The 51523-nt window shown below is 70.0% G+C and carries 45 protein-coding genes and 3 pseudogenes; 24 read left to right on the top strand and 24 right to left on the bottom strand.

All coding sequences use genetic code 11. The features are described 5' to 3' along the window. Positions 1-860 precede the first annotated feature (860 nt). Positions 861-1133 (bottom strand): hypothetical protein, encoded by a 273-nt coding sequence (locus tag ACFWHU_RS37045; protein ID WP_387230583.1) that lies wholly within the window; start codon positions 1131-1133, stop codon positions 861-863. A gap of 993 nt (positions 1134-2126) precedes the next feature. Between ACFWHU_RS37045 and ACFWHU_RS37050 the strand changes: the two genes are divergently transcribed. Together ACFWHU_RS37050 and ACFWHU_RS37055 are read left to right on the top strand one after the other, a co-directional pair. Beyond that, complete coding sequence (locus tag ACFWHU_RS37050; RefSeq protein WP_387230585.1) at positions 2127-2555, top strand: CU044_2847 family protein; 429 nt, start codon at positions 2127-2129, stop codon at positions 2553-2555. Positions 2556-2633: 78 nt separating this feature from the next. Next, the gene (locus tag ACFWHU_RS37055; RefSeq protein WP_387230587.1) at positions 2634-7061 is read left to right on the top strand and encodes a trypsin-like peptidase domain-containing protein; all 4428 of its coding nucleotides are present in this window, start codon (positions 2634-2636) and stop codon (positions 7059-7061) included. Positions 7062-7758: 697 nt separating this feature from the next. Here the strand turns inward: ACFWHU_RS37055 and ACFWHU_RS37060 are convergent. Further along, a complete protein-coding gene (locus tag ACFWHU_RS37060; protein ID WP_387230589.1) occupies positions 7759-10185 on the bottom strand; it encodes a Helicase associated domain protein in 2427 nt (808 codons plus the stop codon). A gap of 217 nt (positions 10186-10402) precedes the next feature. On the opposite strand from ACFWHU_RS37060, the pseudogene ACFWHU_RS37065 reads away from it, so the two are divergent. Next, positions 10403-11071: pseudogene (locus ACFWHU_RS37065) on the top strand (alpha-L-fucosidase); the annotation flags it as partial. A gap of 161 nt (positions 11072-11232) precedes the next feature. Beyond that, positions 11233-12324 (top strand): hypothetical protein, encoded by a 1092-nt coding sequence (locus tag ACFWHU_RS37070; protein WP_385801215.1) that lies wholly within the window; start codon positions 11233-11235, stop codon positions 12322-12324. Positions 12325-12381: 57 nt separating this feature from the next. Here ACFWHU_RS37070 and ACFWHU_RS37075 read toward each other — a convergent pair whose 3' ends face one another. Next, on the bottom strand, positions 12382-12567 hold the full coding sequence (locus ACFWHU_RS37075; RefSeq protein ID WP_385801213.1) for a LysM peptidoglycan-binding domain-containing protein: 186 nt from the start codon (positions 12565-12567) through the stop codon (positions 12382-12384). Positions 12568-12759: 192 nt separating this feature from the next. Between ACFWHU_RS37075 and ACFWHU_RS37080 the strand changes: the two genes are divergently transcribed. Beyond that, positions 12760-14271: an esterase/lipase family protein gene (locus tag ACFWHU_RS37080; protein ID WP_387230591.1), complete on the top strand. Its 1512-nt coding sequence runs from the start codon at positions 12760-12762 to the stop codon at positions 14269-14271. Positions 14272-14352: 81 nt separating this feature from the next. Here the strand turns inward: ACFWHU_RS37080 and ACFWHU_RS37085 are convergent, their stop codons facing one another. The 3 genes from ACFWHU_RS37085 to ACFWHU_RS37095 are packed head-to-tail and all read right to left on the bottom strand — an operon-like array spanning position 14353 to position 17178. Then, a complete protein-coding gene (locus ACFWHU_RS37085; RefSeq protein ID WP_387230593.1) occupies positions 14353-14571 on the bottom strand; it encodes a hypothetical protein in 219 nt (72 codons plus the stop codon). 48 nt (positions 14572-14619) lie between these two features. Then, positions 14620-15489, bottom strand: coding sequence for a hypothetical protein (locus tag ACFWHU_RS37090; RefSeq protein ID WP_385801206.1), 870 nt, complete (start codon positions 15487-15489; stop codon positions 14620-14622). A gap of 51 nt (positions 15490-15540) precedes the next feature. Further along, positions 15541-17178, bottom strand: coding sequence for an amidohydrolase family protein (locus tag ACFWHU_RS37095; protein ID WP_387230596.1), 1638 nt, complete (start codon positions 17176-17178; stop codon positions 15541-15543). 131 nt (positions 17179-17309) lie between these two features. Here ACFWHU_RS37095 and ACFWHU_RS37100 point away from each other — a divergent pair, with 131 nt between their 5' ends. After that, a complete protein-coding gene (locus tag ACFWHU_RS37100) occupies positions 17310-18122 on the top strand; it encodes a uracil-DNA glycosylase family protein (protein WP_385801202.1) in 813 nt (270 codons plus the stop codon). Positions 18123-18172: 50 nt separating this feature from the next. On the opposite strand, the gene ACFWHU_RS37105 is transcribed toward ACFWHU_RS37100, so the two are convergent. Continuing rightward, entirely contained in the window at positions 18173-18517 is a 345-nt protein-coding gene (locus tag ACFWHU_RS37105) for a trypsin-like serine protease (protein ID WP_385801200.1), read from the bottom strand. A gap of 462 nt (positions 18518-18979) precedes the next feature. Then, the gene (locus ACFWHU_RS37110; RefSeq protein ID WP_387230599.1) at positions 18980-19516 is read right to left on the bottom strand and encodes a hypothetical protein; all 537 of its coding nucleotides are present in this window, start codon (positions 19514-19516) and stop codon (positions 18980-18982) included. A 448-nt stretch (positions 19517-19964) separates the two neighbouring features. On the opposite strand from ACFWHU_RS37110, the pseudogene ACFWHU_RS37115 reads away from it, so the two are divergent. Continuing rightward, positions 19965-20327, top strand: a pseudogene (locus ACFWHU_RS37115) (LuxR C-terminal-related transcriptional regulator); the annotation flags it as partial. A 56-nt stretch (positions 20328-20383) separates the two neighbouring features. Here ACFWHU_RS37115 and ACFWHU_RS37120 read toward each other — a convergent pair. Beyond that, complete coding sequence (locus ACFWHU_RS37120) at positions 20384-23413, bottom strand: BTAD domain-containing putative transcriptional regulator (protein WP_387230601.1); 3030 nt, start codon at positions 23411-23413, stop codon at positions 20384-20386. Positions 23414-23571: 158 nt separating this feature from the next. Here ACFWHU_RS37120 and ACFWHU_RS37125 point away from each other — a divergent pair, with 158 nt between their 5' ends. The 3 genes from ACFWHU_RS37125 to ACFWHU_RS37135 all read left to right on the top strand — a co-directional run bounded on the left by ACFWHU_RS37125 (position 23572) and on the right by ACFWHU_RS37135 (position 25118). Further along, positions 23572-23937, top strand: a complete 366-nt coding sequence (locus ACFWHU_RS37125) for a hypothetical protein (protein ID WP_387230603.1) — start codon at positions 23572-23574, stop codon at positions 23935-23937. Between the two features lie 17 nt (positions 23938-23954). Further along, positions 23955-24077, top strand: coding sequence for a hypothetical protein (locus tag ACFWHU_RS37130; RefSeq protein WP_387230605.1), 123 nt, complete (start codon positions 23955-23957; stop codon positions 24075-24077). A 153-nt stretch (positions 24078-24230) separates the two neighbouring features. Next, on the top strand, positions 24231-25118 hold the full coding sequence (locus tag ACFWHU_RS37135) for a septum formation family protein (RefSeq protein WP_387230607.1): 888 nt from the start codon (positions 24231-24233) through the stop codon (positions 25116-25118). 91 nt (positions 25119-25209) lie between these two features. Here the strand turns inward: ACFWHU_RS37135 and ACFWHU_RS37140 are convergent, their stop codons facing one another. The 3 genes from ACFWHU_RS37140 to ACFWHU_RS37150 all read right to left on the bottom strand — a co-directional run bounded on the left by ACFWHU_RS37140 (position 25210) and on the right by ACFWHU_RS37150 (position 26399). Continuing rightward, positions 25210-25506, bottom strand: coding sequence for a DUF4235 domain-containing protein (locus ACFWHU_RS37140; protein ID WP_385801185.1), 297 nt, complete (start codon positions 25504-25506; stop codon positions 25210-25212). Between the two features lie 175 nt (positions 25507-25681). Further along, complete coding sequence (locus ACFWHU_RS37145; protein ID WP_385801183.1) at positions 25682-25996, bottom strand: glycosyltransferase; 315 nt, start codon at positions 25994-25996, stop codon at positions 25682-25684. 193 nt (positions 25997-26189) lie between these two features. Next, positions 26190-26399 carry a hypothetical protein gene (locus ACFWHU_RS37150; RefSeq protein ID WP_387230609.1) on the bottom strand — a complete coding sequence of 70 codons (210 nt, stop codon included), beginning with the start codon at positions 26397-26399 and terminating at the stop codon, positions 26190-26192. Between the two features lie 458 nt (positions 26400-26857). On the opposite strand from ACFWHU_RS37150, the gene ACFWHU_RS37155 reads away from it, so the two are divergent. The 7 genes from ACFWHU_RS37155 to ACFWHU_RS37185 all read left to right on the top strand — a co-directional run bounded on the left by ACFWHU_RS37155 (position 26858) and on the right by ACFWHU_RS37185 (position 32349). Next, positions 26858-28510, top strand: coding sequence for a PP2C family protein-serine/threonine phosphatase (locus tag ACFWHU_RS37155; RefSeq protein WP_387230611.1), 1653 nt, complete (start codon positions 26858-26860; stop codon positions 28508-28510). Then, on the top strand, positions 28507-29628 hold the full coding sequence (locus ACFWHU_RS37160; RefSeq protein ID WP_387230613.1) for a cobalamin-dependent protein: 1122 nt from the start codon (positions 28507-28509) through the stop codon (positions 29626-29628). The genes ACFWHU_RS37155 and ACFWHU_RS37160 overlap by 4 nt, the downstream gene beginning before the upstream one ends. Then, the gene (locus ACFWHU_RS37165; RefSeq protein ID WP_385801174.1) at positions 29625-30023 is read left to right on the top strand and encodes an STAS domain-containing protein; all 399 of its coding nucleotides are present in this window, start codon (positions 29625-29627) and stop codon (positions 30021-30023) included. The genes ACFWHU_RS37160 and ACFWHU_RS37165 overlap by 4 nt, the downstream gene beginning before the upstream one ends. Before the next feature lie 30 nt (positions 30024-30053). Beyond that, complete coding sequence (locus ACFWHU_RS37170; RefSeq protein ID WP_387230615.1) at positions 30054-30203, top strand: hypothetical protein; 150 nt, start codon at positions 30054-30056, stop codon at positions 30201-30203. A gap of 181 nt (positions 30204-30384) precedes the next feature. Then, positions 30385-30669, top strand: a complete 285-nt coding sequence (locus ACFWHU_RS37175) for a hypothetical protein (RefSeq protein ID WP_387230617.1) — start codon at positions 30385-30387, stop codon at positions 30667-30669. Positions 30670-30776: 107 nt separating this feature from the next. Next, positions 30777-31304, top strand: a complete 528-nt coding sequence (locus ACFWHU_RS37180) for a hypothetical protein (RefSeq protein WP_387230619.1) — start codon at positions 30777-30779, stop codon at positions 31302-31304. Between the two features lie 295 nt (positions 31305-31599). Beyond that, entirely contained in the window at positions 31600-32349 is a 750-nt protein-coding gene (locus tag ACFWHU_RS37185; RefSeq protein ID WP_387230621.1) for an SDR family oxidoreductase, read from the top strand. A gap of 68 nt (positions 32350-32417) precedes the next feature. Here the strand turns inward: ACFWHU_RS37185 and ACFWHU_RS37190 are convergent, their stop codons facing one another. After that, positions 32418-33323 (bottom strand): AraC family transcriptional regulator N-terminal domain-containing protein, encoded by a 906-nt coding sequence (locus ACFWHU_RS37190; protein WP_387230623.1) that lies wholly within the window; start codon positions 33321-33323, stop codon positions 32418-32420. 144 nt (positions 33324-33467) lie between these two features. Here ACFWHU_RS37190 and ACFWHU_RS37195 point away from each other — a divergent pair, with 144 nt between their 5' ends. The 4 genes from ACFWHU_RS37195 (at position 33468) to ACFWHU_RS37210 (ending at position 37823) form a co-directional block, all read left to right on the top strand. Beyond that, positions 33468-33785: a putative quinol monooxygenase gene (locus ACFWHU_RS37195; RefSeq protein WP_385801163.1), complete on the top strand. Its 318-nt coding sequence runs from the start codon at positions 33468-33470 to the stop codon at positions 33783-33785. A 121-nt stretch (positions 33786-33906) separates the two neighbouring features. Further along, on the top strand, positions 33907-34899 hold the full coding sequence (locus tag ACFWHU_RS37200) for an alpha/beta hydrolase (protein ID WP_387230625.1): 993 nt from the start codon (positions 33907-33909) through the stop codon (positions 34897-34899). Positions 34900-35133: 234 nt separating this feature from the next. Further along, positions 35134-36567, top strand: a complete 1434-nt coding sequence (gene mptB, locus ACFWHU_RS37205) for a polyprenol phosphomannose-dependent alpha 1,6 mannosyltransferase MptB (protein ID WP_387230627.1) — start codon at positions 35134-35136, stop codon at positions 36565-36567. After that, positions 36564-37823, top strand: coding sequence for a glycosyltransferase 87 family protein (locus ACFWHU_RS37210; protein WP_387230629.1), 1260 nt, complete (start codon positions 36564-36566; stop codon positions 37821-37823). Before mptB ends, ACFWHU_RS37210 begins: the two co-directional genes overlap by 4 nt. Positions 37824-37915: 92 nt before the next feature. Here the strand turns inward: ACFWHU_RS37210 and ACFWHU_RS37215 are convergent, their stop codons facing one another. Continuing rightward, positions 37916-38803, bottom strand: coding sequence for a MerR family transcriptional regulator (locus ACFWHU_RS37215; RefSeq protein ID WP_387230631.1), 888 nt, complete (start codon positions 38801-38803; stop codon positions 37916-37918). 546 nt (positions 38804-39349) lie between these two features. On the opposite strand from ACFWHU_RS37215, the gene ACFWHU_RS37220 reads away from it, so the two are divergent. The 3 genes from ACFWHU_RS37220 (at position 39350) to wrbA (ending at position 41949) form a co-directional block, all read left to right on the top strand. After that, positions 39350-39907 (top strand): cupin domain-containing protein, encoded by a 558-nt coding sequence (locus ACFWHU_RS37220; protein WP_387230633.1) that lies wholly within the window; start codon positions 39350-39352, stop codon positions 39905-39907. 14 nt (positions 39908-39921) lie between these two features. Beyond that, the gene (locus ACFWHU_RS37225) at positions 39922-41079 is read left to right on the top strand and encodes a DegT/DnrJ/EryC1/StrS family aminotransferase (RefSeq protein ID WP_387230635.1); all 1158 of its coding nucleotides are present in this window, start codon (positions 39922-39924) and stop codon (positions 41077-41079) included. 246 nt (positions 41080-41325) lie between these two features. After that, positions 41326-41949, top strand: a complete 624-nt coding sequence (gene wrbA, locus ACFWHU_RS37230; protein ID WP_385801147.1) for an NAD(P)H:quinone oxidoreductase — start codon at positions 41326-41328, stop codon at positions 41947-41949. 77 nt (positions 41950-42026) lie between these two features. Here wrbA and ACFWHU_RS37235 read toward each other — a convergent pair whose 3' ends face one another. The 10 genes and pseudogenes from ACFWHU_RS37235 to ACFWHU_RS37280 form a co-directional block, all read right to left on the bottom strand. Next, entirely contained in the window at positions 42027-42533 is a 507-nt protein-coding gene (locus ACFWHU_RS37235; protein ID WP_385801145.1) for a PhzA/PhzB family protein, read from the bottom strand. A gap of 50 nt (positions 42534-42583) precedes the next feature. Continuing rightward, entirely contained in the window at positions 42584-43285 is a 702-nt protein-coding gene (gene phzG, locus ACFWHU_RS37240) for a phenazine biosynthesis FMN-dependent oxidase PhzG (RefSeq protein WP_385801142.1), read from the bottom strand. Beyond that, positions 43278-44114 carry a PhzF family phenazine biosynthesis isomerase gene (locus tag ACFWHU_RS37245; protein WP_385801140.1) on the bottom strand — a complete coding sequence of 279 codons (837 nt, stop codon included), beginning with the start codon at positions 44112-44114 and terminating at the stop codon, positions 43278-43280. The genes phzG and ACFWHU_RS37245 overlap by 8 nt, the downstream gene beginning before the upstream one ends. A 54-nt stretch (positions 44115-44168) precedes the next feature. Continuing rightward, on the bottom strand, positions 44169-46076 hold the full coding sequence (locus ACFWHU_RS37250) for an anthranilate synthase family protein (RefSeq protein WP_387230638.1): 1908 nt from the start codon (positions 46074-46076) through the stop codon (positions 44169-44171). After that, a complete protein-coding gene (locus ACFWHU_RS37255; protein ID WP_385801136.1) occupies positions 46073-46696 on the bottom strand; it encodes an isochorismatase family protein in 624 nt (207 codons plus the stop codon). Before ACFWHU_RS37255 ends, ACFWHU_RS37250 begins: the two co-directional genes overlap by 4 nt. After that, positions 46693-47901 carry a 3-deoxy-7-phosphoheptulonate synthase gene (locus tag ACFWHU_RS37260; RefSeq protein WP_385801225.1) on the bottom strand — a complete coding sequence of 403 codons (1209 nt, stop codon included), beginning with the start codon at positions 47899-47901 and terminating at the stop codon, positions 46693-46695. Before ACFWHU_RS37260 ends, ACFWHU_RS37255 begins: the two co-directional genes overlap by 4 nt. 62 nt (positions 47902-47963) lie before the next feature. Then, entirely contained in the window at positions 47964-48452 is a 489-nt protein-coding gene (locus ACFWHU_RS37265; RefSeq protein ID WP_385801134.1) for a PhzA/PhzB family protein, read from the bottom strand. Positions 48453-48572: 120 nt separating this feature from the next. Beyond that, a complete protein-coding gene (locus tag ACFWHU_RS37270) occupies positions 48573-49583 on the bottom strand; it encodes a methyltransferase (RefSeq protein WP_387230641.1) in 1011 nt (336 codons plus the stop codon). 132 nt (positions 49584-49715) lie between these two features. Continuing rightward, the gene (locus ACFWHU_RS37275; protein ID WP_387230643.1) at positions 49716-51302 is read right to left on the bottom strand and encodes a class I adenylate-forming enzyme family protein; all 1587 of its coding nucleotides are present in this window, start codon (positions 51300-51302) and stop codon (positions 49716-49718) included. Between the two features lie 80 nt (positions 51303-51382). Then, positions 51383-51523: pseudogene (locus ACFWHU_RS37280) on the bottom strand (type III polyketide synthase); the annotation flags it as partial.

Genomic DNA, 51523 nt, shown 5'->3' on the forward strand with positions numbered 1-51523 from the left:
TAAGAGACAGGCGCTGCGCGCTGTGGAATCGAACCGCCTCGCTTCGCTCGGCGGGAGGCGGGGGCGCTTCGCTTCCCCGTGAACCCCGTTGCTTCGCAACGGGGTTGCCCTCGCTTCGCGAGGGTCGGCCCGCAGTCCCTTCCCAAGGCCCGCGCTTCGCTTGGGCCTTGGGAAGGGACTGCGGGCGGGCGCTGCGCGCCCTTGCGGCAGGTCCGCTTCGCTCCCCTGCCGGGTCTTTCCGGCTTCGCCTCCAAGCCCTTGCGGCCCGCTTCGCGGGCCGGGCTGGCTACGGGGAAGGGTGGTCGCCGGGAGTGAGTGAAGCCTCATGGCGGTTCAGGCGCCGGAAGCTCTGTGCTGCCAGGACCGGCCATACAACCGTGCAGGCCAGTGGGGCCCACAGGCGGAACCCGGCTGTGCCGTACTCCCCCGCACCACGGTGGCAATGCACCATGCCAGCATCAGAACAGCCACCCCGGCCTGAACCCAACGCATGGTGCGCAAACTCTCCGCCCGCTCCAGGGCAAGGGGATACGACTCACGCACTGTGACCACTCCCCCCGCCGGCCAGGCTGGCTTCATGGTGGCGCAGCTTCCTGAACGCCCAAACCCCCTGTGCCGGGAACAGAACTGCCCCTGCCAGCTGGCCCCACAGCTTCCAATTCCACTGCCCGAAATCCCCCACGGACAGATTCAGCATCAGAGCGAGGATGACCAGTACCGAAGCCGCAACAAAAAGCCAGCGGACCCAACGCAGTTGGCGGGCTTCACTCTCAGGCAACGGGTAACGCGTCCGGGAACCCATACCAGTCGCGTACCCCGAGGTATTTCATACAGGCGGCTGTGTCCAGAGGCTTGTGAGCTCAGGCGGAGCGGGTCAGCTTTTTGGCCGTACTGCAGTGAGCCGCCCTCTGATGCCGCCACAGCTGAACCACCGCCAGCCCGAGCAGCACGGTGAACACCACCACCAGGACACCGGCAATCTCCGACTGCCGGCCGCTGCCCTCCCTGCCCGACTGCAGGACCAGGCCCAGTACGGACAGCATCATCCCGACCAGATATACCGAACGGACACGGCGCAGCTGCCGCACGGTACGGGGAGCAAGAGCAACACGCACACGCTTCATCGAGGCCATACCCGCCCGGTACCCCCACCCGCCCGGAACAGACGTCGGATCAACTTCACCGGAAGAGAGCACTCATCGTCCTGTGATTTCCCCGCGCGCAGGGGCGCCGGGTCCTCCCGCTTCACCTCCGAGCCCCTGCAGCTGGGCAATGTGGGGCCGGAGTTACTCACTCTCAGGGACAGAAGGCTATTCGATGTGCCCGGTGACAAGATCGACCTGCGTGAGGAAGTCCCGTACCGATTCCTCCAGTTCCGTAACGCTCAGGGCTACGGCCGGATGCACCGCGGAGGTGAAGCCGTGCTCGGGGTTGGGACCCGACAGCCAGACGAAGTCGTACGTGCCCGGCTCACCGGGACGGCCGGTGACCTCGAACCTTTACCCGTCGACCGTCAGTGTCCGCTTCCGTGTGCTGCGCCTGCCCGTGACACCAGTCTGCCCGGACTCGTTCATGGTCTGCTTCAATCCTCCTGCGCCGCCTTTCCGGCTTCACCTCTCGCGGGCCATGCCTTGTTGGTCGAGTAATAGCCCTGTGCATCAGAGTTCCGCAGGGGGTGTACCTGCTCAATGGGTAGCGTTTCCTTATTGAAAAAGTTTCTGGGAATCCGGATTCGAGAGTGATACCTTCCTGACTGCCCCGGCCCCCGCCGTCAGCTCACCACCTCATATCGCCGCCCGCCATGGTGGAGCCAGGCGATCGATCGCCGTCGCCGTTCAGGCGCCGATCGTCGGTCAGCGACCGAGCGGTTCGGCAAGAACGGGTGGCTTCGTTCACGAGAATGGGTTCTGGCTCAACTTCTGTGGTGGTGCACTGCTCCATCTCGTATCCGGTATCAAAACCGCACCGGGCCGGGTTCGTGGTCCCGGACAGAGGTACTTGGACGCCGACACACCGCCCTGGTTGGCCCCGTGACTCCTCGGCACACCGCCGGGTAACGTCTCCGTGCACCTCTCGAGCCGCCTAACTCGCCTGTGCCGAGGTTCAGTTCACGATCCGGAGACGTCATGCCGCTGTCGGAAGGTCAAGCCGTGTATGTGGTCGACGTGCCGCTGGGGAGCGGTGGCGAGGTCGTACGAGTGCAGGTGAACGACGCCAGGGAGGATGTCGTGCGCGTTGGACGCGGCAGCCGTGCCGTCGCCCGGGCGGAGCAGTCCCTGGAACAGATGCTGGATGTTGTACGGCCGGTCGCGGACGCCTTCGTCGGCCGCTGCCATGGCATGCTCCGGCCGCCGGACGAGGCGACCCTCGAATTCGGCATGTCGCTCTCCGCCGACGCGAAGGTTCTCGTCGCGGGCTCTTCTGCGGAGGCCAACTTCTCCGTCAGCCTCACCCGGCACAGCAGCCCCGCCGGTATGGACGCGGCATCGGAAACCGCACCCGGCCCGGAGTCCGCGGGCCAGAGCCCGGCGGGCGGCCCCGCTTCCGGGGGCTGAGTCCCGCAGGGGCGGGTCGGGATCCGCCGTCGCACTGCCAGCACCCTCCCGCTCCCCTCACCGCACCGAGGAGGCCTCGTGTACGACCACGACGAAGCCGGCCGAACTACGGCCGGAGCCGGGCACAGTGAACACGAGGACGCCGATACTGTCCTCGCCTCCGGGACGGTCCGCCTCCAGGACGGGCACGGCGACTCTGCCGGTACGGGATTCCTCGTCGGCGACGGGCTGGTCCTCACCTGCGCCCATGTGGTGTGCGACGCGCTCGGGAAACCCCGCGACACCGAGGTGCTCCCCGGGGCCCGCGTCACCCTCGACATGCCGCTCCTCGCAGGGCCAGGAGCCCCGGGGCACGACATCGAAGCAGAGGTGACGCACTGGGTGCCGATCCGGGAGGACCGGAGCGGCGATGTGGCCGTGCTTCGTCTGCTCGCACCGGCACCGGGGGCACGCCCGCTGCCGACCAGCCTGTCCCGGCGTCTGTGGGAACACGGGTCCCGCATCGTCGGCTTCACCGGGCACTCCGACCGGCCCGTGTGGCAGCGGGGCAGCCTCCTCGGCCCTGCCGGGAAGGGCTGGGTACAGCTGTCCCGGGCCGATGGGCAGACGGTCCGTGTCACCGGCGGTTTCAGCGGCAGCCCGGTCTGGGACAACGCCCTCGGCGCCGTCGTCGGCATGATCGTGGCCGCAGAGTCGGTACGGGACGACCAGCAGGCGTACATGCTGCACCTCGGGGCGCTCGCCGACGAGCTCCCTGTCCTCGCCGAGGCGTTCCTCGCCCCGACACCCTTCCGTGGCCTGGAGCCCTTCCGTGAGGAGGACGCCGAGGTCTTTTTCGGCCGTGAGGAGGACACGGAGACCGTGGTCGCCGCACTGCGCGGTGACCGTACAGCGGTGACGTTGTGCGGACCCTCGGGGTGCGGCAAGTCTTCTCTCGCCCTCGCGGGGGTGGCGCCCGTGATGCGCCGTGCCGGCCACGAGGTGGTGGTCGTCCACTGCGGCCGCACCTCCCGTCCGGTGGGCGCCCTGGCGTTCGAGCTCCTCGAACTGGCACGCCAGGAACGGTTCGGGCCACCGCGCGCAATCAGAATCGAGCGGGTCGTCGCCTGGCTGACCGGGGCAGGCCTCGCGGACACCGTTCACCGGCTCACCGGCAGTGCCACCACAGACCTCCTCGTCGTACTGGACCAGGCTGAGGCTCTGCTCGACCTGCCCGAGGGGGACCTCACGGCCCTCTTGTCGGTGCTGTTCCCCGCCCGGCGCACCGCCGGGATGCGGGTGCTGCTCACCTTGCGCGCCGACTTCATTGACGCCGCCCTCAGCCACGAGCACCTCGGCCCGGTGCTGAAACGGGGAGCCGTCCTGCCGCTGACCCCGATGACCCGGGAGCAGTTCCACGCCGTCATCACCCGCCCTGTGGACCGCGTGCCCGGTGTCTCCTACGAACCGGGGCTGGCACGCCGCATCCTCGAGGACGCCGGCAGTGAGCCCGGTGCCCTTCCCCTCCTCGGCTTCGTCCTGCGGCACCTGTGGGAGGAACAGTCGGGCGGCCGCCTGAGGGTCGAGGCGTACGAGAGGGCCGGCGGCGTCTCCGGCGCACTGCGCAGGCACGCGGAGGAGGCATGGCGGAAATACGTCCCGTCCGTGACCGAGACCGGCTCCCCGGACCCCGCAGACGCCCCGGAGACCCCTGACCTCATGGATGCCGTCACGCACGCGCGGCGGCTCCTCGCCGGACTGGTGCGCGTGGTGCCGGGCAGCGGCGCCCCCGCGCTGCGGCGGGTGCTGACCCGGGCGGAGGCCGGCGAGCAGCGCTGGCGCCTGGCCGTGCTGTTCGCCGGGAAGGACGAGCGTCTGCTGGTGCTCCACGGCGGGGCCGGTGTGCCGGAAAGTGTGGAACTCGCCCACGAAGCCCTCATCACAGCCTGGCCGACTCTGTCCGAAGTGGTGCGCGAGGACCGGAACTTCCTCGCCGCGCGCACGGAGTTGCAGCACGACCGAGAACGCTGGGAGAGAGCGGGGCGTGCTGACGAGCTCCTGCCGCGGGGGGTACACCTCGTCTCCCTCGAGAGCCGTCTCGCCGGGCGCACCGACGAACTGACGGCGGCCGAGACCGACTTCCTTGACCTCGCAGACCGGCAGCGCCACGCGATACAACAACAGCACCGTGCCAGGCAGCGGCGCATCCGGTGGGCCTGGGCGGGCGGCAGCCTCTCTCTCGCGCTCATCGCCACTTTGATCGTGTTCTCCATCCAGGAGTCCCGGGTGAGCAAGGAGCGGGAAGCGGAAGGCAGGTCCAGGTCGCTGGCCGTGCAGGCGGACGAACTGGCCGACACCAATCCCGCCCAGGCCGCTCTTGCCGCGATTGCGGGCTACGACATCTCCCCGACGCAGGAAGTCCGCAACGCGTTGCTGCGCCGGTACACCTCGGTCAAGGAAAAGGCATGGATCCTGTCGGGCGTCGAGGGAAAGATCGACAGCGTCGCCATGAGCGCGGACGGCGCGGTGACTCTGGCGATCTCCGACACCCGGCGCGCGACCCTGTTCCTGCGTACGAAGCACGGCAAGGTGCGTCAGGTCAACCTCCGTCTCCGTCCCAACGTCCAGCAGCCCACGGTCAGCGTGGACGGGCGGCGCATCGCCTATGTGCGCGATGAGGACCGAGCTGTTGTCTGGCACGATGTCACACCCACGGCGAAGTACCCGGTGGGGCCTGCACATCTCATCAAAGGTCCGCCGGTGAAGGCCAAGCCGGATGACTGGGGAAACAAGCGTAAGCTGATCGACTTCTCGCGCACTTCCCGATACCTCGTCGAAACAGCGGCCGAGTCCACGACGTTCCCGGTGCGTGTCTGGGATCTGAAGACGAGGCGCTGGCGCGACCTACCGAAGATCATTCCCGGGATCAAGTCCATTTGGTTCGGCCCCGACGACACCACGCTGGTGGCGATGGGGACCACCGCGTCCCAGACCGAGATGATGGACGCGGTCGACATCCAGACCGGTACGAGACAGCGTCTCGTCAGGGATGGCCAATACAGCGGTGTGTCGGGGGACGGAACCGTGGCCATCACCTGCCACAAGGGGGACGGAGAATCCTCGACCAACGCCCTGTACCAGACGATACGAGTGGCGGACCGGCGGATCCTACGCAGTTACCGATCCGACAACACCTCGTGCGAAACTACGGTCCTTGACGCCAAGGGCGACCGGTTTGCCCTGACCGGCTACGAAGACACCTGGGAAATCGTCAACGCCAACGGCAACGATCGACCACGAGAAGTCATAGCTCCTTCTGTACGCCGATACGACGTTACTCCGGAACTGCCCTTGCTCGGCTCCGAACAGGAGCCCGTCCTGGCTTTCAAGGACGACATTTCGGTTTCCGGACACGCTCTGGTGAGCGCCGATGGAGCCACCGCCTACGGCGTGCCGAGACTGCTCGGGGACGGACGCACGGTGCTCGTCCGCCTCGGAGAGAAAGGCGACTCCCTGCGCGTCATGGAGACCGAGGGCGACAACCGCGACCTAGCCGAAGTGTCCGTCAAGGCCAAGACACCGCCAGCCAAGGAACAGGTTATCGCAATCAACAGGGCCGAGACGCTGATGGCAGATGTGTCGGACAAGAACCGGGTGACGGTCCGTCAACTGCCTTCCTTGCGCCGTATGTCAGAGTTCACCACAGCCACCGAACCACCCGTCGTCGACTGGGACCCCGACGACCTCTTCTCCGAGCCCGGCGACAAAGGTGAGCTGGAACCCGTTGACCTCGTCTTTCTGCCCGGTGATCGGCTCGTGACGGTCGTTGGTTCCCTCGTCGAACAGTGGGACACCCGCAAGGGGCGTCGCCTCTCCTCGATCGATCTGAAGGACCTGCGGCTTACTTCCAAAAACCGGCCGGAATACCACGTGACTCCCCACCGCGACCCGGGTCTCCTGGCGGTCAGCGTGGGCGAGGAACCGGACCTGCACGCCGTCGACCTGCGAACAGGCCGGGAGAGGAAAGACCTCCGCATCCGATTCGCCGACAACTTCCTCACCGCGTACTTCCTCAAGGACACGCGCTATATGGCCGTACTGACCTCGGGACGCATCCTGGAGTTGTGGTCCGTCGAACCGGGACAACAATCACGTCGAGTGGCAGCCTTCCCCAAGCCGCTGCGACCTGGCGAGTGGGCAACGGGCAACCCCAATGGAGCACATTACTTTCTGGCCGCCGACAGTTCTGTGACCTTCCTGAAAGCAGACGATCCGTCGTATCGGGAGACCTACGAGTTCGCCGAGAGTCAACGCGTCATCGCTGCCACCAGGGACGGCAAGGCACTGTTCGGCTCTCCCGCCCCGGAGTCTTCACTCGATGCGCTGGGGAAATCTCCCCTCTCCCTGACCCGGCTGGACCCCATCCTGTGGAAGCGGCACCTGTGCAAGGTGATCGGCCGTGGCCTCACTGGCGACGAACGCCGCGGCCTGCCCGGCCAGCTGCCGGACAAGATCTGTACCACCTGATCCGCGAAGGTCTTGTCGGTGCCGCGGGGTGTTCTGGCCGGTCAGTGGCGTAGCTGCCCCAGCAGGCCCTGTCGTCGGCGCCCTCCCCGGGCTCCGAACTGACGCTACGGGCCGCAGGAAGCTGGCCTTGTGGCCGGCCGCTCGGGGAGGCGGACGTGGGGCAGATCGAGCAGGGGCTGGAGCACGCGTTGCGCACCCGGCCGGTTCCCTCAAGCACCGAAGCCCGTCTGCGGTTTCTGCTGGCGGAGTACCGGTATTCCACCCGGAGGGCCGCCGTGCTGGGCGTGTCGCAGCGCACCGGGCCGAGCGGACACCGCAGGCGAGAGAGACCGCCGCACGGGCCCGTGAGTTGAACGCCCGGCGCAACCGAATCGGTCTGACGCCGCCGTCCCACCCGTTCTGGCTGGGCAACCGGATCGCGGCCGTCGACACCCGGACTTGGGAGACCTACGGCTTGGACCTCGCCCGTCCAGGTCCAAGCACGCCGGCCCCACGAACCCGCCTCCCACTGGGAAGCACCCCAGCATGCCGTCGAGTGATAGACCCTCCACTCCAGGCCGTCGCCGGCGCGGCGGCCGCCGCGCAGGCGACGGCTCGTGGCAGCACTCTGACAGCGCGGACCACCAGACTCCGGTCACGTATGCCTGGGTGTCGTCGGCGCGGTCGAGGGAACCAGGTCGCCTCGCGGTTCTCCCAGTTACACCAGAACAGCCGGGACGGCGTCCTCAGTCGTCCAGTCGCCGTCGAAGAGCGCAGCAACCAGAAGGGCGTGGTTGTCCGGGAGCTGGCCCGCGCGGTGCTTGGTACGGGCCTTGGCGAGCCAGGCGCCGATCCTGACCGTGTCGCCGTCGACGCGGATCGTCTCGCGGGCGGCAGGGGCACGGCCTTCGCGGTGGAGGAAGAGTTCCAGGAGTTGCACGGTCTGTTCGAAGGTGCGGCAGGTACGGCCGGCGGGGGTGAGCGGGTTGCTGGCCGGGGTGAGGCCGAGGGAGTCGAGCAGGTGTTGCTGGTCGGGGTGGAGGGTGTGCCAGGTGGTGAGTTGGCGGTGCAGCCAGGAGCCGATCTTCACCCCGGCCAGGAGGGTGTCGTGGGTGAGCGCGGCGGGGTCTGTGCCGTTGGTGAGGTGGGTGCGCAGCAGGTGGTATTTGCGGTGCCAGTCGGGGCCGTAGGGCAGGCGCCAGTGGGGGTCGAGGGCGGTCAGGTTGTCGGCGCGGGTGGGGTCGAGGGCGTTCTTGGTGGCGAGGTGGCGTTGTTCGGCGAGCCATGCGCCGGTGGGGGTGGTGGCGGGGGCGGCGAGGTGGCCGTGGGCTTGGTGGTAGTCGGCGGCCGCGGTCATGCGGGCGCGCCAGGCGGCCTGGTGTTTGTCCCAGATCATGCCCAGGGTGTCGAGTTCGGCGGTGAGGTCGGGTTCGAGGCGGCCGGTGTTGTGGGCGTCGCGCATGGTGGTGATGAAGCGGCCGAGTTCGTAGCCGACGGTGTCCACGTGGTCGGTGGGGACGTCGAGGTGGCCGTAGTGGTCGTGGAATGCCTGGGCCGCGGTCAGGCCTTCGCGGCGGGAGCGTGAGAGGGGTCTGCGGGGGTTGAAGGAGATGAGGTCCATGGCGCGGGCGATGCGTTCGGGGTGGACGGTGAAGTCGAAGTGCCACCGGTGTCCGATGAGCCGGCTGGTTTCCGCGGGCAGGCGGTTGGCTTTGTTCGGGAGGCGTTCGAGGATGCGGTGGTCGTGGCTGGCCAGGGCGGTGGTGATCGCCCATACCGGCTCGTAGGCGGTGCCCAGGATGTCCTCGGAGTCGGCGCCCGGGGGGATGTAGACGGGGACGATGAGGCTGGCGGTCTTGCCGCTCACGTCCAGGCGCAGTGCCCGGCCCAGGCCCTGGACGCAGCGGATGACGCTGCTGGTGGGGTCGGCGAAGACCACCGCGTCGACGGACGGGATGTCGACGCCTTCGGCGATTACTTTTGCGTTCGTCAGGATCGCGCATGTCGAGGCGGCGAAGTCGGTGAAGATCCGGGCGCGTTGGTCGGGGGTGTGGTCGCCGTGGACGAAGAACATCGTCGGCTGAAGGTCGGGGAACACCTGGGGGTCTGCCCGCCGCAGCCGGCGCAGGGTGTGGCCGAGCTGGCGGGTGAAACGCTTGGCGTCTTCGACGAGGTGGAAGAAGACCAGCACGCGGCGCAGTTCGTGGTCGGACATGGCCTTCAGGACGGCCAGGTGCAGGGCGGTCGTCCGCAGCGCATCCTGAGTCTCGGGGCTGTCAGCGCTCGTGCCGGGGATGGTGGTGTTGAGGCGGGTGCGCAGCTCGTCGTCGGTGATGGTGGGCACCACGATGCGGTAATCCGCCGCGACGCCGTCCTCGATCGCCTGGGCGAGGGGGTACTCGAAGATCTTCTTTCCGTAAACGGCCTCGTTGTCCATGGAGTTGACCGAGACGTCCATGCCGGGCTCAGGCGTGTGCCGGCGGGGCCGGGGGCGGCCGGTGTCCGCGGAATCGACAAGGTCCGGTGCGGCGAAACTCCGGGGCGTGGCCGTCATGTAGAGGCGGCGGTCCGCCCGGATGCGGGCGGTGTCGTTGACTGCGGCCCATTTCTTGTCCGCCCGGCCGGCGATCCGGTGTGCCTCGTCCATGACCGCGAGGTCGAAGGGCGGCACGCGGTAGCGGGTGTGCTGGGTGCCCTCGATCTTGTCGAGGGAGTCGTATGTGCAGATCACCGTCAGCGCGGGCAGTTGATCCTCCCTCTCCCCCACCACCGACATCAGGGCGGCGAGAGACTGGGAGTCGCTGGTGGAGCCGACACGGTGCGCGGCGAGGGCGCTGTGCGCGGAGGCGTCCATCGAGGACACGATCACCATGTGCCCGGTATGCCCGTCACGCCGCCAGGCGAGCGCGGTCTGCGCGGCCAGATCCAGAGTCGGCACGACGACGAGCACGAGACGGGCGGCGAGTGCGTCCGCGACGCGGATCGAGACCAGCGTCTTGCCCGTACCGGTCGCGGAAACGAACAGGGCCCGGGTATACGGGCGCCGCAAGTGCCGCACCGCCGCGTCCAGCCCGCGCTCCTGGCCCGAACGCAGCACAGGCCTGCGGGGCGTACAGGCGGTAGAGGCATCGACCAGCATGACCATGCCCCCATCATGACGCAGCGTTGTGGTCGTTACATCAAAGCGGGCCTCCGGCTTCGTCTCCAAGCCCTTGTGGCCCCCGGCTGTGGTGCCGGGCATGAAGTCGTACATCGTGCAGATCGTGCGACGGGGCGCCCCGCAGCCACAGCGCAGCGACAGTCTGTGCAGCGCACATGGTGCAAAGGTCTGCACCCGAGACTTGGTCGCCGGTGTCTTCCTCCGCGACGCCCAGGTGGGCGAACTCGTCGACCGTTCGCACCTGATCTGCTGTGGTTCGACGGCGAGTGGGAACGCACGGAGGGACAGTGGCGGATGGGTGAGCTGGCGGCGCTGATCCACGCGGGAAGCCCGGGGACCATTCTCAACGCCCGGATGCTCAGCCACGGCGACTACGCCACCCCGGAGCAGGGCGTCCCGCTCCAAGCCCCCGACGGGCCTTGGGAGTTGTGTCTGACGATCAACGACTCATGGGGGTTCCAGCCCACCGACCACCACCACAAGTCCGTACGCCGGCTGGTGTGTTAGTTCACCGAGACCATCGGTATGGGGGCAATCTCCTCCTGGACGTCGGCCCGCGGTGTACGGCACCGTCGCCGGACTGCCCGCGGGACATCGCTGCGGCCACAGCGCACTCTCCGCCGGCTGGTGAACCCTCTATCTGGTCTGTTTCGACCCACCCCGGGAGACCGTCGCGGTACGCGGACTGCGTACGCCGGTCAAACGCGTGACCGTCCGGCACAGGCACCGAACTCGCACACCGCTTCGTCGGCGGCCTGCACGACGTACCGGGAGTCCTGTGGACGGACGCTCCCCCGCCTCGGACGTGGACCCCGAAGCGACGGTACTCGCCCTCGAACTCGACCTCTACCGGGGGCGGGGCCTGGCCTGAGGGGCACCCGTAGCACTGCGCGCGGTGCGGCCGGTCCCCGTGGGGGCGGCGCCGCGCCGACCAGCGGTCCGAACAGAGTCGGCGCCAGCGCCACCGACGCGGGCCGGTCCCAGGGCGGGGAAATGCGGTATGAGCGGGGCGGGAGCGACCATAGTCGACATATGGGAGATAAGTTGAGTTTCTGGGAGCGTAGGAGGATGAGCAGATACGAAAGGGGAAGCTGGGAGCTGAAGGAAAGTCTCCGCTCGCGCGTGAGTGAGCTGGAAGCGCTCCTTGAGACCAGGGCAGGCCAGGGACAGGTTCCGGCGGAGGCACAGCCCCTGGCGGCGCAGGCCTTCAAGGAGCTGAAGGAAGCGAGGGAGCAGCTCCGCCACGATCATCTTCGGCAACACCCGGCGGCCCACCTGGCGGTCGCGCAGACCCATTACGACGCCGCGCACAGCCTCATGCTGCGCCTGTCACCGCTGGACGACGTAAAGGCGATGCTGTCCGGCCTGGTCGCCTACGTCCGGGAGCATCTTCCTGTCACCGACGAACGGAGGGTGCAGGTCGAAGAGATCGCCCTCTCCGTCCGAGCGGGGGGAACCCTTGACGACAACCAACGGGAAGTGCTCGTCGACGCGATGACTGTCGCCCGGCAGGGGCATCTGAAAGAGGCCCTCAGGGTCCGCAGTTTCGCCTACATCGTCTACGGCATGTCGGCGGTTCTGGCAGTCGTCGCCATTTCGGTCGCCCTGCTCGGCGGTCTGTCACCGAAGACAGTTCCCCTCTGTTTCAACCCCGAACGCATGGGAGTGGTCTGTCCCACCGCGAGCGCCGACGGCGGAGGAGGTCCGGAGGCGCCGGGCGATGTCGATGACCTGTACGCCACGGTGGCATCCCGGTGGGATTACCTCGTCGTCGAATTCGTGGGGCTCGTGGCCGCCACTGTTGCCGCAGCCACCTCACTGCGACGTATCAGGGGCACATCCACGCCCTACAACGTTCCCGTCGCGCTGGCGTTGCTGAAACTTCCGACCGGTGCGCTCACGGCCGTACTCGGACTGCTTCTCATGCGTGGGGAGTTCGTCCCCGGTCTCCAAGCGCTCGATTCATCGGCGCAGATCATCGCTTGGGCCGCGATTTTCGGCTATGCCCAGCAGCTCTTCACTGTGTTCGTCGACAATCAGGGCCAGTCCGTACTCAACTCCGTCGGAGGCCCGAGCAAGCAGGCCGGAAAGCGCAAACGCGATACGGAGACCCCGGCGGCGTAGAACTTCACTCGTTGAGCCTCGCGGTGGCCGCGAGGCTCGAATGGACTCAGTGCTCGGTCATGCCGCTGTCGTATCCGATTTGGCGACTATGAGGCGCTGATCCGGATGAATCAGGTCCGGATCCTTGATCCGGTTCCACTTGACGAGCTTCTCGACCGTTGTCCCGAACATCTCGGCGATAGCGCTGAGCGTGTCACCGCGCTGGACCGCGTAATGCGTGAGGTGTGTCGTTTGTGTCGTCATGCTTAAAACGATAGACCGTAATGGAGCAATCTTCTTGTCGGGCAGGGGCCGGGGGGCAGCCGCCCGGCGTCAGCCAGGTGAGTGACGCTCGGTGTCTTCGGCGTGCGTCGAGCGGGGCGGCACGGTACGGGTGGATGGTGGGCGCCCCTTTCCGAATCCACCCCGATCTCGTCGAACCACGAAGGAGAACTCATGACGGACGTGGTCAAGTTTCCGATCGTCTATGTGAGGGGATTCGCCGGCGACAGCTCGGGAATCAACTCCGCCGTCGTGGACCCCTTTTACGGATTCAACGAGGGGTCCACCCATGTACGGGTCGGCCCGGACGATCAGCCAAGCTTCTACCAGTTCGAAAGCCCGCTACTGCGACTGCATACCGACGAGGATTACCAGATTCTCGTCGAGGGCGACCAGGAGGCTTATCTCGACAGTCACGACGACATTCCGTCCAACACCCTCTGGGTGCACCGCTTCTACGACGTGTGCGCGAGCACATGGGGCGGGAACCCTGAGGAGTTCCGGCTGGAGGACGCGGCGGCGGACCTGCTGCGTCTGGTCGAGAAGCTTCGGGTCAAGACCGGTGCACCGCGCGTGAATCTCGTCGCGCACTCCATGGGCGGGCTCATCTGCCGCTGCCTCCTCCAGAAGATCCTCCCCGATCTGAATCGCGACCCGACGGATTATGTGGACAAGCTCTTCACCTATGGAACCCCCCACGGAGGTATCACCTTCGATGTCGGCTTCGGACTGCTGGAGAAAATTCGAGATGTCACGGGCATCAACGGAGCGGACATCTTCGGCCCGCGGCGCATGTACGAATACCTGACCCCGGAGAGCGACCTGGACCCACAGGGCCCTCCTGACTCCTGGAGCCCTCGTGACATGCCCGAGAGCGACGGTGCCTTCCCCCGGCACCGGGTCTTCTGCCTGGTGGGGACCGCCCCGAAGGACTACGAGGTCGCGCTCGGCCTGTCCTCTGCCGCCGTCGGCGCGCGAAGCGACGGGCTCGTACAGATCGAGAACGCCTGTGTCCCAGGCACCCACCGCGCCTATGTGCACCGCAGCCACAGCGGTCGGTACGGGCTGGTCAACTCCGAGGAGGGGTACCAGAATCTACGGCGTTTCCTCTTCGGCGACCGGAAGGTCGAAGCCGCACTGGTCAACCATCAACTCGCTTCGGAAGACGGCGTCAGCTGGCAGGCCGAGGTGCAACTGTCGGTGCGCGGCCTGCCGATCGTGATGCACGAGCAACTGGCCTCCCACTGGTGCCCCGTCCAGCTCTCCGCCCAGCAGGCCGACGGTACGTCCGACGGAGCCGTCCCGCTGGCCACGACATTCCTGTGCGGCGACCTGTCCCGACCGCCGGGCAGCGAGACAATGCGTTACGCGCTGCATGTGCGGGTGCTCTCTCTACGGGAACACCATGGGTTCCTCAGTTTCGGCGACCATCTCGAACGGACCGCCGACTTCGACGACATCCTGGTCGTCGACATCGGTACTGCGGACAGCGGTCCCGGGATCTGGGCCACCTGGAACTCCCTCATCCCGGGCGCCATCAGCCGGCACGAACCCGAGGGCACGCCCCTCGACGACCAGGACCCGAACACCGGTGTGTGGGTGGCGGACATCCCGCTGCCCGCCACCGCCGTGCCGATTCTCGGCGACGGGTCGAGAATCCGGCTCACCGTCACTCCCTGGGCCTGAAGAGCCCGCGTACGACGGCGGCGACTCAGCACCGCGACACGCGTGCCGCCGCGATCAAGTCAGCTCACGTCGACTCGTCGGTCAGGTCGACTCGTCGTCGTCCGGAGGCGGCTCTTCCTTCGAGTCATGCCCACGAGCACGGAGTTCGCGCATCCGACGGTGAACGGCCTCGCGCAAGCTCTCCCCGCGGGGGCCTTTCGGGGCAGGAGCGTCGGGGTGATCCGTACCGGTTTCGAGCTCGTCGATCAGTGCGTGCAGCTCATCGGCACGGTCCTTGCCGCTCTTCTCGTTCCCAGCCACGGTGCCCTCCGTCTCAGGCGATCCGATGCCGACGTCGCTTCCATTCTCCTACTCCGCGTCTTCCCACGTGCCCTCGATGACCGGATCGGCCTGTAGCCGGTCGATCCGGCTGCGCCATCCACTGGCCCGGGAGGCCGTGGACTGCTTGGCCGCCGCGGTCAACGAGCGGGCGGCCGCGAAACGATCGGACTGCGGACCACTGCGGGCGATGCGTGAGATCGTCCCGGTGCGGGAGTCGATGGCCGACCGAAGGCTTCCGGCACGGGCCGTCAGCCGGCCCAGGTCGACGAACTCGGGCTCTTCGGTGCCGAACCAGACCTGCTGCCACCAGTGGTCACTGACCGGGTCGTGCCAGCTGATGTAGCCGCCGGGCAGAATCTTGCGCGGCCCGTCCAGCTTGCCGGTGAAGCTGTAGCGCACGCCGGGTGCCGCGACCGGGTCGTAGAAGCTGGGCGTGAAGAAGTCCGACATCAGCAGACCGTTGATGGTGTAGCCGTTCTCCGGTGCCTCGGACGGATCGGCGACCTCCACCAGGTACTCCACCACCCCCTGGTCGGGTTTCAGGGACTTGCCGGCGACCAGGCGGTTGCCGCCCGGATCTCCGAGCATCTCCAGCATCTCGTGGCTGGCGGTGAGCGACCAGCTGTCGCTGTACTCGATGAGGGAGAAGGGCTGGCCATTGTTGTCGAGGTGAACGCCGGCTGCCCCCTCCTGGTTGATGTCGTCCTTGACGATCATCGGCCAGTAGCCCACCGGGACGTCATCGAGATTGTCGAAGGCGTCGACGCTGGCCGGGATCTTCCAGATCGGGGAGAAGTCCCGCATCGCCTGTTTCTGCAGGGCGGCGGCCACCCGGTTGAGCTGCGAGGGGGTGATCCGGCGAGTCTCGGACACCAGAGCGAGCTGGGTGACGAGCATGACTGGGCTCCTGGTCGGTCGGTTTGGGTGCGTCCGCACCGGATGACAAGGTCAGGTCAGTAGCTGGGCGAGCCGGGCGCCGTAGTTGGCGGGCAGGTTTATTTCCTGGGCCAGGACCGCTCCGAAGGAGTTGTCGGCGCCGGCGGTGAGGCCGTCGAGCGTGAGGGGTGTGAGAGCGCCGACCGCTGCCGTCACCGGCCCCAGTTCTGGCCCTGTGGGGTGTGTTCGCCCGGCGGCCGACAGGGCCAGCCGTGGGCGCAACTCGGCCCCGGTGGGGGCCAGTTCATCCAGTGCCAGCTGCCAGCGCACGCCCCCTGCGAACGCCCCGGTCAGCGGTGCCGGCCGCAGGGGGCGGGCGGCGAGCGCGGGCAGGTCGGCCAGGGCGGTGGTCAGCCGATCGGCGGCCTCGGCCAGCGTCAGGCCGGCGACCAGGGGATCGCCGGCCGCGTCGTGGAGGTTGACGACCCGGCCGCCCGCACCGGTCGCCGACACCTTTTCCAGTTCTTCGTCGGAGGCCAACGCCCTGACCAGGTCGCGGAGTCCGTAGCGGGCGATGCCGTCGATGACGACCAACCGGATGTCGGTGTCCCCGGCTTGGACGAGTGCCGTGTAGGGGTCGTCGGCCGTGCCGGCGGTGATCAACAGATCCGCGCGCAGTCCGGGCCGCAGGGAACCCACGGCGCGTTCCCAGCGTAGGATCCGGGCCGCGTCCCGGGTGGCCATGGCCACCAAATCGCGGTCAGTGAGGTCCACTTCGCCGACATCGGCGGCCAGCCGGGCGGCTTTGAGCTCACCCAGGAGCCCCTTGCTGCCGGAGACCGACCAGTCCGAACCCAGCCCCATGAGCACACCGGCCCGGCGGGCAGCGGCGATGTCGGCGGTCCCCCCGTACAGCAGCAGGTTCGACAGCGGTGACCACACCATCGAGGCGCCGTGGTCGGCCAGGACCTGGAAGTCCTCGGCCGCGAGCCCGGCGCAGTGAATGCCGACGAGGTTCTCGGTGATCGCCCACCGGCCTGCCTTGATCTTGAGGGCGAGGAAATGTTCCCGGGCCGCCCTGTCCGTGCCTTCGGCCAGATGGAGCAGCAGCCGGTGCGGCTGTTTGAGGCGCGCCAGGAACTTCTCGGCGTCCTCCGCCTCCACATCGGCGATCCGGGAGCTGGCCTCGGGCAGGTCGGGATCGTCGGTCGCCTCCACGTTGCGGACGATTCCGCGGTACATACGGCGCGCCCCGGCGTTGCTGAACAGGGCGATGCCCTGGGTGGTCGTGGTTCCGTTGATCAGCGCCTTGGCCTCGACGTAGCGCACCACGGCGGGCATCAGTTCCGGGTCTTCTCCGAGCACCCGCATCGGTCCGGTGACCAGGGTGCGATAGGCCGGATTCCTGCTGCCACCCCACTGCGAGCGGTTGCCGTACCTCTTCGGCACGTTCCACAACGGCAGGACGTCGTAGGGCAGATGGTTGTGGAGCTCGATCAGCCCGGGATACACGGTGCCGCCGGTGACGACCGGAGTCACCTGTTCGAAGCCCGGCGGAGCCGGTGCCTCGGCGGGGAGTACCGCATCCATGACCCGGTCGCCGACGTAGACGACGCCGTCGTCGAGCACCGTGTCGTTGTCGTCAAGGGTGACGACGCGGCCGCGCAGTGCGAAGCGGTGCGTCGTCGGGCCGTCGGTTCCAGGCGGCATGCAGGCATCCTCTCGCCCGACCTCCGCAGAGGCGTTTGACCGGTGCCGCCACCTAACAGCCAAAATGACGTAAAGTCACACAGGATTACTTTGAGTCATTATCGATCCCTCGTATGGACCAGGAGGCCCGCGTGCACGCATTCGACCCCGGCTACGCCCACGCCCCGTATGCCGCCCTGGTCGGCGACTACCCGGGACCGGAGACCTATCCGCCCAGGGAATTCCGAGTGGAGTGGGGCCCGATCTTCCACCGCGGCCGGCTCGACGGCTCGGCGCGCGTCCTGGTCATCGGCCAGGACCCCGCCGGCCATGAAGCCATCACCCGCCGCATCCTGGTCGGCACCGCCGGCCGTCGCTTCCAGGGCTTTCTCCACAAGCTCGGTATCGACACCAGCTATGTGCTGATCAACACCTACCTGTACAGCGTCTACGGTCAGCAAGCCGGAAACGCCCACGCCAAGGACCGCGACATCGCGCGCTACCGCCACCGATGGCTCGACACCCTGGTCACCCACAACGAGATCGAAGCGGTCATCTCCCTGGGCGGACTGGCGAACACCTGCTTCCACACCTGGCGCAGTGACCCCCACAGCGCCCCCTACGACGGGGCGTACGCGCACATCCTGCATCCCACCTTCCCTGACAGCGCGGCGGCGTCCGGTACCGATTTCAAAGCCGCCATGCGACGCCTCACGACCAACTGGAACAGCGCCTTGACCGCTCTGAGCGCCGACGTCACTCCGGACGTCCAACGCCCCCTGGACCTGTACGGCGAAGCCCTCACCTCCTCCGACCTGGCCGTGATCCCGGAGGCCGACCTGCCGGCCGGGCTGCCGTCCTGGATGCGCTCCGACGAACCGTGGGCCGCACGCAAGGGAGCCAACTCCCAAGAGAAACGCGCCACGATCGAGGTCCGGATCCCCGAAGACGAAAGACCCTTCTGAAGCACTCACCCGGCCCGCCCGTGTGCCGGGCGGGCCGGGTGGGGTTGAAATCAGGTGAGGACGGTGCCGTAGGCGGTGAGGAGCTCGTTGATCGGCTGGACGAAGGAGGTGCCGCCGGAGGTGCAGTTGCCGGAGCCGCCTGAGAGCACCCCGACTGCCAGCCCTGTCGTGCCGTCCCCGGTGAGGGCGAACACCGGGGCGCCGCTGTCGCCGGGCTCGCAGCAGAGGGTGGTGCGGATGAGCCCGCTGACGATTTCCCTCGCGCCGGTGTGTGAGGCGGTGCGGGCCTGCTTCTCCTTCGACGGCGGTTGCTTGTCGGCGTGCCGGAAGCTCAGGTGCGGGGCGCCGATCCGCTGGATCTGATCAGTCGTGGCGACCTTCAGCGCTCCGAGCACACGCAGCACATCGCCGCGGAAGTTGTTCGTCGACCCCGGCCGAGTTGGTTATCCGCTTCCCCGTCATGAGCTCTGTCCCTTCGTCGTCGCTCGCGCCGGCGACCGGTCGACCGCGGACCGCGCCGTGCCTGGAAGTGCGTCGGGCCCCCGGACCCGATGATCTCCTCCTGTACTGACATCAGTAGGAGACAAGAGGGTTGTGACGGTCCGAAATCCGCACCCGCTCTGACCTGGGGCTTTTCCCTGCTTCGGGGTGCCGGGCACCAAAGGGGGTTCCCCAGTGGCATCCGAAGTGGGGGCCGAAGGGGCCTGCCCGTACGAATGGTCGTCATCGTCTGGTCTCCCTCGCTGCCCCGGCCGGGGCGTTGATCCGAAGGCAGCAGCGTGCAGAAATACCCCTTGTCTGCGGTCTGACGGCCCCCGGTAGCGAGGCCGGTCCAGGGGAAACGTGGCAGTGCGCGGCTACGCGGCACACCCGGACAAGGGGTCGAGTGCACCGCAGCGGGCGCGCTCAGCGGCCGGCTGCCGGCCCACGTGCGGGCCCGGCTGCCGGGGACGGTGCGCCTGGTGGCCGTCGTTCTCGCGCAACAGCTGTGGTGCGTCGTCGTCCTGACGGTCGGCGTGACGGGCCGTCCTCTCGCGCGACTGGTCGCCTGCCCGCGTGTAGGCGCCCTGGAGGCGGCGCAGCTGCTCGTCGGCGAACCCCAGCGCTTCCACGTCCGTGCGCGACTTCTTCAGGGCCCGCAGTGCCGACAGGTCGACCGTCTCCCCGTGTTCGGCTTCCGGCTCCTGGTCGCCGCGCTCAGGGGCGGCGGCCCAGATGCGCGAGCAGCTGCTCGGGCATCGTGGCCCGCCGGTGCGCGGCACCGTCGTACGCGCGCCCACGCCCGGCGGTGGGGTTGTACAGCCGCTGGGGGGCGAGGCCACGACCGGCTCCGAGTCGGGGCAGGACGGTGTCATCCTCATCATGGGCGCGATGGCGGTGCTGCTCACCCTCATGCTGATCACCGTGGCCACGCCAGACCCTGAGCCTCGTGCTCGCCTCGGTAAGCGCGACCGGCGTGATCGGCGGGCTGCTCGGCGTCCCGGCGGGATACGCGCTGCACGGCCTCGTCATGCCGGTGAGCGGATCCGCCAGGTCTGCGGGGTCGGGGCTGCCCATACAGGCACAGGTGCCGAAGTCCCCGTCCAGGCAGGCCCTCTTGAGAGGGACTGGGGAGGCCCGGACGGGGGACGGCAGCGGGAAGCGGTGCGGGTATCGGCGGCGAGAGGGGGGTGTGGGGCAGCAGCTCCGCCCCGGACTCGGCGCCGCACAGATCCGGCCCTCTCATCCGTAGACCTTCCCCGAGACCTCTCCCCCGGCCCGCGGCAGGGCACATCAGAGACGCACGGCTGCCTCGGCGTCGTCGTCTCCGTCGGTCCGTACGCGTTGAGCCGCTGCCTCGGCGCTCCCACCTACGACACCGGCTCCGACACCTCCCGCGATCGAGGCCGGGGAGACGGGTACCTGCTGAAGGACGCGCTCCGCGATGAGCTGTTTCGCGGCGGTCAGGGCGGCGGCGGAGGGCCGCCGTGTTGTCCCCGGCGGTCGTCTCGCCTGGTCACGGCGGTGCGCGGCCCCGCCGCGCCGTCTGTCGACGACGTGCTCTCCGCGCGGGAGTTGCAGGTGGTGGAGCATGTGGCGCGCGGCGCGTCGAACCGGGAGATCGCTCGTGTGCTGTTCATCAGCGAGGCGGCGGTCAAGAAGCATCTGACACACATCTACGACAAGTTGGATGTGAGGGAGCGGGCTGTGGCGGTGGCGGCCGCGAGTCGGTGTCCCGTTCGGCCAGAGGACCAGGGCAGCCCAGGATCGGAAACAAGCTCTCAGGGATTCCGCAGCTCCGCTGCCTCGTCGCGGGCCCGGGTCGCGGCCGGGTGGTCGCCGGCCTGGGTGTGCGCGGTGGCCAGGGTGTCGAGGGCGACGGCGAGCCAGGTGTGGGAGCCGATCTGTCGCCAGATCCTGACAGCGGCTTCGGCGCGTCTGCGGGCGAGCGCCGGCCGGCCGGCCGCGAGTTGCGCCTCGGCGAGGGCGTACAGCGTGGCTGCCTCGCCCCAGAGGTTGCCGAACTCCCGGTATGTCCACAGACTCTGTGCGAGCAGACGGCGCCCTTTGTGATGCTCGCCCTGGCGGACCAGGACGTCTCCGAGCCAGCAAGCGGCGTGAGTGGCGGTGAGGCGGTCGCCGAGGTCCGCGCTGATCGCGTGGGCCTGCCGGTAGGCGTCGGCGGCGGCCGGGTAGGCGCCGCGTTCGCGGTGGCTCTGGCCCAGGCAGCGCAGGGCCTGGGCCTCCCCCGGCCGGTAGCCCGCGGCCCGGCTTTCGCGCAGGCACTCCGTGAACCGCTCCACGGCGTCCTCGACACGGCCTTGTTCGAGGTCGATGACGCCGAGCCCGTTGGTGGCGTAGACGAGACAGTTGACGTTGCCCGCCTGCCTGGCCAGCTCGGCGGCCTTCTCGAAGTGAAGCACGGCCGAGGAGTACTGGCCGAGAAGCCGGTGCACGTACGCCAACCCCGCGGTGGCCCCCGCCAGGTAGGTCGGCCCCTGGCCTTCGGCGAGTTGCAGCGCCTGTTCGAAGTGGTTCAGCGCTTCCGGATACCGGTCGAGGATGGTGGTGAGTTCGCCGAGGCAGCGGTGGAGTTTCGCGGCGCTGTGCCGGTCGTCGTTGCTCAACGCCGTCTTGAGGGCCCGGTTCTGCAGCCGCTCCCAGTCGTCGAAGTGGCCGCCGACCTGGAACAGGGTCGTGAGGGCAGTGGCCAGTCCTGCGGCGGCGGGTGCGGCTTGCGTCCTGTCCAGCGCCTGCTCCGCCACTTCGATGAGGAACTGGCGCTCCTCGGTGAACCAGACCAGCGGGTCGGTGAGCAGGCGACCGGCGTCGGCCGGGGAGACCCGCCAGGAGGCCGGATCCGTCTGCGAGATGCCCTGGAAGTCGACGCTGAGGGTGTCCGCGGCGAGGTCTGCGAGGTGGAGGCTGGCCCCGAGCAGCCGGGTGAGTGCGGCCGTACGGTCCGGGTGATGGACGGCACGATCCGCACGCTCCCGGCCGAACAGCTTTACCAAGTCGTGCAGGCGATAGCGAATTCCGGTGGCGCCGACCGAGCCGATCTGCACCAGGTGCACCTCGACCAGGTCATCGACGACGGCCTCCGCGTCGGACACGTCCGCATCCAGCAGCGCGGCCAGCGCCCAGGTGGCGAAGTCGGGGCCGGGCAGCAGGGCGAGCATTTGCAGCGCGTGCTGGGTCTGCGCGGTCATCCCCTGATAGGTGAGTTCGAGGCTGGCCCGTACGGCGATGTGGCCGACGGCGAGCTCATCAAGTTTACGCTCCTCGTGGGCGAGGGCGCGGGCCACATTGGCCAGGGGCCAGTGCGGTCGTGCGGCCAGTCGCGCGCCGGCCACCCACACCGCGAGCGGAAGGCCACCACAGGTCTGCACGATGGAGCGGGCCGAGTCGGGCTCCGCGTCGGTCCGGTTGGGGCCCAGCATCTCGCGCAGCAGGGCGAGCCCGGTCGCGGGGTCCAGCACATCCAGGGCGAGGCGACGGCAGTCCAGCTCCGCCATCATCGTGCGGCTGGTGACGATGGCTGAGCACTCCACGCCGCTCGGCAGCAGGTCGCGCACCTGCTGGGGCCCGGCGGCGTTGTCCAGGACGACGAGTACCTGCCGTTGGGCGAGCAGGGAGCGGTAGAGGTGGATGCGTCCGGTCAGTTCCGCGGGCACCGTCCCGCCGCGGACGCCGAGCGCGCGGAGGAAGGTGCCCAGGACCGTGAACGGATCGGCCGGATCGTTGCCGAAGCCGCGCAGGTCCGCATGCAGCTGACCGTCCGGGAATCGGGAGGCGAGCCGGTGGCCCGTGCGTACGGCGAAGGCCGTCTTGCCCACCCCGGCGGGGCCGGTGACCAGCAGGGTGAGCGGGCCCCGGCCGTCCGCGTCGAGAAGCTGGCAGGCCTCGTCCACCTCGGTCTGGCGGCCGACGAACAGGAAGAGGTCCGCCGGCAGGAGTCGGGGGACGAGTTGTCGGCCCGTCACGGGATTCACGGCAGCGCCGCTGTCGTCTTCCGCTTCTTCGTCGGCGGACGGCACGTCGGCGCGGGCGGCGGCCGGATCGGGGTCGCCGGACAGATCCGGATCTCCGGCCAGGATCCGCCCGTACAGCCGCCTCAACGCCGCGCCGGGGTCGACCCCCAGTTCGTCGGCGAGCCGCCGCCGGGCGCGCTCGTACTCCTGCAATGCCTCCGCCTGCCGCCCGCACCGGCACAGGGTGAGGACCAACTGCCCGATCACCCGCTCGTCGAGCGGATGCGCCTCGGCCCGGGCCACCAGTTCGCTCACCATCCGATGGTGCTGTGCCAGGCGTAATCGGACGTCGACCAGCTCCAGTTGGGCGGCCAACCGCTCGGTGTCGAGGAGCTGACGCTGCGCGTTGAACCACGCTGTGTCCGCTCCGGCGAACGCACTGCCCCGCCACAGCCCCAGCGCCTCCCGCCACAGCGCCTCCCCCTGCTCGTCCGCGGTCGCCCATCGGGCCCGGTCGGACAGGTCCCGGAATCGGTGCATGTCCACCAGCAAGGGATCGGCCGTGAGCCGATAGCCACCGCTGCGCTCACGTGCGATGGTCGTGCCGTCACCGGCCAGTACGGTGCGCAGCCGGGAGATGTAGCCGTACAGTTTCCGGCGGCCGTGCCACGGTTCGGCGTCCCCCCATACCCGGTCCACGAGCGCATCAATCGGCACGGTGTGGTCCGCGTCGGCGAGCAGCGCCGCCAGTACGCGCTGTTGCATCGGGTGCCCGACGTCGACCGGGATCCCGTCGCGTCGTACCTCGATGCTCCCCAGGACCCCGAAGAGCGTGCCCATCACACCCCCTTTGTCGTGCCCTCACCCGTCCCCACGCCACCCTGAGCGCCACCGACCAGTGCTTCAAGGCGTATTCAAGCTTTTCCGAAGATTTCCTGATACCCGTCGCGACACAGTGAGCGGCCAGTACAGGTGACGCATTCACCGAGGGGGAAGACATGGCAAGACGCATCGTCCAAGCGGCTCTGGTCTCCGTATCGGCCGTCGGAGCGCTACTCATCGCCCCTGCCCAGTCCAACGCGGTGGCCTCCGCCTGCCCGGCGCCGCCCCCCGTGGACGGGTTCTACGGGTACCAGGGAAGCGTGAAGAGCAGCACGCCACTGCGGAGCGGGCCCGCGAGCACCTGCGGTGGCTCCTACATCAGCGGGGCTGTGGCGGTGAGTTGCTGGTACGCGAACAGCGCGGGAAACATCTGGTACGCCACCATGCACTACGGAACGCTCCAGGACGGCTGGGTCTACGGCGGCAACTTCACCGCATTGGACATGACCCTCGACGACGTGAACTACTGCGACGGCTGGTGATTCGCATGGTGCGTGGCGTGTCCCGGCTCGCGAGGCAGCCGTCGGCGCGGCCGCGACGCAGCAACACCAGGTCGAGGTGCGACAAGCTGACCCAGGAGCAGTTGGGCGCGCTGCGGGAGTTCGGCGTCAACTGGGCGTAGGGGCCCGCTGTCTGGGCCGTTGTTCGGGTGCAACCCTGGTGGCTCGTCGGGAGTCTGGGATTTTGTGGTGTGGTGGGGGCTTTCGTGCGGCTGGGTCGCGGGGATGGCATATGATGCACCCTCATAAATATTACATAAGAGGATGTACACGTCATGACACTCTGTGCCCCGTATCGTTCTCTTCGCGGCATATCGGCCGTTGTTGCCCTGCTCGCGCTCGGTGCGGTGGGATGCTCGGACGTCTCCGATGCCGTCGACAGTGCCAAGGACGGCGCGAAGAAGGTGGCCCGTCAGCGCTCGGTGTTCTCGCTGGACATCGGCGACTGCTACAACCCGACCGGCAAGGCCGAGGGGACGGCGTACTCCGTCGAGATCGTGCCCTGCGACGAGGCGCACGAGGGCCAGGTCGTGGGTGAGTTCGCGATCGACAAGGGCAAGGAGTACCCGGGCGACGACGGGGTCGCGGCGATCGCGGACGACCGGTGCCCGGTCGAGGCGCAGAAGTACTCCCCGGACACCTGGGCGCTCCCCCAGGGCGTCGCTCTCTTCTACTACACGCCGACCCTGGAGAGCTGGGCGACGGGTGACCGCGCGGTGAGCTGCACCTACACCGCGGAGAAGGGTCCGTTCAGGGGCTCGCTGGACACCGCGAAGTCCCTGAAGCCCGAGCAGAGCACGTACCTCGAGGGTTCGAACGCGGTATACGAGGCCCTGTGGGCGAATCAGTCCGAGAAGGACATGGTGGAGGACGACCTCGCCGGCTACCAGGCGCAGGCCAAGGCCGTCGCGGCCGCGCTCGACGTGCACGTCAAGGCTCTGGACGGCATCGAGGGCGCCGAGGTCGGCAAGCTGCGCGCGACGCTGACGAAGGCGGCGGGGAACTGGAAGAAGGCCGCGAACGCCTCCGACGCCGACGCGTTCTACATCAGCTACGACTCGGCGTTCACCGGTATCGACCCGGGCAAGTCGGTCGCCGCCCGCAAGGAACTGGGCCTGGCCACCACTGTTCCGGCCGACGAGGCCGAGGTCTGGGCGGGCTGACGCTCCGTCGGATCGGCGGGGCCGTGTCCCGGCAGGGCCCCGGCCCCGCGTCTTCGCTGTCGCGGCGGGGACGGCGGGGTGGCGGGTGGCGTCAGTCGCGGCCGCCCCTGGCCGGGGCCGGCCAGGTGCCGGTGGCCCGTTCGATGGCCTTGGCGCCCGACCGGTCCACGGCGCTGCGTACCACGGCGAAGATGGCGCCCTGTACGGCGGCGGCGAACAGCACCTCGCCCCATCCGCGGTCGCGGTCCAGGGCGTCGGGTGCGTCGTCCTCGTGACGGATCACCTTCCACGTCTTCCGGAAGGCGAGCCCGGCCAGGGTTCCGCCCACCCATCCGAGGGCGAATCCGACGGGCTTGTAGGCGAGTGGCAGCTTCTGTTTCTTCTTCACCGGTGTCTCCCTCTCTGGTGCCGGGCCCCCTGCCTGCGGGCTCGTGGGGCACCTCACGGGTGCCCTGCGACGGCACCTCCACACCGGGACGGGACCTCGCGCCCGCCACCGCTGCCGGGCGGCGCGGGGCCCGGCCGGGGAGTGTCTGTCCGCACCGGGCCCCGCGTCACAGCTGTCAGACGTAGACGACGGCCTCGGCGCGTATCCAGCCGCGGCCGTCGGCCGCGGCGTCGGTGGCGACCAGTACGTAGCTCCACTCGTCGTAAGTGGCGCCCTCGCAGGTCGAGGCGCCGACGATGTCACCGGCGTACTTGGTCTTCACCACGGCACTGGTGGGGTGCGGTGTCTCGTAGACCCCGGCCGTCGGCCAGACCACCTTGTACTGGCATCCGGCCCGGGCCGCGGCGCCGGCGACCGGGCCGGTGGCGAGTGCGCCGGCGAGGCCGAGCGCGGTGGCCAGAACGGCAGTGGTGAGACGGGTTCTGCGCATGCCTGTGTGTCCCCCTCGGGAGTTGATGGTGTGTCAGGGCGCAGGATGACAGATCGTCCGGCGGCGCCGGGCACCGCCCGCCGGCTCAGGAGAGCCTCAGGAGCGCTTCGATCCTTTTGCCCGGGCCCGTCACCGTGACGGCGAGCCTCTCGGCCGGCGGACGGGCAGCCGGCCGTATCCGCCGGCGGTGTGTTCACCGGGATGGCGTGTGACGCTGACCGGCATCGGCCACCGTGATCCGCGGTCCGTCGCGGGCCAGTTCGGCGGCGAAGTCCGTGATACCGGCGCCGTGCCGCGGCGCGTTGGTGACCGGTTCGGAGGTGACGAGCAGCGCGTCGGCGAGGACGACGTCGTCGAGGGTGGTCTCGTCGATCTCGCAGAACCCGCTGTGCAGCAGTGCCATGACACGCGCCCGCGGCGTTCGCGGGCACCGCATGCCCCGTCTGCCCCGGCGGTCTCTCTTCACGCGGTGGCTGCGGGTGCGTGTGGCGTCCGTCGTGTCACCGCTCCAGGAGGTCGGTGCGGCGTCGGGGGGGCGGGGTGTTCGCGCCGGGCGGGGAGCACGTGCGGCACGGCGGAGTCGGCGAACGTCGGTTCCTCGGCGGCGGGGGCCGGGCGGCCCCCGCCGGGCGGCCCCCGCCGGGGGCGTCCCGGACAGGAGGCTGATTTGCCGTTTTGTGCCGCTTTCGCAGTGATTTGTTGATGTTTGCCGTCAAGGTCGGAGGTGCGGGACGGTTCTCAGGGGGCAGCCGCTCTGATGTCGAGATGGGACGGCGAAAAGGAAAGGGGTGAGGGGGCCGCACAGCGGACCTCACGAGTGTGGCGACTTCCGCGGAACAACCGACCGATACAGGTGGTGGCATGAAGAGATCCGTTCTCCGTGTGGCGCCGTATCCGGTGCTCGTCGCGGACGCGCGCGGCGTCGTGCGCTTTGTCAACGACACCGCCTCGGCCCTGCTCCCGCGCGCACGGCCCGGGGTGAGGGTGACCCGCGCGGTGCCCGAGTGGCTGGCCACCGCGCACCGGGACCTGTCCCGCGTCCCGGCCGGGAGCCCCGCGGGCGGGGGATCCGCCGGGACGGGGTCCTCCGCCGGCCCCGCCGTCCGCGGTCAGATCGGCGAGCGCAGTTTCGAGGCGCACCCCACCTGTGAGGAGACCGGTGAGGTCATGTGGTGGCTGGTGGACGACACCGATCATCTGCTGGCCCGCACGGCGCTGCGCATGGAGCGCGAACGGACCGCTTTTCTGGGGGATGCGTCGAACGCGCTTCTGTCGTCGCTCAATCTGGACCGCTGTACGGCGACGACCGCCAGGCTCGCCGCCGGGCATCTCGCCGGAGCCGCCCTGGTGATCGAACCGCCGGCCGGCCGCGGGCTGGCGGTGGTCTCGTGCACGCGCGGCGGTGAGCCGGTGCGCCGGCAGGTCGGTGCCGGGCCCGACCTCGTCCCCGGCCTGGCCGAGGCTCTCCAGGGCTTCCCGCCGGTGCCCTCACGCTGGATCGATCCCGCCGCCGCGCCCGACTGGATGGTTCCCGAGGACTTCGGCACGGTCGGCTCGATAGTGGTGACCCCTCTGCCCGGTCATGGCGTGCCCGCCGGCGCGCTGGTGCTGCTCCGGAGGGCGGGCGAGGCGCCGTTCACCGAGAACGAGGAGGTCTTCGCCCGGCTGTTCGCGGCCCGCGCGGGGGCCGCGCTCTCCGCGGCAAGGCTGTACGCGGAGCAGAGTTCGATCACCGAGACGCTGATGCGTGAACTGCTGCCGCCGGTGCTGCACGACGTGTCCGGTGTGGAGTTCGCCGGTGCCTACCGGCCCGCGGCCGAGAGCGAACGTGTCGGCGGTGACTTCTACGACGTCCACCCCGCGCCCGCCGACGCGGAGGGCCAGGAGTCCCTCGTCATCCTCGGTGACGTGTGCGGCAAGGGTCTGGAGGCCGCCGTACTCACCGGCAAGATCCGCAACACGCTCCACGCGCTGCTCCCGATGGCCGACGACCACCAGCGGGTGCTCAGTCTGCTCAACGGCGCGCTGCTCAACTCGCACCACACCCGTTTCGCGACGCTCGTCCTGGCCTCGGCCGTACGGCACGCAGGCAGCGTGCGGCTGCGGCTGACCAGTGCCGGCCATCCGGCCCCGCTGATCGTGCGCGGTGACGGACACGTCGAGGAGGTGCGCACCCGCGGCACCCTGGTGGGCGCGCTGCCCGAGGCGACGGCCGTCACGGTGGAGGCCAGTCTCGCGCCCGGTGAGACCTGTGTGCTGTTCACGGACGGCATCACCGAGGCCAAGGGCGGCCCGCTCGGCGGCGATCTGTTTGGCGACGAGCGCCTGCACGGCGCTCTGTCCCGGTGTGCCGGGATGCCGGCCTCGGCGGTGGTGGAGCACATCCAGATGCTGGCCTCCCAGTGGGTCCGCGGTGGACGGCACGACGACATGGCCGTGGTCGCGATCACCGCCCCGCGCAACAACCACCTCAGCGCGGTAGGCGGACGGGGACCGGGCAGGTTCACCGCATGAGTACGTCCCCGGCACATTCCGCACCGGACCGCCCGGACCCGTTCGGGGAGGCCGAACTCCGCCACGCCGCCGAGAAGTTGTGGGAGGCGGTGTCGTGCGGCGACGAGTACGCGGCGTACGGCGTCGTCCTCGGCGCCCATGACGAGGGAGCCGACGGCGAGTCCCTCCTGCTCGACGTCATAGGCACCGTCCAGCGCAGGGTGGGCGAGGAGTGGGCCGCGAACCGGATGAGCGTGGCGAGGGAGCACGCGGCGACGGCCGTCAACGACCGGGTGATCGCCGCCCTCGCGGCGCGCCGCACTCCGGCCGCGGGCCGGGCCGGACGTATCACCGTCGCCTGTGTGGACGGCGAGTGGCACGCGCTTCCCGCCCGGCTGCTCGCCGAGGTGCTGCGGCTGCGCGGCTGGCACGTCGACCACCTCGGTGCGCAGGTGTCCACCGCGCACCTGATCGGCCATGTGCACCGTACGGGCCCGGACGCCGTCGCCCTGTCCGGTTCTCTGGCGACCCGGCTGCCCGCCGCGCACGCCGCCCTCACTTCCTGCCAGGCGGTGGGCGTCCCCGTGCTGGTGGGCGGCGCCGCCTTCGGTGACGACGGCCGCTACGCGCGGCTGCTGGGTGCCGACGCATGGGCGCCGGACGGCCGCGCCGCGGCCGATCTGCTGGCGAGAGGCCCCCTGGAACCGCCGCTCACCGGCCGTCAGCCCGTCGATGACCTGCCCCATCTGGTGGATCAGGAGTACACGATGGTGCGGCGGGACAGCAGCCGCCTCGTCAGGGCCGCTCTCGCCGGGCTGGAGGACCCTCTGCCCGCCGTGCGGTCCTCCGGCGACCGCCGGCGCCCGCACACCGCGGAGGACCTCGGCCACATCGTCGACTTCCTCGTCGTCGCGCTCTACACGGACTGCGAGGAGCTGTTCACCCGCTTCCTCACCTGGACGGCGGGCATCCTCACCGCGCGCGGCGTCCCCGCGGCCTTCCTGACGCCCGCCCTGGACGTCCTCGGGACGGAACTGAAGGAGTTCCCCCGGGCCGGCCGTTTGATCAACCACGCCCGACAGGCGCTGAACGACTCCGCCGTTCGCGCCGCACGATCCGGATCAGGAGTGCTCCGATGACGACGATTCCGCCCGCCGGCCTGCTGCTGAGCGTCTCGCTGAGCGATGAGCACACCGTGTGCGTGGGCATCGAGGGCGACCTCGACTACGACAGCTCCCAGCAGCTCCTGGACGAGACCCTCGGGCAGCTGTCCCGCCACACCGGCACGCGCCATCTACGCCTGGACTGCTCCCGGCTGGTCACCTGCGACTCCATGGGCCTGGCCATCCTGCTGGCGGTCCACCGGGCCACCAGTACGGCCGGGGTGCGGCTGCATCTCGACGGGCGCCCCGCCTCCCTGGACCGCGTCCTGCGGCTGACCGGCACCCTGGGCCACCTGACCGATCCGCCGGCCGGCGCCGGGAGCGCCGTCGCCGGGGAACAGCAGGACGTACCCGGAGGCGAACACTCCTGAGCCGGCCGTCCGGCCGCCGGCCCGGATGAGATGGCCGGAGCGACGGCGCCGTACCGCGAGGCGGCCGGCCTGACCGGCACTCAGGCCGAGCGGCGCTGCCTGCTCGGCGAAGCCGACCGGCCGGTCGTGAGCGGCGGTGACGGCCGCGATCACCGGGCCTCACTCGGCCCTGACCGGTAGCAACGCACCACGCCCTGTGCGGGCGGGCGGTGTGCGGGCGGCGGGCGCCGGAGCCGCCATCCGGATCAGCGCCGGGCGGCCCCTTCCGGTGATTGCGGGGCACCTCGTGAGCGGCGTGGCCGGCGCGGGGGTACGGCATCTGGGCACAGGACGGACCCCGGAGCCCGCGAGGAGATCAGCCATGTACGCAGTAGTGCGGCGGTATGAAGGCGTGAGCGATCCGCCCGAGGTGGCACGCCTCGTGAAAGAGGGGTTCGTGCCGCTCGTACGGCAGATCCCCGGCTTCGTGGCCTTCTACTGGGTCGACGCCGGTGACGGGGTGTTCGTCTCGACCAGCGTCTTCCATGACCGGGCCGGCGCCGAGGAATCCACCGTGCGGGCATCGCACTTCGTACGGGACAACCTCGCCTCGCGCCTGCCCAACCCTCCCCAGGTCACAGCCGGCGAGGTCGGGGCCTCGGCGTAGCGGGCCGCCGGGCCGGCCGCCGCCTGTCCGGGTAGCGGCTGTCCGGGTGGCGGCTGTCCGGCGGGATGCGATAGACAGTGCGGCAGTGTGACCACGAGGGGGCGGCCATGGCAGTCGGCGCAACACCGGCGGTGAACGGGGCAGTTGACCTGAGCGCCGGGCTGCCCGGCCGAACCGGGGCGGTCGGCGGGATCGAATCGCTGGTCCTCGACGGCCGCCGTCTCTTCTTCGGCTTCGACTTCTCCTCCGACCAGGTGCTCTCCCCGCTGATCGGCGACGAGGGAACCATGGCGCGGTTCGCCGCGCGGCACATGCGCCAGCGTACGGGCGCCCACGACGAGCCCTACTGGGCGCAGTTGGTGCGGTCCTCGGTCGACAGCTCGGACCTGGTGTGGCGCGACGAACAGCGCACCTTCACCACCGGCGCGCTGGAAAGCGGGAACGCCGGTGCCGCGCACGGACACCTGCTGTACCTCCTCAGCGCGGCCACGGTCCAAGACGAACACACACCCGCCGACGACACGGCGGCGGCAGGGCGCGAGCGTCAGGCGATGGGTGCCGATTGCACCGTGGCCAACTGGTCCCTGCTGTCCGCCCCGTACAGCCGTGGAACCGGGCGGGCAGCGTCCCGCTGACACTGACCCGGGTGAGCCGGCACCTGGAGGCGGGGTGGCGATCCACGCGCTGCGGCCCGCCGAACGGGAGGCGGACAGGGCGGAGCTGACGGCCCGATTGGTGGAGGAGCGGCTGGACGCCTGTGTCACCGCCCTGATGGACGCGCCGGGCTGAGCGCAGAGGATTGTGCAAGGGGAAGGGAGAATAGTTCTACTGTCACCGCAGGTCAGAGCGGTTCAATGGGATTACGAGTTCTTCTGTGGAGCGGGAAAGTGTCACCCCGCCCACGTTCCCGCCGTCCCTGAGGATCACACCATGAAGACGATTCTGATCACCGGTACTTCATCCGGATACGGGCGTGAGACCGCCCTTCACTTTCACTCGCAGGGGTGGAACGTCATCGCCACGATGCGCACCCCGCGTACGGGCGTCCTGCCCGAGTCGGACCGGCTGCGCGTCGTGGAACTCGACGTCACCAGGGCGGAGAGCATCGCCGCCGTCTTCGGGGCGGCCGGGCCCATCGACGTACTGGTCAACAACGCGGGCGTCCCGTCGATCGGTGTGTTCGAGGGCACGCCCATGGACCGGGTGCGGGACGTCTTCGAGACCAACACCTTCGGCGTGATGGCGACGACGCAGGCGGTACTGCCCCGGTTCCGCGAGCGCGGCTCCGGCGTCGTGGTCAACGTGACCTCCAGCGTGGTGCTGGGCCACATGCCGCTCTCGGCCGTCTACAAGGCGAGCAAGATGGCCATCGAGGGATTCACCGCCTCGCTCGCGCTGGAGCTCGCGCCGTTCGGTGTGCGGGCGAAGGCTGTCGAGCCGGGTGCCTGTCTGACGACGAACTTCGCGGCCGGTGCGATGCACGGCGCCTCGCTGGAGGAGCTGGTCCCGGCTGCCTACGCCTCGTGGGCGCAGAAGGCCATGGGCGACTTCACGGGTCAGGACCTGTTCACCAAGGAGAGCGACGTCGCCGAGACGGTGTGGCGGGCCGTGCACGACACGACCGGCCAGCTGCGGTTCCCGGCCGGTCCCGACGCGGTCCAGCTCGCTCAGGCGAAGTGACCGGCCGGCAACGGGCGTGGTGGCGCCGTGCTGCCATCACGCCGGTGCGCGCCTGACGGCTCGTTACGTCAGGGGAGGGCGGCCGCGGGGGTGCGCGCCGTGGTGCGGAGGCGGGCGGCGTCCTGGCTGGGGGGCGTGCCGAACTGGCGGCGGTATTCGCGGCTGAACTGTGACGGGTTGTCGTAGCCGACGTGCCGGCCGACTCCGGTGATGTCGCCCGGGCGGGTCGTGAGGAGCAGCCGGGCCTCCTGGAGCCGGATCTGCTTCTGGAACTGGATGGGGCTCATCGCGGTCACCGCCTGGAAGTTGCGGTAGAAGGCGGAGACGCTCATCCCGCAGAGGTGTGCCACGTCTTCGACGCGGAAGGGCTGCGCGTAGTGCTCGCGGATCCAGCGCACGGCACGGGAGACGTGGCTGAGGCTGCTGTCGGCGAGTCCGAACTGGCGGACGGCCGCGCCCTGGTCGCCGGTGATCAGGCGCCACAGGATCTCGCGTTTGATCAGGGGCGCCAGCACGGCGCGGTCCCGGGGTTCGTCCAGCAGGCGGAGCATGCGGATCACCGCGTCCAGGAGCGGGGGCGGGGTGTCGCTGACCGTGATGCCCGGCGGTGCGGCGCCGCCGGTACGGGGAGTGTCTCCGGGGCCGGCTTCCAGCAGGAGTCCGGCGACGGCGGAGGGTTCGAGTGCGAGGCCGAATCCCAGGGCAGGCCGGCCGGGCTCGATCCGGGTGAACTCTCCGGTGACGGGCAGGTCGACCGACGCGACCAGGTACTGGCCGGCGCCGTACTCGTACACCTTGTCGCCCAGGGCGAGCCGTTTGGCGCCCTGGGCGATGACCGCCAGCACCGTGCCGGACATCGAGGGGGCCGGCGGGTCGGGCCGGTCGACCTTGGAGATGAGTACGCCGTCGACGGCGGTGGTCCAGTCGGGCCGGGCGTGCCGGTCGAGGAGTGTGCGGAACTCGTCGGGATACATGACCTGATTGCAGCACACAACCCGGCAGCTGGTCTTTCGCTGGAGAGGATCGTGCAAGTACCCGAGAGCATCGTTCTACCGTCTTCGCAGGTCACAGAGGTTGAATGGGATCACCGAAGTCCACATCTGAAGAAGAAGGTAGTCGTGAACGCCACTTACGGATTCAACGCCGTCCTGACCGCCAGGCCGGGGATGGGTGATCAGCTGGTCGACCTGCTGCTGACCGGACTGGACGAGGGAAGCCCCGGCGCGAGCGAGCACTGCGTCGTCTACCTCGTCTCCCGCTCCGCGTCCGATCCCGCCGTCGTCCATGTCACCGAGGGGTGGACGAGCGAGGAGGACCACCACCGGGCCTTCGCCGGCGAGGCCGCGCGGGCCATCGTCGCGCGGACGGGCGGGCTGCTGGCCGGGGAGCCCTCGTACACCGACTACGTCCCGGTCGGCGGGAAAGCGGCCTTCTGAGCCGGCCGGTCCTTTCCCGTTCCGCGCCCGGCTTCCCCGCACGGCGGCCGGGCCCCCTCCCCCCTCTCCCTCTCCTCCTCCCTCTTCCTGACCACGCATCGTCCGACGAAAGGTCTCCATCATGTCTGTGCCCCGGCCCGGCCTCGATCCCGAACTGCGCACGCTGCTCGCCGATATGGAGCTGGGGTCGGAACTCGACGCCGAGGCGCTCGCGCGGATCCGCCCGTTCTCCTCGATGCCCGTCGAGCCTCTGCTCGCCGGCCGTGCGGTCGACCGGCGCGAGGTCACCGTGCCCGGATCGGACGGCACGCCGATCGCGCTGTCGGTCTTCAGCCCCGCCGGGACCCGGAGTCCGGCCGGGGCACCGTGCGTCTACTGGATGCACGGCGGCGGGATGGTCATGGGTGACCGCTTCTCGCAGATCGACATCCCGCTGGAGTGGCTGGAGGAGCTCGGCGTGGTCGTGGTCACCGTGGACTACCGGCTCGCGCCGGAGGCCACCGGCACGGCCCTGGTCGACGACTGCTACCAAGGACTGCTCTGGACCGCCGGGCACGCGGCCGAACTGGGCATCGATCCCGCCCGGATCGTCGTCGCGGGTACGAGCGCCGGCGGCGGTCTCGCCGCCGGTGTCGCGCTGCTGGCCCGCGACCTCGGGACCCCGGCCGTCGCCGCGCAGATGCTGATCTGCCCCATGCTCGACCACCGCAACGTCACCGTCTCCAGCCGGCAGTACTCCGGCGAGCCCGGCGTCTGGACCCGCGAGATGAACGAATTCGGCTGGCGGTCGGTCCTCGGCACCACCGGGGACGGGCAGGTGCCCGGCCATGTCTCACCGGCGGTGGCCGGTGACGTGTCGAACCTGCCGACCGCCTACGTCGACGCGGGCTCGGCCGAGGTCTTCCGCGACGAGGTCGTCGCCTACGCCACCAGGATCTGGGCGGCCGGCGGCCAGGCCGAACTGCACATCTGGGCGGGCGGCTTCCACGGACTGGACTCGCTGTACCCGCGGGCACGCGTCTCGGCCGCGGCCCGCCGCACCCGCACCGGCTGGCTCACCCGGGTCCTGGCCCCGGCTCCCGCCGGCGGGGCCGGGGAGGAAGCCCACTCCTGAGGACGTACGGGTCCGACAGCCCGTCGGCTCGGATCGCGCGGCACACAAAGGGGCCGTGGCGGGAGAGCCGGTGCCGGAAGGGGCCGTGGCTGAGGGGCCGCGGCGAGGGGCGGTGGCGGGAGGGGCCCCTCGGCGTACCGCCGGGATCTGCGCCGCCGTGCCCGACACGTTCCGGACTTCCTCCGGCGCACCGCGCGTTCCCTTCCCGCCACCGGCCGCAGTCACGCTCCCTGGGTGCTGACCCCGGGCGACGAATCGCATATACGCAAATGCCGGCTACTGGGGCTCACCGGTTCCGCGGCCGTGGCCGCCGGCGGTGCGGTGGCCGGTGCCCTGCCGGTCGGTGAGGCCCTGGCACCGTCGTCGGGAGCGGCCGCGGCGGGACTCTTCGGCGCCTACTTCGGGCTCGTGCTGCTCGTCGCGGCCTGGGCCTGGCTGGGGCGTGCGGTGCGCGGACCGCGGCCGCCCGGTACGCGCAGCATGGTGCTCACGCTCGTGGTGTGGGCCGCACCGCTGGTGGCCGCACCGCCGCTGTTCAGCCGGGACGTGTACAGCTATCTGGCGCAGGGTGCGATGGTGGACGCCCGGATCGATGTGTACGCCCATGGTCCCGACCGGCTCGGCGGTCCGCTCGCCGCGCAGGTCGCGCCCCTCTGGCAGGACACGCCGACCCCGTACGGTCCGCTGTTCCTGTCGTTCGCCTCGCTGATCGCGCGTGCCTCGGGGGCGGAGCTCTCGGCCGGGGTGCTCGGGATGCGGCTGGTCGCGCTGTGCGGCGTGGGTCTGATGGTGCTGTCGCTGGTGCTGCTGGCCCGGCACGGTTCCACCGCGCCGGGTGCCGCGCTGTGGCTGGGGGCGCTCAATCCGCTGCTCCTGCTGCATCTGGTGGCCGGCGCGCACAACGACGCCGTGATGCTGGGTCTGCTCGGCGTGGCGCTGGTGGCCGCGCGGGGCCGCTTTCCCGTGCTGGGCGCGGTCCTGATGACTCTGGCCGCGCTGGTCAAGGCGCCTGCCGCGCTGGGGCTGCTGGCGGTCGCCGTGTTCTGGGCCGGCGGGCTCAGCGGCCGGTACCGGTGGCTCAGAGCGGGGTGCGCGGTCGCCGCCGCCGCGCTCACCACGACCGCCGTGGTGACCGCGGTCACGGGCACCGGCTACGGCTGGATCGGTGCCCTCAACACCCCGGTGTCCCGGCACAACTGGGCTCTCACCTCTCTCCTCGGCCGGATGACCGCGTCGGTGCTGCGCGGGGCGGGCAGTGACCTGGCGCCGTTCGCGCTGGACGCCTGGCGGGCGGTGGGCGTGGCGGCGACGGCCGTGGCCGTGCTGCTGGTGTGGCTGCGGCGGCCCCGGCACAGCCCCGTGTACGCGCTGGGTCTCAGCCTGATCGCGGTCGCCGTCCTGGGTCCGGCGATCCGCCCCTGGTACGTGCTGTGGGGACTGTTCCCGCTGGCGGCGGCGGCCCCGCCGGGGCCGGCGCGCCGGGTGGTGGCCGTTGCCAGCGGGGTGCTCGCGCTGGCCCAGCTGCCGAGCGGACTCGCCGCGGACGGCCTCCAGTTGACGCTCGCGGTGTGCGGCGGGCTGTTCGCGGTGGTCGTGCTCTGGTGGGCGCGCGAGATGTCGGACACGGAAATGACACCGGCCGCGGGGGAACCGGGGAGGGCGGTATGACGGGGCGGGGCGCGAGGCGGTGGTGGTCCGGGCCGCGGCGCGGGCGTCTGCTCCTGGGCGTGCTGTGCGCGGGTGTGACGGTGTTCGTCGCGACCGTCCCCTACCACCGCGACTGGTTCGACCTGTGGGTCTACTACGACGCGGTGCGTCACTGGACCGGTGCCCCGGGCGGGGTGCGGGGTGCGGGGCTCTACGACTACCGGGTGCCCGGCCAGGTGTACGGGTTCACCTACCCGCCGTTCGCCGCCCTGTGTGTGCTGCCGCTGTCGCTGTTCACCTGGCCCCTCGCGGTCACCGCGGGCGTCGTGGCGAACCTCGGCGCCCTGGCCCTGATCCTGCGCCGGCTCGCCGGACCGGTGATCCGCCGTCACGGTCTGGACCGGTGGACCTCGTACGTCCTGATCCTGTGCCTGCTCGCCCTGCTGGAGCCGGTCTACGACAGCATCAGTTTCGGCCAGGTCAACCTTCTCCTGCTGGCTCTCGTTCTCACCGACGCCCGTCTGCTGGTCACCGGCAGCCGGTGGGCGGGCATCGGTATCGGGCTCGCCGCGGCGGTCAAGCTCACCCCCGCGATCTTCATCGGCTATCTCTTCGTCACCCGCCGCCACCGTGCCGGCGGCACGGCCGCCGCCGTCGCCGTGGGCGCGACGCTGTTCGCCGTGTGGGCGGCACCGGGTGCCTCGTACGCGTACTGGACGTCGGCTCTGTGGGACACGGGCCGCATCGGCGATCTGAGTTACGTCTCCAACCAGTCCTGGCAGGGTGTCCTCGCCCGGCTCGCCGCACCGGCGGAACCCGGCCGGCTGTGGTGGGTCTGCGGCGTCGTCGCCGTCGCCGGCGTCTGGGTGTTGCGGGTCGGCAGGGCACGGGCGGTGGGTGATGTGCGCGGCGGGATCGCGCTGACCGGCGCCGCCGGGTGTCTCGTCAGCCCGGTCACCTGGGTGCACCACCTCGTCTGGCTGCTCCCGGCGCTCGCCGTCCTCGCCGACCGGGCGCTCGAACCGCCGCGCGGCTTCCGTCCGCCCGCCGTGGCGGCCGTGGTGTACGTGATCCTGTGCAGCTACGTCGTATGGCTGTGGCGGTACGACGCGGGCGGCGCCGACGGCTTCGTCGGGAGCAACATGTTCGTCTGGACGTCGCTCGCACTGCTCCTGGCGCTCCCGCTCAGGCGGCCGGACCCGGAGTTCGGAGGACTTCGCGGCGGACCGGTAGGGCCGGCACCGGAGCCCCGGGGAGCAGCGGCAGCCGTACCGTGACGATGCGGAGTCCGAGGACCGCGGCGCTCGCCCCGGGGACCGGGGAGCCCGCGCCGCATGTCTCTTGGCATGCGCGGCTCGGGGGCGGGCGTTCAGTCGCGGGTGGCGAGTTCCTGGGCCAGTTCCTCGCAGCGCACTCGGGCCGGGGAGAAGTCGTGGGGCAGCTTGGTGACCGCCTCGAACGCGCTCATGCCACCATCCTTGGCATCCAACTCCGGTGTGTCTTCGGCCTCCTGGGCGTGAGCGGCGTCCAGGGCGTCGAGGAGGGCTGCTTCGTCGTCCGCGATCCCTGACTCTTCGATCATCGCCATCAGGGTCTTCTCGAAGGCGTGGCGCCGGGCGGCCGTCCCGGCGACGCGCGGGTCGTCGACGGCGACGGTGTCGTCGAGTGCTTCCTCGGCGGTGTCCACGCGGTCGGACTCGGCCCGGAGTTCGGGATGGGTGGCCAGCGCGATGAACCGGGATGCCTGCACGGCAGCGCCGAGAGGGCCGAAGATCCGCTCGGTGACGAGCAGGGTGTCCAGGTCCGCCTGGCGCAGCGAGCCCTCGGGAAGATTCTTCAGACGGCCGGTGACCGCCTCGGAGAGCAGGCCCATCCGGCTGCCCTCGGCACGCATCCGCCGCACGCCGGCCCGCCGGCGGGCCAGTTCCGCCTCCTGGGCGGCGAGGGCCTCCTCCAGCCGGGCCAGGGTGGCCTCGATGCCGTCACCCTCACTTTCGCCGGTCCCGGCCACGGTCCCGGTGGTGGTGAAGGCCTCACGGATGTCGTCCAGGGCGATTCCCGCGTCGGCCATCTTCCGGATCCACAGCAGCCGGACCACGTCCTGGAAGCCGTAGCGGCGGCGGCCGTCGCCGCCCCGTCCGGGCTCGGGGATCAGGCCCATGTCGTGGTAGTGCCGGATCGCCCGCGGTGTCGTGCCCACGAGGGCCGCCACGTCACCGATCTTGGACTGTCGCGACACGAAGAAGGACATGGGCATCGGTGAAGGACCTTTCACGTACGAACGGGGACAGCTCCACCTGATCACATGACGCTACGGCAGGTGCAAACCCGCACCCGCACCTGCGGCCGGGGCTCCCCGCACCTTCTGCCGGCCGCCTCGCCGGGCGACCCATATCGAGTGACTCACGTCACTTTATGGAGATCTTGGCGTGCCGGTGGCGGCCGTGTCACTCTGTCTGCACGCCTCCCCTGCCCAAAATCCTTTTCAGCAGGGTGAGTTGAGTGCCGCGTTCGTCGCGGCTCCCCGGGACACGACGTCGCAGCGTGCCGGCACCGGCCCCCGGCTTCTCCATCGTCCGCGCCGGCGGCCCCCGCATCCTCGACGGCCCCGCCACGTTCCCCGGCGCCGGCCGCACAGTCCTCCGCCGCGGCCGGGCCACCTCACCGGGCACGGCGGCATCGCCGGTTTCGGCCCCGGTATCACCGCCGGAGTGCCCCTCGGCCACCGGCACACCCCACACCACCACCCACACCACCGACGACGGCCGCGGGGCGAAACGCGGCACGAAAGGAAGCGAATCGGATGACCGGCCTCATCGTTCCCCCCGGCCGGGGGCGGAAGCTGACCACAAAGGCGCAGGAGGTGACCTTCAAGGCCACCAAGGCGCAGGGCTCCTCCCTCTCGGTCTTCGAAGTGGTGGTGCCGCCCGGATTCGATGTCGGGGCGCACGTCCACAAGGATTCGCAGGAGTTCTTCTACGTGCTGGAAGGGCAGTTGCAGCTTCTCGCGTTCGAGCCGACCCGGCGTACCGGGGATTCCTGGCACGACTGGGAGTCCCCCGACGGGGACAGGGCCGTCGAGGCGAACGAGGGTGCTTTCATGTTCGTTCCGCCGAGCACCCCGCACGCGTTCAGGAACGTCTCCGACAAGCCGGCCCGCATGCTGTTCCAGTGCTATCCGTCGCCGTACCACGAGTTCTACTTCGAGGAGATCGCGGAGATCTGGGCGGCCGGCGGGCCGGTGGACCCGGAGGCCGTCGAGCGGATGCGCCGGCGCTACGACGTCAGCCAGATAACGCCGCTTCGCTACGAACCCCCCACCCTCGTTCCTTCCCGGCCGGCCACAGAGCGCGGAGCGTGACGAAGATGACCACCATGGACAGTATTCCCCTGGTCCACGCCAGCCTGGGCGAGCAGGAACTGGCGGCTGTCGCCGAGGTGTTCGCCTCGGGCTGGCCGGCCGGCCAGGGTCCCCGGGGCAAGGCGCTGGAGGCCCAGCTGGCCGAGCGTTTCGAAGTGGCCGGCGCGGTCGCGCTGAGCAACTGCGGTGTCGCGCTCCATCTGGCCCTGCTGGCGCTGGGCGTGGGGCCCGGCGACGAAGTGATCGTCTCCGACTACTCGTTCCCGGCACCCGCGCACGCGGTGCGGTACCTCGACGCGGTGCCGGTCTTCGCCGATGTGCGCGCCGACACCGCGACGGTGGACCCGCGGTCGGTCGCCGATCTGATCACACCGCGGACGGTGGGTGTGATCGTGGTCGACACCGTCGGCCTGCCCGCCGACTACGCGGAACTCAACGCGCTGGCCGAGCGCCACGGCCTGTTCGTCGTCGAGGACGCGGCCTGCTCGGTCGGCGCCACCTACCAGGGGCGGCCGGCGGGCGCGCTGGCCCCGGTGGCCTGCCTGTCCTTCCACGGACGCAAGGGCGCCACGAGCGGAGAGGGCGGGGCGCTGCTGGCCGCCGACCCGGCGGTCGCGGCGCACGCCAGGCTGCGGTCGTCCTTCGGCATCACGAGCATCTTCGACCAGGCGCGGGTCGTGGGCCTGCCGATCTCGACGTTCACCGAGATCGGCTACAACTACAAACTGTCCGACATCGCCGCCGCGATTCTTCAGGTCCAGCTGAGCCGCCTCGGTGAATTCCTGGAGCGGCGCGGCGCTGTCGCGGCACGCTACGCCGAACTCCTCGCCGGCGAGGAGCTCCTGACACTCCCCCGGGTGCCCGCGGACCGCACCCACGCCTGGCAGTCCTACCTGGTGGCGCTGGACGCGGGCACGGACCGCGCGGCGGTCGCCGCCGAGCTGCGCGGCCAGGGCATCGGCTGCGGGCACGGGACATGGGCCTCGCACCGTCAGCCCGTCTTCGAGTCGAAGCAGACGTGCCCGGTCTCGGCGGACCTCTTCGAGCGCCATCTCGCCATACCCATGCACGCCGAACTCACCATGGACCAGGTCGAACGCGTCGCGACGGCCCTGCGTAGCGCGGTCCGGGCCCACTCGGGGCCGTCCCGGACCCCGGGCGGGGCGGCATAGAAGAGGGGTGTGCGGGCGGCGCCCGGAGGGGCTCGACCGGACGGGCTCGACCGGACCTCAAGTGCGGTGGCGGACACTCGGACGCCTGCGGAGGGCACGGGCCCGCGCGGGACCGGTCCGCCGGCCGTGTACCGGGGGGCGCTCCCGGACTTCCGCCGCACAGCCACCTCGTCCCGGCCGGCAGCGGGCGCCGGCAGCGGCCCGCCGTGCCGGCGGACGAGCAACCAGGAAGGGACAGCACTCGCCGTGGAATCCGTGAACGTCGCGATCATCTACTACAGCGCGACCGGCAATGTACACACCCTGGCGCACGCCGCCGCCGAGGGCGCCGAGAAGGCGGGGGCCACCGTGCGGGTCCGCCGTGTCGCCGAGACCGCCCCCGCCGCGGCCGTCGGCTCCAACCCGGCCTGGGCCCGGTACCGCGAGGACCACGCCGGTATCGCCGAGGCGTCCCTGGACGACCTCGACTGGGCCGACGCCGTCCTGCTGGGCACCCCCACCCGGTTCGGCAATCCCGCCAGCCAGCTCCGTGCCTTCATCGACACCGCCGGGCCCCTGTGGTTCCAGGGCAGACTCGCCGGGAAGGTCTACTCCGCGTTCACCGTCAGCAGCACCCTGCACGGCGGGCAGGAATCGACCATCCTGGCGCTGTCCAACACCTTCTACCACTGGGGCGGCATCATCGTGCCTCCCGGCTACACCGACCCCGTCCAGTTCCGGGTCGGCAACCCCTACGGCACCTCCCACGTCACCGGCGCCCCCGGCCACCAGGTACCGCCCGGCCAGGACACCCTGCAGGCGGCCCGCTACCAGGCGCAGCGTGTCACCGACACGGCGGCGGCCCTGAAGAAGGGCCGCGCCGCCGTGTGATGCCGCCCCCGGGGGGACGGAGCGTGTGAGCCCGGCCGCACCGGACAGGTGCGGCCGGGCTCTTTTCCGTCGGCACGTCAGGTGGGGATCCAGCTCCGTTCGATGTGCGGGGTCTCGATACCGAGCGAGCGCATGTGCTCGACCGGGTTGGTGTACTCGCGGCTGGAGACGATCCGGCCGCCGCTGAGGGTGAAGCGGTGGATGAAGTGGTTGCGGTAGCGGCCTTCGGGATAGCCGGGGAAGCGGATCGTTCCCTGACCGTCGCACTCGACCCACACGGCGGCCGGGTCCTGTGTCTCGTAGAGGCGCACGTCGGTCCACCGCCAGTCGGGCAGCACCTCGAGGGACAGCTCGCCGTGCCGTTTCAGCTTCTCGTGGCCCCGGACGGTGATGGGCCCGCCGGTGTCGGTGTAGAAGAGGGACGCGGTGCCGTCCTCGGTGTAGAGGGTGTAGCGGCGCAGCCGTGCCTCGGTGCCGGTCTCCATGTACCGTTCCACGGCCTGCCGGTTGCGTGCTCTCAGGTCGTGGTGGTCGGTGAACACCGCGGTGCGGGTGGCGGGCTGGGTGGAGGGGGATGACGTCATGATGCCTCCCGGCGGGTCGGCGGTGGGTGGTCGGCGGTGGGTGGTGGGGGTCAGGGCTGGAGCCGGCTGGTCCGCCAGGTGTCGCCCTCGCGGTCGTAGCGCAGCCGCTCGTGCAGCCGGTCGGTGCCGTTGGCCCAGAACTCCACGGAGGCGGGTTCGAGCCGGAAGGCCACGAACGTCGCGGGGCGTGGCAGGGGCCGCTGCGGGGTGCCCAGTTCCAGGGCTCTGGCGCGCAGTTCGTCGAACTGGCCGAGGTCCTCCAGCGGCCGGCTCTGGCGGGAGGCGGTGGTCATGGCGTGGGTGAACAGGGGCCGTGCGAACCAGCGGGCCTCGGCGTCGGCGTCGGGCAGCAGGTGTACGGGGCCGGCCAGGGTGATCTGCTGGCTGGTCTCGCGCCAGTACAGGACGCCGGAGGCCCACGGGTTCTCGGCCAGTTCCCGGCCCTTGCGGCTGCCGGAGTGGGTGATGAGGACGATTCCGTCGTCGGTCACCGCGTTGATCGCCACGATGCGGGAGGAGGTGCGGCCTTGGGCGTCGGCGGTCGCCAGTGCGAGGGCGCGGGGCTCGCGCACCCCGTGGGTGACGCTGTTCTCCAGCCATGAGGTGAGGAGCCCCATCGGTTCGGGGGGCGGTGCGAAGAATTCGGGGAAGTGCGTCTCGGTGGTGGCGGTGAGTGTCTCGGAGCGGGTGCCGGCGCGCCCGCCGCCGGCGGCTTTCGCGGGTGTGGTGTCCGGCGTCGACGGATCAGACATGCAGCACTCCTTGCAGGGTGAGGACGCCGTGGCCGGCGACTTCGACGGAGTCGACGCGTTCGCCCTCGCCGTGGACGCGTGCGCCCATGGGAGAGGGGCGGCCGATCTCGACGCCCTGGGTGATCTCGATGTGCCGCCCGTAGGTGCTGAGGCCGTGGCGGGCGAGGTGGATGGCGATGGGGCCGGCGGCGGAGCCGGTGGCGGCGTCCTCGACGACTCCGTACGCGGGCGAGAACATGCGGTTGCGCCAGTGGGTCCCGGAGCCGGCGAAGCAGTTGGCCGCCATGTCGGGGAAGCGGGCCAGGGCGCGGTGGTCGGGGTCCAGTTCGGACAGTGCCTTCACGCTTTCCAGGCCGACCAGGACATGGCGCGGGCCGTTGCGGTAGATCTCCACCGGCAGTGTCGACTCGCCGATGCCCAGGGCCTCCAGGAGTTCGGCGGTGCGGTCGAAGGGTTCCCACACGGGCACCGGCTGGCGCATGCGGGCCGAGACGGCTTTCCCGTCGGCGCGTTCCAGCTCGAAGGGGATGATGCCCATGGCGGTCTCGATCCGCAGGTGGTCCGCGTCGGTGTGTGCGCCCAGGGCGATGGCGGTGCCCAGCAGCGGGTGTCCCGCGAAGGGGAGTTCGTTGACGGGGGTGAAGATCCGCACGTGGGCGTCGGCGCCCTGCCGGGGCTGGAGTACGAACGTGGTCTCCGAGAGGTTCATCTCCTGTGCGATGCGCTGCATCTGTTCGGTGGTCAGGTCGTCGCTCGCGAAGAACACCGCGACGGGGTTGCCGGTGAGCGGTACTTGGGCGAACGCGTCGACGACGACGTACTGGTGCATCTGTTCTCCCACTGGTCGTAGGGCCCGGCCGGTACTCCCGGGGGGGCTCGCGGGTCAGGCGGGGCCGGGGATCCGGTCCGGCACGGTCAGGGCGGCCAGGGCGGCCAGGGCGGTGCCCACGATGCGCGGCCCGTCCTGGGTGAGGACGGACTCCGGGTGGAACTGCATCGAGGCGAAACCGGGGCCGCGCAGGGCGTGGATCTCTCCGGTGGCCGGGTCCCGGCTGACGCGGACCCGGCCCGGGCCCGGGGCGGTGAACTCGTCGTGTTCGCCGACGAGGGCGAAGGTGTTGTAGAAGCCGACGTGTTCGGGGGTGCCGAACATGTCGATCCGCTTCTGTACGCCCTGGTTGGGCACCGCCCGGCGGTGCAGCGGCAGGCCGAGCCTGAGGCCGAGGACCTGGTGGCTGAGGCACACGGCGAGGAAGGGGCGGCGTTCGCGCAGCAGTGTGTCCACGGCCGTGTGGAGGTGGCGCATCTTGGGGTGGGCGGTCTCCCGCGGGTCGCCCGGTCCCGGGCCCATCACGACCAGGTCGTGTCCCTCGAAGGTGTAGTCCTCGTCGAAGCGGCGGACCGTCACGCGCAGTCCCAGGGCGCGCAGTTGCTGGTCGAGCATGGAGGTGAAGGTGTCCTCGGCGTCCACGACCAGGACGCGGCGTCCGGCCAGTTCGGGGCGGGCCGAGGTGCGGGCCGTGGCGTCGGAGAGCCAGTAGCCGGCGATGGAGTCGTTGCGCAGTCCCAGTGCCCGGCGGACGCTGGGGTGGTCGGCGAAGCGTCTTTCTGTTCCGGCGTCCAGCGCGGCGACGAGTGCGGCGGCCTTGGCGCGGGTCTCGGCGGCCTCGGAGGCGGGGTGGGAGTGGCGCACGATGGTGGCGCCGACGCCGATGCCGATGCGTCCTTCGTGGCTGATGTCCGCGGTGCGGATCAGGATCGCCGAGTCCATGACGCGCGCGCCGGTGTCGTCGCGTCCGATGAGCGCGGCGGCGCCGCTGTAGTACTGGCGGCCGGCCGGTTCGAACCGGGTGATGGTGCGGCAGGCGCTCTCCAGCGGGCTGCCGGTGACGGTGGGGGCGAACATCGTCTCGCGCAGGATGTCGCGTACGTCGTGGTCGGTGTGGCCCTCGATGAGGTACTCGGTGTGGGCGACCCTGGCCATCTCCTTGAGGTAGGGGCCCGTGACCCTTCCGCCCGCCGTGCAGATCCGGGCCATCATCTTCAGTTCCTCGTCGAGGACCATGTACAGCTCGTCGGTCTCCTTGCGGTCGTCCAGGAACTCCAGTACGCCCGAGAGGGTGGGGCCCGAGGGCGGGTAGCGGTAGGTGCCGCTGACGGGGTTCATGACGGCCGTGCCGTCCCGGAGGCTGACGTGGCGCTCGGGTGATGCGCCGACGAGGGTCCGGGTGCCGGTGTGGATCAGGAAGGTCCAGTGGGCGCCGGATTCGCCTCGCAGGAGCCGGCGGAACAGTGCGGGGGCGCTGAGCGGCCCGTAGTCGGTGATGTCGGCGACGAGGGTGCGTTTGATGACGAAGTTCGCGCCCTCCCCCGTGCCGATCATCTCCTTGACGATGCGGCGCACCATGTCCTCGTAGGCGTCGTCGTCGATGTCGAAGTGGGCGCCGGCCAGTGTCGTCGGTATGTCGGGGATGCGTGCCAGTGCCTCGTCGAGGGGCAGTTGCTCGCGGTCTGTGATGGTCATCGCCACCAGCGGTGTGCCGTCGTCGGCGCAGTCGAAGCCGCGTTCGGCCAGTTGCCGGTAGGGGATGACGGCGAGGACCTCGTGGTGTGCGCCGGTGCCGGGGGGTGGTGCCGGGGGCAGCGGGATGCCGGCGAGGGTGGCGGGGCGGGACACCGTGCCCGTCAGTACCTCGACGACGCCGGGGCCGGTGGTGGCGGGCCGGTGCAGCAGGGCGAACGGCTGTGAGGGGTCGTTCAGTACCTGGTCGAGCAGATCGGTGTGTGTCATGTGAAGAGCCCCTTGACCGTGGTGACGCGGGCGCAGCGCTCGGCGGCGTAGGTGAGGGCCGAGCGGTGGTAGTCCTGGGAGAAGTCGGCGGTGGCGTCGGCGACGAGGAACGGCTGGATGTCGTGGGTGAAGGCGTCGACGGCGGTGGCGAGGACTCCGACGTGGGCGTAGACGCCGCACAGCAGGAGTTGGTCGCGGCGTGCGGCGCGCATCCGCTGGAGCAGGTCGGTCCTGAAGAAGGCGCTGTAGCGCCATTTGGTGAACAGCCAGTCGTGCGGGGCCGGTGCGAGTGCGTCGGCGGTCTGGCGGTCCTGGGGGGCGGCGCGCATGCCTGGGCCCCAGAAGTCTTTGAGCAGGCCGCGTTCGTCGTCGGTCATGCCGCCGGGCTGGGCGGTGTAGGCGACGGGGATGCCGAGCCGGGCGCACTGGTCGCGCAGGTGCGCCGCGTTGCTGATGAGGTGGTGGCGCAGGGGTTCGGGGAACGGCTTGAGGAAGTAGCGCTGCATGTCGTGGACGAGGAGGACGGACCGGTCGGGTTCGGCTTTCCAGGTCACGGCGGCCGGCGGGAGGTCGCCCTCGGTGGGGAGCGGGTACGCGGGGATGGGAGGTATGCCGGTCATGGCTCCAGATCCTGGCTCGGCCGGTGGCTCGGGCTGTCCCAGGACGAGATGACGGACACGGCCTGCCACGGGGTGAGGCGGGGGTCGCAGTACGAGGTGTAGCGCTCGCCCACGGAGTCGAGGTCGTCCTTGGTGGTGGCGCATTCGGTGACGTCGTCCGGTGTGGTCTCCAGGTGCAGTCCGCCGGGGACGCCTCCCGCGCCGCGTACGGCCGCGACGAATCGGGTGACTTCGAGGCAGAGGGTCTCCACGAGGCGTGTCTTGTGGCCGCTGGGCGCGGTGACGGTGTTGCCGTGCATCGGGTCGGTGAGCCAGATGACGGGGTGGCCCGCGCGGCGTACGGCTTCGACGAGGCGTGGCAGCCGGTCGGCGACGAGGTCGGCTCCCATCCGTGCGATGAGGGTGAGTTTTCCGGGGTCGCGCCAGGGGTCGAGCCGCTCGCACAGGGCGAGCAGTTCTCCGGGTTCCATGGTGGGGCCGACCTTGCACGCCACCGGGTTGCTCACCTGGCGGAGCAGGGCGACGTGGGCGCCGTCGATCTGGCGGGTGCGGTCGCCGATCCACGGCCAGTGGGTCGAGCCGAGGAACAGTCTTCCCTGTTCGTCGATGCGGAGCATGGGGATCTCGTAGTCGAGGAGCAGTGCCTCGTGGCTCGTCCATACCAGGGGTTCCACGACGTCGCGTCCCGCGGCGCGTTCGCGCCAGCCCAGGTGTTCGACGATGTCGCTCGCGGCCATGTATCCGGTGAGGATGCGCAGGGGGTCCGCGCGGCGGCTCTCGCGGTCCGGTTCCGGGCCGTTGACCATGTGGCCGCGGAAGGAGGGGAGGGCGAGACCGTCGATGTCCTCGGTGGGGCTGGAGCGGGGTTTGGCGAACTGGCCGGCGATACGGCCCGCGCGCAGGACGGGTTTGCCGGTGATCAGGCCGAGGGTTCCGGCGAGGACCTCGAGCGTCGCGGCCTTGCGCGCCACCCGGTGGGGGGTGCAGTCCTCGGGGTCCTCGGTGCAGTCGCCGGACTGGACCACCATGGCTTCGCCGAGCGCCACCTTGCCGAGCAGGGCTCGCATGGTGGCCACGTCGTCGGACCGCACCAGGGTGGGGCGGGCGGCGATTGTCCGGCTCACTCTGCTCAGTTGGAGAAAGTCGCTCCACTGGGGCTGCTGCAGTGCCTCCCGGACACGAATCTCCCGTATGACGTCTTTCACGGCGTCCTTCATGAGTGCTCCGATCCGGCGGTGATGCCGTGTCTGTCGGGTCCGGGTTCCCGTCAGGTGGGGATTCCCTTGCGCTTGATCTCCGGGACGGGAATACCGAGCGCCCGCAACTGCTCGAACGGGTTCATGAATTCGCGCTGCCGTTTGATTTTTCCGTTCTCGAACTCGAACGAGTGCAGGAAGTGGTTCTCGTAATAGCCTTCGGGGTAGTCGCCGAATCGGATCTTCCCGTGTCCGTCGCACTCCGCCCAGAAGTAGTCGGGGTCCTGGGTCTCGAAGACCGTGATGTTGTACCACTCCCAGTCGGGGAAGCATTCCAGTGACCAGACGGCGTGATCGGCGAGCCGGTCCCTGCCGTTGATGACGATGGGGGCGCCGGTGTCGGTGGTCCACAGACCGCCGCTGCCGTCCTCGGTGAACAGTTCGTGGCGGCGCAGCCGGTCCTGCCCCTTGGTGTTCATGTACCGCTCGACGACGGCGCGGTTGCCGGATCGTGTTTTTGCCCGGTCGGTGAATTCGTCGGAGATGACGCTTTCGGACACAGCGGCTCCCTGGGTGTCTGGGGGAATCTGGGTGAATGGGGGAAGCGGGTGCCGGAGGCCCCCGCCGGGCCTCCGGCACAGAGGGTTTTTCTGGTGTGCGGCACGGCCGGAGCCGGCTGGTTACGCGACTTTCGTCGCGGAGATGACGGCCTGGACGGGGATGACGTCCGGCGGGATCTCGGAGGGGTCCTTGGTGACCGCCTTCGTCACCTTGAAGCCGCTTTCCTCCAGCCAGCGCTGATACACCGACAGTTTCTGCGGACCGCCCTGTCCCATGGTGCAGCCGATGAAGAACGCGGGGAAGAAGTCGACGTTGTAGTTGTCGGCGTTCTTGATGTCCTCGGGATACACCGGCACCAGGATGTGGACCTGTCCGCCGATCTCGAGCGACTTGTTGGCGCCGTCGAGGATCCTGCGTACGTCGTCCCGGTCGAACATGTCGAGGAAGTGCTTGATCAGGACGGCGTCGAATCCGCGGGGGATCTCGTCGAAGACGTTGCCGCCGATGAAGGAGAGGTGTTCTTCGAGGCCCTCGGCACGGAAGTTCGCCAGAGCGTCGTTCTCCTTCTCCGGCAGGTCGAAGGTGGTCACCCGGAGCCCGGGCGAGTTCTTGTACCTGTAGGTGTGGATCGCGCCGAGGCCGGTGTTGCCGGCGAGGTCGAGCACCCGGGCGCCGGCGGGGATGTCGATGCTGCCGAAGAACCAGGGGTCGATGTTGGCGGTGACGGTGTTCATCAGCCTGAGCCAGGAGTCGTTCAGGTCCTGGTGGTCGGCGACGGCGTCGTAGAGGGTGCCTTCGGCCCCGTAGAGCTCCTTGAGGCCGACGACGGTGCCGGTCCGCGCGCTCTCGGTGAGGTAGAACAGCTGTCGCAGCGCCGTCACCTTGATGAGGTTCATGTAGCGCAGTGCCCGGTCGAGGTCGGTGCCGGCGACGTGCGCGAGTGCGTCGAGGGTGTAGCCGCCGGACTTCTCGTCGTGGGCGACGAAGCCCTCCTTGACCTGGAGAAAGAGGAGTTGCTCCACCGCGTCCGGCTTGGCGCCGACGGCGTCGCCCAGCTCGGCCGCGGTCAGGCCCGGGGTGTCCCGGAGCTTGTCGATGATGCCGAGCTCGAAGCAGGAGAGCAGGCTCATGAACCGCGAGGGTCCCACCATGTACTCGCGGAATCGTGCGAGCGTGGCTTCCGGTGTCAAGGCATTGGCCCTTTCAGGAGGTTGGTTCCGCCGCCGCGGCGGCGGGGTGACGGGGTGTCGGGTGACGGGGGTTCACGCCCGCTGGTCCGGCCGCTGTCCGAACCGGCGGGCCAGCGCGAGCCGTTGCACCTTCAAGGTGGCCGTTCGGGGCAGTTCGGCGTTCGGGATCTGGACGGGGTCGGCGAGCTGGGGGAAGCCGGCCGCGGCCGCCCGCCAGCTGTCGAGGTCGAGCGGCTTGTCGTCGACCGTGCAGACCACCGGCACCGGCTCGGAGTTCGCCCCCTGGACCACGACCAGTTCGGTCAGCCCGTCCAGCTTGCCCAGTACCACGTCCTCGATCTCCAGCGAGCTGCGCACCCCCGGGATCATGTCGACCTCCCGGTCGAGCATGTGCAGGCAGCCGAACCTCGTCCGGTAGCCCACATCGCCCGTCCGCCACCACTGGCCGCTGCGGTTGGTGTCGTAGCGTTCCTGCTCGCCGAAGTACGTCTTCGCCAGCCCGTCCCAGGCCACCTCGATGAACCCCGGATTCTTCTCCGAGGGCACGTCGCCGTCCCGGCTCACCACGCGGATCCGCGCGGCGCCCCCTGGCATGGCCCAGCCCACGCACCGCCCGTTCGCCCTGTGCGCGGAGCGGCGGAAATAGGCGCGCCCCACCGCCGGGCCGACCTCGCTCTGCCCGTAGATCTGGAAGAACAGGGCCCCGCGCCGGGCGGAGGACTTCAGCAGCCTGCTCATCGTCCCCGGATGGATCGCGTCGAAGGTGCCGCTGAAGACCTTCACCGAAGCGAACGGCATCCGGGGGTCGTCCGCCAGCCCTTCCCACTCCATCAGCGAGTTCGGCAGCGCCTCGATCAGCACCGGGCGGTGCCGCAGGAACTGCTCGGCGACAGCGGCCGGGTCCGTCTCGCGCATCAGCAGCACCGGGTACTCCCTCAGCAGCGCCAGGGACATCGCCGCGACCATCCGCGAGTGCACGAACGGCACATGGATCGCGACGGTCTCCTTCTTCCGCATCAGCGACAGCAGCCGCCACTGCGGCAGCAGACGCAGCCCCTGGGTACGAGGGGTGTGCACCACCAGTTTGGGAATCCCCGTCGTGCCGGAGGTGTGGGTGATCACCGCGGCCTCGTCGACCGGGCGGACCCTCGGCCTGATCCGTGGCGCACCCGCGAGCCCGGCGAGGGACACCGTCCCCGGCCCCTCGCCGGCCGGGGTGATCACCCGCCGGGTCAGGTCCGCCAGCGGGACCTCTGCGAGGACCTCGAGCTTCGCCCCGTCGGTGAGCAGCGTCGGCCGGCCCACCCGCTCCAGCAGAACACCCACGGTCGTGGCGTCCAGGGCCGGCGACAGGTTCACGACGACGCCGCCCAGACGGGACACCGCGGCCGCCAGCATCCAGTGGTCGGCGTTGGCCGTCTTGTAGATCACCACCCGCTCGTCGGGCCGCACCCCGGCCGCCCACAGACGGGCCGCCAGATCATCCACGTACGCGGCGTACCGGGCCACCGTCAGACGCCGTCCCGCCTCCGGGAAGACGCCCAGGTCATGGTCCAGGAAGATCGGCGTCGACGGATTCACCGCCGCGGCCATCTCCGGCAGAAGGCCGATGTGCAGACCGCGCTTCTGAATCGATTTATAGGCTGTAGAGCCCTTCATGGAAACTGTCTCCTTCGGAGCACACTGCGGGGTCCTGGGGTCGTCGGGTGCCGTACGCGGGGTGCGGGGCCGGCCGTACGTCAGGCGTGGTGGGTGGTGGTGTGTTGTGTGTCGGTCTGCCAGTGACCGAGGGCCATTTCGGCGGTGATGCCGGGGCCGAAGCCGGCGATGAGTCCGGTGGCATGCGGTGCGGGGGTGTCTTCCTCGAAAAGCCGGCGCGC

Origin of the sequence: Streptomyces sp. NPDC060366, assembly GCF_042725135.1 — a bacterium.
GTDB lineage: Bacteria > Actinomycetota > Actinomycetes > Streptomycetales > Streptomycetaceae > Streptomyces.

Coding starts and splice junctions, on each gene's coding strand:
- ACFWHU_RS37045 (WP_387230583.1), bottom strand. CDS start 1,133: ATGGCCTCGATGAAGCGTGTGCGTGTTGCTCTTGCTCCCCGTACCGTG.
- ACFWHU_RS37050 (WP_387230585.1), top strand. CDS start 2,127: ATGCCGCTGTCGGAAGGTCAAGCCGTGTATGTGGTCGACGTGCCGCTG.
- ACFWHU_RS37060 (WP_387230589.1), bottom strand. CDS start 10,185: ATGGTCATGCTGGTCGATGCCTCTACCGCCTGTACGCCCCGCAGGCCT.
- ACFWHU_RS37070 (WP_385801215.1), top strand. CDS start 11,233: ATGGGAGATAAGTTGAGTTTCTGGGAGCGTAGGAGGATGAGCAGATAC.
- ACFWHU_RS37075 (WP_385801213.1), bottom strand. CDS start 12,567: ATGACGACACAAACGACACACCTCACGCATTACGCGGTCCAGCGCGGT.
- ACFWHU_RS37080 (WP_387230591.1), top strand. CDS start 12,760: ATGACGGACGTGGTCAAGTTTCCGATCGTCTATGTGAGGGGATTCGCC.
- ACFWHU_RS37090 (WP_385801206.1), bottom strand. CDS start 15,489: ATGCTCGTCACCCAGCTCGCTCTGGTGTCCGAGACTCGCCGGATCACC.
- ACFWHU_RS37095 (WP_387230596.1), bottom strand. CDS start 17,178: ATGCCGCCTGGAACCGACGGCCCGACGACGCACCGCTTCGCACTGCGC.
- ACFWHU_RS37110 (WP_387230599.1), bottom strand. CDS start 19,516: ATGAGGGTGAGCAGCACCGCCATCGCGCCCATGATGAGGATGACACCG.
- ACFWHU_RS37120 (WP_387230601.1), bottom strand. CDS start 23,413: ATGGGCACGCTCTTCGGGGTCCTGGGGAGCATCGAGGTACGACGCGAC.
- ACFWHU_RS37125 (WP_387230603.1), top strand. CDS start 23,572: ATGGCAAGACGCATCGTCCAAGCGGCTCTGGTCTCCGTATCGGCCGTC.
- ACFWHU_RS37135 (WP_387230607.1), top strand. CDS start 24,231: ATGACACTCTGTGCCCCGTATCGTTCTCTTCGCGGCATATCGGCCGTT.
- ACFWHU_RS37145 (WP_385801183.1), bottom strand. CDS start 25,996: ATGCGCAGAACCCGTCTCACCACTGCCGTTCTGGCCACCGCGCTCGGC.
- ACFWHU_RS37150 (WP_387230609.1), bottom strand. CDS start 26,399: ATGGCACTGCTGCACAGCGGGTTCTGCGAGATCGACGAGACCACCCTC.
- ACFWHU_RS37155 (WP_387230611.1), top strand. CDS start 26,858: ATGAAGAGATCCGTTCTCCGTGTGGCGCCGTATCCGGTGCTCGTCGCG.
- ACFWHU_RS37160 (WP_387230613.1), top strand. CDS start 28,507: ATGAGTACGTCCCCGGCACATTCCGCACCGGACCGCCCGGACCCGTTC.
- ACFWHU_RS37165 (WP_385801174.1), top strand. CDS start 29,625: ATGACGACGATTCCGCCCGCCGGCCTGCTGCTGAGCGTCTCGCTGAGC.
- ACFWHU_RS37170 (WP_387230615.1), top strand. CDS start 30,054: ATGGCCGGAGCGACGGCGCCGTACCGCGAGGCGGCCGGCCTGACCGGC.
- ACFWHU_RS37175 (WP_387230617.1), top strand. CDS start 30,385: ATGTACGCAGTAGTGCGGCGGTATGAAGGCGTGAGCGATCCGCCCGAG.
- ACFWHU_RS37180 (WP_387230619.1), top strand. CDS start 30,777: ATGGCAGTCGGCGCAACACCGGCGGTGAACGGGGCAGTTGACCTGAGC.
- ACFWHU_RS37185 (WP_387230621.1), top strand. CDS start 31,600: ATGAAGACGATTCTGATCACCGGTACTTCATCCGGATACGGGCGTGAG.
- ACFWHU_RS37190 (WP_387230623.1), bottom strand. CDS start 33,323: ATGTATCCCGACGAGTTCCGCACACTCCTCGACCGGCACGCCCGGCCC.
- ACFWHU_RS37200 (WP_387230625.1), top strand. CDS start 33,907: ATGTCTGTGCCCCGGCCCGGCCTCGATCCCGAACTGCGCACGCTGCTC.
- ACFWHU_RS37210 (WP_387230629.1), top strand. CDS start 36,564: ATGACGGGGCGGGGCGCGAGGCGGTGGTGGTCCGGGCCGCGGCGCGGG.
- ACFWHU_RS37215 (WP_387230631.1), bottom strand. CDS start 38,803: ATGCCCATGTCCTTCTTCGTGTCGCGACAGTCCAAGATCGGTGACGTG.
- ACFWHU_RS37220 (WP_387230633.1), top strand. CDS start 39,350: ATGACCGGCCTCATCGTTCCCCCCGGCCGGGGGCGGAAGCTGACCACA.
- ACFWHU_RS37225 (WP_387230635.1), top strand. CDS start 39,922: ATGGACAGTATTCCCCTGGTCCACGCCAGCCTGGGCGAGCAGGAACTG.
- ACFWHU_RS37235 (WP_385801145.1), bottom strand. CDS start 42,533: ATGACGTCATCCCCCTCCACCCAGCCCGCCACCCGCACCGCGGTGTTC.
- phzG (WP_385801142.1), bottom strand. CDS start 43,285: ATGTCTGATCCGTCGACGCCGGACACCACACCCGCGAAAGCCGCCGGC.
- ACFWHU_RS37245 (WP_385801140.1), bottom strand. CDS start 44,114: ATGCACCAGTACGTCGTCGTCGACGCGTTCGCCCAAGTACCGCTCACC.
- ACFWHU_RS37250 (WP_387230638.1), bottom strand. CDS start 46,076: ATGACACACACCGATCTGCTCGACCAGGTACTGAACGACCCCTCACAG.
- ACFWHU_RS37255 (WP_385801136.1), bottom strand. CDS start 46,696: ATGACCGGCATACCTCCCATCCCCGCGTACCCGCTCCCCACCGAGGGC.
- ACFWHU_RS37270 (WP_387230641.1), bottom strand. CDS start 49,583: ATGAGCCTGCTCTCCTGCTTCGAGCTCGGCATCATCGACAAGCTCCGG.
- ACFWHU_RS37275 (WP_387230643.1), bottom strand. CDS start 51,302: ATGAAGGGCTCTACAGCCTATAAATCGATTCAGAAGCGCGGTCTGCAC.